Source organism: Sphingomonas sp. 179-I 2A4 NHS (assembly GCF_045369135.1).
Lineage (GTDB): Bacteria > Pseudomonadota > Alphaproteobacteria > Sphingomonadales > Sphingomonadaceae > Sphingomonas.
In genome coordinates this window covers 1-53,821 of sequence record NZ_JBIQFL010000009.1, presented here as the reverse complement: position 1 = coordinate 53,821, position 53,821 = coordinate 1, and the positions used below count along the sequence as shown (strand labels likewise).

Here is a 53,821-nt window from a genome sequence, read left to right as displayed (position 1 = left end):
AGCATCTGGCGGCGATGACGAACCGGGCGGTGCTGGTGCGCCTGCTGATGAACCAGGCAACGCGCGCGGAGGGGGCAGGCAATCTGGAGCGCGCCCTGACGGTCTATCGGCGCATCACCACAATCGCCCCGTCCTACGGCCATGGCTGGTGGGAGCGGGCGCGGCTGGAGTTGCTGCGCGGGAACGTCGCCGATGCGCGCTCCAGCCTCAGCGCAATGCTGGAGATGACGCGCGAGCCGAGCCTGCGCGCTCACATCTTCGCCGCACTGGACGCGCTATCTCACCGTATGTGAGGCAGCGCGCTAACGATCCTGACCACCGTCGACCGGAATCACCGCGCCGGTGACGAAGCTTGCCATCGGACTTAGGAGGAAGGAAGCGACGCGGCCGATCTCCTCCGGTCGTCCGAAGCGGTTCATCGGCACCTCGCGCTTGATCCAGCGGAGCCAGGTTTCCGACCGTGGGCCGTTGGCACGTTCCTCCCATTCGCCGCCCGGGAAAATGATGTTGCCGGGCGCGATTGCGTTGACGCGCACGCCAGACGGCCCGGCGATGACCGCCAATTCCTTCGACAGATGGTTCATCGCTGCCTTCGCGGTGCCGTAGGTGAGCGGTGTGCCCTTCGCGGCCAGCCCGGCGATCGAGCTGATCATCAGTACTGCGCCTTCCTGCCGCTGGGTCATGCCGCGTAGTGCCGCGCGGGCAAGGAAGAAGGCGGAATCGAGGTTCTGGGCGAAGCCGCCGCGCCACGTGGCGTCATCGACGTCGAAGCCCGGTGGGCAGGGGTGGAGTCCGACATTGGCGACCGCACCCCAGAGAGGCCCAAAAGCCGCTTCAGCGTCCGCCAGGGCTTCGTCGATCGTGGCGGAAAGCGTCATGTCGCCGGCGAAGCTGCGGATGCTGTCGGCACCATAGCGGTTCGCCAGATCGGCGTGGGTGGCCGCCAGTGCCTCCGCGCCCCGAGCGGTGATCGCAACGCGGGCGCCTTCGGTCATGCACGCCTCCACGATCCCGAGCCCGATGCCGCGGCTGCCCCCGGCGACGAAAATTGCCTTTCCGGCGAGCTGCAGGTCCATCCTCTTTCCCCTTCGTCTCGTTCGTTCACACAGCGATCGCCTGCGATGTCGGCGCTGTCCAGCCTTACCCGCGCGGTCGTCGTGTCCTCCGCTAGCACCGAGCGCCAAATTGCTTGTGTTCGGAGGCGGTTGTCGAACCTGCCCGGCGGGCGCACAACAAGGCAGTTCATGCCAGCTTCCCCCGCCCGTATCAGCCAAGACCGACATCGGTCGACGGGCTTTCTGCTACTCTATGCGCTGGCCTACACCGGCGGTGTCGTCGCTTATCTTCCGCTGCTCACGCTCCTCCTGCCACTCAAGATCGAGGCGCTCGCCGGAGAGGCACGGATCGGGGTGTTCAGCGCGACGATCATTGCCGGCGCGTTGGCCGCGAGCGGTGCGAACGTGCTGTTCGGCTGGCTGAGCGACCGCAGCGTGGCGCGGGGACAAGGCCGGCGAAGGTGGCTGTGCTTCGGGCTGATCGCGACCGTCCTGTCCTATGCCGCTGTCGCCGCTGCGGCGTCTTCGGCAGCGATCATCCTCGCGGTAACGCTGTTCCAGGTGGCGGTGAACGCCATGCTCGCCCCGCTTCTTGCGATCATGGCCGACGAAGTGCCTGACGCGCAAAAGGGCGTGGCAGGAGGACTGCTCGCCGCCGCGGTGCCGGTTGCGTCCGGCGTTTCGGCGGCACTTGTCGGTATGCGTCTGCTGCCGGAGGCGGAACGGCTGACGATTGTGGCGGCGGCCGTATTCGTCTGTGTGACCCCGCTGCTGGCGACACGAGCGCGCAAGGCCATCGTTTCCGCGCCGCAGCCGACCGAGATGGAGCAGCGTCGGCGGGATTTGGTCGTCACCTGGGCGGCGCGGCTCTTGGCGCAAGTGGCGGGCAACGCGCTGTCGCTTTACCTGCTCTATTATTTCGAGAGCATCGTGCCGGACGCTGAGCCGGAAGATCTTGCGCCGCGCGTCGGGCATCTCCTGACGATCGTCTACGTCCTGTCGCTGCCGGCCGCTGTGGCTGCCGGCCGGATGTCGGATCATTTCGGCCGGCGCAAGCCGACGCTGGTGGCTGGCGCGTCGCTGGCGTCGGTCGGCCTGGTGATGATGGCATTCGCGGCAGACTGGCGGTGGGCGGCGCTGGGCTTTGCCGCTTATGCGATCGGGTCGGCAGTGTTCCTGACGCTTCACGCTGCGTTCGCGATGCAATTGCTGCCGGATCCCGCGCACCGCGGGCGAGATCTTGGCCTGCTCAACCTCACCAACACTTTGCCCGCGTTGCTCGGCCCGCTGCTGACCTGGTCACTCGCGACGCCGCAGGACTTCGGGGCCGTGCTGCTGACGCTGGCGCTGCTGACCTTTGCCGGTGGCGCCGCCATGACGAGCGTCCGCAGCCGGCGCTGAAGATCAGTCGTTATTTGCGCTGCCAGTAGCGAACGTAGTCCACGGTCATCCGCTGCGGGAAGGCGGCGGCGTCTACGCCTTGCTTTCCGCCCCAGTCACCGCCCACGGCTAAGTTGAGGATCAGATCGTAAGGCTTGGTGAACGGCCATGCGGCCTTGCCACCGGGCTGATCATTGACGACGCGCATGACCGCGCGGTCGTCGATGCCGATGGTGATCGTGTCCGGTTGCCAATCCAGCTGGTACCGGTGGAACGCCGTGCACGCGTCCGGCACGGTGCGTTGCGCGCCGCGTTGCGTCCCCTTCGCATGGTTGAAGGCATCGGTGTGAAGCGTCGCGTGGATCACGTTGGGGTCCCAGCCGACCATCTCCATCACATCTATCTCGCCGCCGCCCGGCCATTTGTCGCCGATCGGAAGCAGCCAGATCGCCGGCCAGCTGCCGCGCCCGCATGGCAGCTTCGCGCGTACTTCGTAGAAGCCGTAGCCGTGCCGCTGCTGCGTCACGAGCTTCGCTGAGGTGTACCGCTGGCCACCGGTATCGGGAAACTGCGCCTTGTCCGCTACTTCGGCATGCGCCTCGATTACCAGATGGCCGTCCTCGATCCGGGCATTCTTCGGACGATCGGCCGAGTAATATTGAAGTTCGTTGTTGAACCAGCCCTTGGCGTTGAACGCGGTGTCGTAGCGCCATTTGCTCTTGTCGATGGCCGGGCCTTCGAACTCATCGGCGAAGCTGGGCGTTGCTACGGGCGCCTTCATCGGTGCGTCGGCGGCGTAGTTGGTGGCACCAAGCGTCGCCGCCTGCAGCGCGAGCGTGAGGAAGATCCCCATGTCAGCCGTCGAGGATCGAATCGATTGCGCCGGCGAGATCGATATCGCGTTCGGACAAGCCGCCCGCGTCGTGCGTCGTCAGTGTGATTTCGACCCGGTTCCAGACATTGGTCCACTCCGGGTGGTGGTCGGCCTTTTCGGCGATCAGCGCGACCTGCGTCATGAAGCCGAATGCCTCGGCGAAATCGGTGAAGACGATGGTCCGCGTGATCGCGTCTCGCCCTTCGTCATAGTCCCAGTCCGGCAGGCTATCGAGCGCATCGGCGCGTTCCGCCTCGCTCAGCTGATCTACCATCGCGCGCTCCCCTTCAGACAAGCTTGTCCTGTGTGAAGCTCAACGCCTATGGCCAAAGGCGATGAGCGGACAAGACCTTCCGGGCGAACCGCCCTCGCTCGATGCGATCGAGCGCCATGCGCGGCATGTCATCGAGCGGCTTCCGGCGGAATTTCGCGCGCATCTCGGCGACGTCGTTCTGATCGTCGAGGAAGAAGCAGATGCGGAGACGCTCGCGAACCTTGGGATTGAGCATCCGCTTGACCTGAGCGGTGTATATCATGGCCGCCCGATCGGTGACAAATCCGCCTTTGAGTCCGGCGCGCTTCCCGATCGCATACACCTCTATCGCCAGGCGATCCTCGCCGAATGGTGCGAGACCGGCGTGCGGCTCGATGATTTGGTGGCGCACGTGACGATCCACGAGATCGGCCACCACTTCGGCCTCAGCGATGACGACATGCACGCGCTCGAGGACGCGGTGGGCGATTGAGCGGGGGGCTCGACGTACGCGATCTTGCCTGTCGGCGCAGCGGGCGCCTGCTGTTCGATCACGTCAGCTTCTCGCTGGCCGCCGGAGATGCGCTGATCATCAGCGGGCCGAATGGCTGCGGCAAATCGAGCCTCTTGCGTGTGATCGCCGGCCTGTTGCTGCCGTTCGCTGGCGATGTAACGGCGAGCGGCAGCATCGCTTTGATGGGCGAGGCGAGCGCTCTCGACAATGATCGGCTGCTCGCCGCGGCGCTACATTTCTGGGCGACGTTCGACGCGGCTGATGACCCCCGCAAACGGGTGGCGAAGGCACTTGCCGATGTGGGGCTGTCCGCGCTTGCCGATGTGCCCGTCAGGCTGTTGTCGACCGGGCAGCGGCGGCGGGCGGCACTGGCGCGGGTGATCGCTGGCGGCGCTGCGATCTGGTTGCTGGATGAACCCGCCACAGGGCTTGATGCGGGATCGATCCAGCTGCTGGAGGCGGCGATCGCAGCGCATCGCGCGAGGGGCGGAATTGCCATCGTCGCGACGCATCAGCCGATCGCCTCACCCGGCGCGCAGGCGGTCGATCTCAGCCACTTTGCGTCGGTGGACGCATGATCGCGCTCGTACGGCGCGAGGTTCGGCGGGGCTACGCGGGCGGCGGCGCGACGTTGATCGTCAGCTTTTTCCTTCTCGTCTCGGTGCTGTTCCCGTTCGCGATCGGGCCGGATGCCCGCGTGCTGGCGCGGGTCGGTGGCGGCGTGATTTGGGCAGCGGCCCTGCTAGCCGCGCTTCTGCCGGTGGAGCGTCTGATCGGGCCGGATCTGGACGCAGGCGTGTTCGACCAGCTGGTCGTGCGTCGCCACTCGCTCGTTGCGGCTGCAGCGGCGAAGATGATGGGCCATTGGCTGGTCTTTGCGCCGCCGGTGATGATGGCCGCATTGGTGTCCGCGGCGCTGCTGGGGATCGATAGCGCCACGTTGCTTGCGGTCGAGGCGGGCCTTCTGATCGGGACACCCGGGCTGGCCGCGTTGGCCGTAGCGACCGCAGCACTGACGGCGGGGTTGCGCGGTGCCGGCGCCGTAGCGGGGCTGGTGATGCTGCCGCTCGCCATTCCCTTGCTGATCTTCGGCGCTGGGGCGATCGATGGTGGCGGAGGCAGCCTGAAGTTGCTGGGTGCGGTGAGCCTGCTGCTGGTGGTCGGCGCGCCGATCGTCGCCGCTGCCGCGATCCGCATCGGGATGGAATAGGGCTAAGCCCTAGCGTAGCGGCTTGCCGGCATCCTTCCAGCGATCAAGCACTTGCGATTCCGGCAGCTTGTTCTGCGACGGTGTAACGAGTGCCGTGCCGCTATCCTCATGCTCGGGGCGCACCTGCGGCGCAGGGGCCGCGGCTGGAACCACCCGGACGGGATGAGAGATAGCGATGATTGGGGAAATGGAGGCCGGCGCGGCCGGCCCTGCCAAAGGTTCGCGTCCCACATAACGTTGGGGGAAGGCGAGCGGCGTGCCCCAGAATCCCTTCCAGCGATGGAAGAAGTGGGCGCCAATCGCGTCGGTCATCACCAGCGTGCGGTTCCACGCCGGTGTGACCGCGTAGGTATGGTAATGGGTGGCGAGCCCGACAGGCGAAAAGACATACCCGCTTAGCGCAGTGGCCGCGATCCGCGCGGCCCGCGCCCAGCCGGCGCGCGAGGGAATACGCGCCGATGCGCCATCGCAAGCAAAGCTGAACTGGCAGCCGGTGCCCCGGTGCGCGCCCTGATAGACGACGCCGCACACGGTGGACGGAAAGGCGGGGTGCCGAACGCGGTTGAGCACGACCTGCGCCACCGCCCGCTGGCCATCGTCGGGTTCGGAAGCGGCCTCATAATAAATAGCCGCGGTCAGGCACTCGGTGGCACGCGCGCGATCGAGCGGGTTGATACCCCGTATCGAGAACGGCAGCGCTGGTGTGACACCCGCGCTGGTAGTGAAAGCTAGTGCGCTGCCGTCGACCGGTTCGGGCGGTAATTCAGCGGTCCCGGTGACGCCTCGTCCCGGGGACGCGATCTGCGCCGCCCAGTTCGCATCCTTCGAGTTCGAGACCACGCCAGCTGACGTCTGGCCCCCACGCTGCGCCGATAGAAGCGAAGGCAAGGTGGCAATGACCGGCAGGCCGATGATCATGACGATCGGCGTCGCGACGGCCGCTGCTCGCGCCCAGGCGCGTCGCTGCCATCGCCGCCGCGCGAGGCGCAGGGCGGCGCGCTCGCTGGGATGCAGCGCGACGGTGCTCATCGACGATCCATGACCATGCCGAAGCGGGCCTGTAATGGATCAGCGTAGCTTTTTCGTTGCCAAAGTTGCTGCCGTCTCGCGGCGGCACAGATCGAGGTTAACGAGGCCGGAGCCGGGCCAGGCCGTTACTTCGGCTCGTTCGGCGGCGGAGAAGCCGAATCGTCGAGCATGTTGTCGGCGGAATTCATGCTGTCTTCGGCCGGTGGCGACGCGGGCGTGTCGCCCGGCCCGCCGACGTGGGCGATGATCATGTTGTTGCTCGTCTGCATCCCGGGGTTGCCGACCTGGGCAATCGCGGCGGTCGACAAAGCGAGGATCGCGATACTGCCGGCGGTGGCAATGCGCATGATGGCACTCCTTTGTCTTAGCGTGGTGGGAGAGGCTGGGCCGATGGCGCTGGCGGCGAGGCCACGCCGGATCCGATACGTTGCACGCCGGCAGGACCATCATTCAGCGTCGAGGCTGGCGGAAGCGATGCGCGTGCAGCGTCGCGTCCCTGCTGCTCCGCCCGTTCACGTTCCGCCTGCGAGAGGCTGTCGCGCGTCGCAGAGCTGCTAGGCGGCGGCGGGACCGCGGGGTCCAGGGCGTTCGGTTCAAGGCGCCGTGACAGGCTGTCGGCGAGTTGCGCCGAGGCTGGCGCCCCAATGAAGGCGGTACTGAAGAGAATAGCGGCGAAACGCATTGGATCGCTCCTCGGCTCTCTTCGAAGACGCACCCGTCGGTGGCGGGTTCCCCGGACTATATGCGGAAAGGCCCGACAGCTGAACTGCCGGGCCTTCCTGACCTATCGGTCTAGTCCGATTACCCCTGCGGCGGGGTCGTCGGCGTCGTCGTGGACGGATCGGTCGGGCTGGTCGTTGCCGACGGATCAGTCGTCGTCGTGCCGCTGTTCGGGCTCATCGTGTCGCTCGTGGAAGGCGAGGTGCGATCCGTGCGGCTGCTCGACGAGTCCGTCGTGGTCGATGACGGATCAGTGCTCGACTGCGGATCTGCCGACTGGGTCGTCGAAGGGGTGGTGGACTGGCCACCGGCGCTCTGGGCGATCGCAGCACCCGGAAGGACCAGGGCAGCAGCAGCCATCAGCATAAAGGGCTTCATGGGATATCTCCTATGTGTTTTCCCGTGACCCCATAATAACCGATCAAAACCGCAAAGGTTCATCGGCCGAACCTGCAAATGGCTCGCTTTACCATACGGTTTATCCCCAATCGGGAGATTCCCTATGCTTTTCTGATCTGGGTTAACCCTGTTCGTCGCCTGTGCGACGACTCAGCCACATTGCGCGCGGTGCAGCAGATATTGATCGGCGAGCACGAGAGCTACCATCGCCTCGACAACAGGCACGCCGCGGATGCCGACGCACGGGTCGTGGCGCCCCTTCGTCGCTATTTCGGTGGGCATTCCCGTGCGCGAAATGGTGGGAACTGGCGTCAGAATGGAACTGGTTGGTTTGAAAGCGACACGAATGCGCAGCGGTTGGCCGGTAGAAATACCGCCAGTGACACCGCCGGCATGATTTGCGAGGAATTCCGGCCCGTTTTCGCCCGGCCGCATCGGATCGGCATTCTCTTCGCCCGACAGCGCTGCGGCGGCGAAGCCGTCGCCGATCTCAACACCCTTCACCGCATTGATCGACATGGCCGCGGCAGCAAGCTCGCTGTCGAGCTTGGCATAAAGCGGTGCGCCCCAGCCGGCAGGAACGCCGGTGGCCTCGCAGGCGACGACCGCGCCAAGCGATGAACCGGCCTTGCGGGCAGCATCGACCTTCGCTTCCCAGCGCAGCGCGGCGGCAGGATCGGGGCAGAAGAACGGGTTGGTGTCGATCACGGCATCGTCGAACGCAGCGTAATCGATCGTGTCGCCGCCGATCGCCTCGACCCAGGCGCGGATGCGCACCGCGGGGATCACCGCCCGCGCGATCGCGCCAGCCGCCACCCGCGCCGCCGTCTCGCGCGCGGACGAGCGCCCGCCGCCGCGATAATCGCGGAAGCCGTACTTCGTGTCATAGGCGTAATCGGCATGGCCGGGTCGATAAGCCACAGCAACGTCGGAATAGTCCTTCGAGCGCTGGTCCACATTCTCGATCATCAGGCTGATCGGCGTGCCGGTGGTGCGACCCTCGAAAACGCCGGAGAGGATGCGGACCTGATCCGGCTCGCGGCGCTGGGTGGTGAAGCGCGAGGTGCCGGGGCGCCGCTTGTCGAGCCACGGCTGGATGTCGGCCTCGCTGAGCGTGATGCCCGGGGGGCAGCCGTCGACCACCGCGCCGAGCGCCGGCCCGTGCGATTCGCCCCAGGTGGTGAAGCGGAAGACGCGCCCGAAAGTATTCCAGCTCATGACGTTCCCAGTCGCGCGAAGGCGGGTGCGTGATGGGCAGCCTCGCGTACCCCGCATGGGACCAGGCCGCCCTGCAGCGGCAGCGCCATGAATGCGTCGCCCGCATAAGGAGAGGTGAAGTTGCGCGCGACCGCGGCATCATAGCCGAAGCGGCCGTAGAATTGAGGATCGCCGAGGACGAAGCTCAGCACCACGCCGGCAGCCTCCAGCCGTTCATGCGCGCTGGCGACCAGCGCCTCGGCCACATCCTGGCGGCGATAGCGCGCGGCGACGGCGAGCGGCGCCAGCGCGACGGCAGGCACCGACCGGCCATTCACCGTCACGTCCATGCGGCTGAACACGATCGTGCCGGCAAGATCCCCGCCGTCCTCGTCATCCGCCACCAGCGTCAGCACCATGTCGCCCGCAAGGCACAGTTCGCGCACGAGATCCGCTTCCTCCGGCGCGGGGAAGCTCGCGCGCAGCAGGGCGTCGATACGGGGCACGTCGGCCGCCGCTGCCGGACGAATCGCAATGGCCACGAGGATCAGACCAGCGCGATATCCGGCGCGTCTTCCGCCTTCATGCCGATGACATTGTAGCCCGCGTCGACGTGATGGATCTCCCCCGTCACGCCGCTGGCGAGATCGCTGAGGAGATACAGGCCGGCGCCGCCGACCTCGTCGATCGTGACGTTGCGCTTGAGCGGCGAATTCAGTTCGTTCCACTTCAGGATGAGGCGGAAATCGCCGATGCCGCTGGCGGCGAGCGTCTTGATCGGGCCGGCGGAGATCGCGTTGACCCGGATATTGTCGCGCCCGAGATCGACCGACATGTACTGCACGCTCGTCTCAAGTGCCGCCTTGGCGAGACCCATCACGTTGTAATGCGGGATGACCTTTTCCGCGCCGTAGTAGCTCAACGTCAGCAGGCTGCCGCCGTTCGGCATCATCTTCGCGGCGCGCTGCGCCACGGCGACGAACGAATAGACGCTGATGTTCATCGTCATCAGGAAGTTGCCGAGGCTGGTATCGACGAAGCGGCCGCGCAACTCGTTCTTGTCGGAGAAGCCGATGGCGTGGACCACGAAGTCGATCGTCGGCCAGGTCTCTGCGAGTTTGGCGAACGTATCGTCGAGCGCGCCCATGTCGCTGACGTCGCAATCGAACAGGTGCGAGCTTCCCAGCTGCTCGGCGAGCGGGCGAACGCGCTTCTCCATCGCCTCGCCCTGATAGCTGAACGCGAGCTCGGCGCCTGCTTCGGAAAGCTTCTTGGCGATGCCCCAGGCGAGGGACTTGTCGTTCGCGAGGCCCATGATGAGACCGCGCTTGCCTGCCATCAATGAATTCACGGTGCTGCCTTCGCTCCGGTTCCGGTGGGCGCCTGCTCTAGCGCGGTCTCTGGGGGTTCCGCCAGTGCTGCGTTGAGATGAGCGCCGAAGACCAGCCCCAAACCGATCAGATAGAAGAACAACAGCATCACCACGACGCCGGCGAGGCTGCCGTAGGTGAGATCGTAACCGCCGAGGCTGGAGAGAACCACCGGCAGCCCCGCCGTCATCCCGATCCACCAGATGGTGGTGAACAAGGCGCCCGGCCATTTGCGGCTATCGCTGTAACGATAGCGCGTCGGCGTGACGAAGTAGAAGAGCATGTACAGCGCGCCGAACATGACCAGCCCCGGCACCGCGCGGCTGATCCCGATCCATCCCGCGACATCCTCCGCCCACGGCAGCAGCCGGTAGATGAATTGTTCCGCGGCGGTGAGCAGGCCCTGCACCAGGAACGAAACCAGCGCGAGAATGACTGAGAGGACGATGCCGAGGCTGAGCCCGAGCCGCGCGCGCCACAGCGACTGCGAACTGGTGGTGCCATAAGCGCGGCGGAAAATGTCCCGGATAGTCTCGACGAAGCTGCCGACCGTCCACAGGCCGACGAACCCGCCCAGCCACAAAAGCGAGCCGGTGCGGGCCTTCAACACGTCGTTGATCGGCTTGCGCAAAATGTCGGCCACGTCGGGCGGCAGGACGTGGAGAAAGGATTCGACCGCCTGGCGCGTTTCGTGATTCTGGCCGAAGATCGACAGCACCGCCGCTGCGACGATGAAGAACGGGAACACCGTCATCAGCGCGAGATAGGCAAGGTTGCCGGCGTGGATGAAGCCATCGTTGTACACGCCGGTTGCCGCCCGGCGCAGCACCTCGAAGGCGTAGCTGCCGGGCTTCACCTTGGCGATCTGGTGGTTCAGCCGTTCCCGCGCATGGGTGCGCGCATGATGCGCCCGATCCTCCGGCGTCAGCGTGGTGGGCCTGTCGCTCACCGATCCCCTTTCCCCTGTTGTGGGTTAAGGGTCAGACGCCCATGCCGGCACGCGGGTTCCCACCGCCGGTCCAGCTCTCCAGGAACGTCTCCAGCGCGGCATCGCCGGACGGCACGTCCACCATCAGCGTGACGAGCTGATCGCCGCGGGTGCCATCCTTGCGATGGAAGCCCTTGCCCTTGAGGCGCAGGGTACGGCCCGAGGTGGAGTGCTTGGGCACGGTGAGCATCACCGCCTTTTCCACGGTAGGCACCTTCACTGGCCCGCCCTTCACGGCCTCGTTCAGCGTAATCGGCAGATCGAGCCGGACGTCGTCCCCATCGCGGGTGAAATAGCGGTGCGGCTGGACGTCGATGGTGACGATCGCGTCGCCAGCACCGCCAGGGCCCTGCTCGCCCTTGCCGGGGAGGCGCATCTGCGTGCCCGTCTCGACACCCGGCGGCAGCTTGAGATCGATCGTCTTGCCGTCCGCGAGCGTGATTCGCTGCGGTGCGAGCGCGGCGGCATCGACGAAGGGGACCCGAAGGCGATAGGCGGTATTGGCGCCGCGGGGGGGCGGCTGGCGGCGACCGAAGCCGCTGGAGAAGCCGCCGCCGCGGCCGCCAAACAGGCCTTCGAAGATGTCGGACATGTCGACGCCCTCGGCGCCGCCGAAATCCTGCTCGCGAAAGCCGCCAGCACCGGGCCGCGCGCCGCCGAAGCCGGCACCGAACGGCGAGGTGGGGTTGCCATCCGCATCGATCTCGCCGCGGTCGAACCGGGCGCGTTTGTCCTTGTCGCTGAGCAGATCATAGGCAGCCGTTACCTGGCTGAACCGCTCCGATGCCTTGGGATTGTCCTTGTTGCGATCGGGATGAAGCTCCTTCGCGAGCTTCCGATAAGCTTTCTTGATGTCCGCCTCGGAGGCGCCACGCGCCACGCCGAGGGTAGAATATGGATCCGCCATTGTAGCCCCGGTTGGTGTGTTACCCGGCTATGTGGGGGACGGGCGCTGTGAGTGCAATCGGATTGCCGCGAGCGCGTGCATGCCCCGCGTCGGTGCCGCGTCGGCGGTTCGCAACAGGGCGCCACCGCGCGTTAACTGCGGCCGGGATTTTGCAAGTCGGAAGGACCCGTAGACGGCCCGATCACGGCCACTTTGTCCCGGATCGAGATTCGCTAGGATTCTCCGCGATTCGCGTTGTAGCGGATTGAATGCATGGCAGTTTACGCTAGCAAAAACAGTAACTTGTAAGAATTTCGACGGATTTGCGCGGCCCGATGCGAGTCAAGCCGCTATATTTCGGAAATGTGGCAGGTGGCGGTCTTGATCGACTCACCGGGCTGTTCCTAAACCATGGCTGTCGCGACGGCGCTCTGCCTTTCGCGCCCAAACGAATCCGCGTCGTGACCGACCGTGGCGGGGGCCACATCGGGGGACTTTTTTGTGTTGTCGATCTGTGGCTGCGCGCTTGCGTCGCGGCCCGAGGAGAGCTGCGTGCCGTTGTCATCGTATCGAATGGCGGATGAAGGAAGCGAGATTGCACGGGCTTGGGCGCGTGTGCGCGCCAACCTGCGCGAATCCGCCGGCAGCCGGCTGTTCGATCAGTGGCTGAAGCCGATCGTCCTCGACGATAATGGCGACATGGAGCATGTCCGCCTGACGCTGCCGTCGGCGTTCATGACGAACTGGGTGCGCAATCACTACGCCGAGCGGCTGGTGCACGAGTTTCGTGCCGTGCTGCCGCAGGTGCGCGGCGTCTCGATCGAGACGGCGAGCGCGGTCGCCGCGCCGGCGGTGATCGCCGCGCCGGCCCCTGCCGTCCTGGCGGCGCCGACGAGCGTGCCTGCCGCGGACGTGCCGGAGAATGAGGCGCCGGTGCTCGACCCGCGCCTGACGTTCGATCGCTTCGTCGTCGACGCGTCGAACAAGGTGGCCTTCAATGCCGCGCGCGCGCTGGCCGAGCCTGGCCCGGTGCGGTTCAGCCCGCTGTTCCTTCATTCCGGCACCGGCCTCGGCAAGACGCACCTGATGCACGCCATCGGCCACGCCTATCTCGCGGCCGTGCCGGGGGCGCGGGTGATCGCCATGTCGGCCGAACGCTTCATGTTCGACTTCGTCTCGGCGCTGCGGGCGCGGGACACCTATGCCTTCAAGGCGCGGCTGCGCTCGGCGGACCTGCTGCTGATCGACGACCTTCAGTTCATCGCCGGCAAGGACGCGACCCAGGAAGAATTCTTCCACACCGTCAACGAGATCATGGCCGCAGGCAAGCGGCTGGTGATTTCCGCCGATCGCTGCCCGCAGGCGCTCGACGGAATCGAGCAGCGGATCGTCGGTCGCATGGCGATCGGCCTCGTCGCCGACATCAAGGCGCCGTCGCTGGAGCTTCGCCGCACGATCCTGCAACGCAAGCTCGCCGACCTGCCGGGCGCCCGAGTCCCGGCCAATGTGCTCGACCTGCTGGCCGGGCGGATCACGGGCAGCATCCGCGAGCTGGAAGGCGCGCTTAACCGGGTCGTCGCTTATGCGCAGCTGACCGGCGAGACGATCGACCTTGACTTTGCGGTGGCGACGCTGGGTGACGTGCTGCGCGGGGCGCAGCGGCGGGTGACGATCGACGAAATCCAGAAGCTGGTTTCGGCGCATTTCGACCTGAAGCCGGTCGACCTCGTCTCGGCGCGGCGCGCGCGGGCGGTGGCACGGCCGCGGCAGATCGCGATGTACCTCGCCAAGCGGCTGACCACGCGGTCGCTGCCGGAGATCGGCCGCAAGTTCGGGGGGCGCGACCATTCGACCGTGATCCATGCCGTGCGCCGAATCGAGGAACTGCGCGACAGCGATCGCGACGTCGATGGCGCGGTGCGTACGCTGATGCGCGAGCTGGAGGGCTGAGGAAGCCTCGGCGCGTCGTAGCGCCGAATGCTGGTCGGATTAGAAAAAACCGCCGGGAGCATCGAGGCTACCGGCGGCTTTTTGTCTGATCAGACGTTGAAGCGGAAGAGCATCACGTCGCCGTCCTGGACGACATATTCCTTGCCCTCTTGTCGCAGCTTGCCCGCCTCACGCGCGCCGGCCTCGCCGCCACAGGCGACATAATCGTCAAAGGCGATCGTTTCGGCGCGGATGAAGCCGCGTTCGAAATCGCTGTGGATCGCGCCCGCAGCCTGCGGCGCCTTCGATCCCGCCGGGATCGTCCAGGCGCGCGCTTCCTTCGGGCCGACGGTGAAGAAGGTGAGGAGGTGGAGCAGCTTGTACCCGGCGCGAATCACGCGGGCGAGGCCGGTTTCCTCCAGCCCCAGCTCGGACAGGAACTCGCCGCGGTCCTCGACCGGCATGGTGGCGATCTCCGCCTCGATCGCGGCGGAGACGACGACCGCCTCGGCGCCCTCGGCCGCGGCCTTGGCAAAGACGCGCGCGGACAGCTCGTTGCCGTCGGCGGCATGCGCCTCATCGACGTTGCAGACGTAGAGCACCGGCTTGGCGGTGATCAGCTGCGCCTGTGCGAAGACGCGCTCCTCCTCGGCATCCTTGGGCTTGGTGAGGCGCGCGGGCTTGCCGTCGCGCAGCAGCTCGAGCGCCTGGCCCAGCACGCTGGCGCCGATCTTGGCCTCCTTGTCGCCCTGCTGGCCCTTCTTGATGAGGTTGGGCACGCGCTTTTCGAGGCTTTCGAGGTCGGACAGCATCAGCTCGGTCTCGACCGTCTCGGCATCGGCGATCGGATCGACCTTGCCCTCGACGTGGGTGACGTCGCCATCCTCGAAGCAGCGCAGGACATGGACGATCGCGTCCACCTCGCGGATGTTGCCGAGGAACTGGTTGCCCAGGCCCTCGCCCTTGGAGGCGCCGCGCACCAGACCGGCGATGTCGACGAAGGCGAGCTGAGTCTCGATGATCTTGGCGGACTTGGCGACGGCGGCGAGCTTCTGCAGCCGGGGATCGGGGACGCCGACGTTGCCGACGTTCGGCTCGATCGTGCAGAACGGATAATTCGCCGCCTGCGCCGCGGCCGTTTCGGTCAGCGCGTTGAAGAGAGTGGACTTGCCCACATTGGGCAGGCCCACGATGCCGCAGCGGAAACCCATGTCAGATCCTTGAGATTAGGTGTGGCGGCGGCCTTAATGCGGCGGCGCGCCGGAAGCCACCCTGACCGCCAAGACTACCAGCGATAGTTGAAGCTGACGCTGATCCGATCTTCCTTCGCGCTGCTCGGCATCACTTCGTGGCGCAGCCAGCTTTCCCACAGGAAGATCGTGCCGGGGCGAGGTTCCGCATGGACGAAGGTGGCGTCGCGTGGCGGAGCGGCCATCATCAGGCCGAGCCGGGGATCCTCGAGCCGGAGCACGCCGGCGCCCGGTGGCACGCTGACGTAGAAGGTGCCGGAGACGACGCTGTGCGGGTGGATGTGCCCCGAATGCGCGCCGCCCGGCTTCAGGAGGTTCACCCACAGGCTGTCGAGCTTCAGCTTGCGCCCGCCCAGCTGGAAGCCGCACTCGGCGGCGAAGCGCGCAACGTGCCGATCGAGGTGGCGCTTCAGATCCGCAAAAGCGGGATCACGCTGCGGCAGATCGTCGAGAGAAGCATAGGAGGTGTAGCCGCGATAGCCGTGCTCCTTCGACCAGCGCTTGCCGGCGGTATCCTCGATGGCGAAGGCGCGAACCGACGCTTCCAGCTCCTCGAGCAGCGCGGCATCGTTGAGCGATTCCTCGTAGAAGAGGGTCGGGAACAGGGAGCGGACGGCCATGGCGGCGACCTAGGCCGGCCGCCGTGGCTTGCCAAGCCGGGCGCTCAGCCGCCGAGCAGCCGATGGATCAGCGCAAGGCCGGCGACCAGCAGCGCGAGCACTGCAGCGATCATCAGCAGGAGCACGTAGAGCACGCCCCAGGTGCCGACGCCATCGTCCCGCCGTGCGACCCACCAGATCGAGAGGAGGATCGCGCCGAGAAGCGCGAGTCGCGGCGCTACGAAGGCGAGCGCCGCCAGGCACGCTGCCGCTGCCGCCGGTGCAAGCCACCGGCGGGCGCGGGCGCTGCGGTTCAGACCGGAGACCACTCCACCGGTTCCTCGCCCTCGTCATCTTCCGAGACGCGGGCGTGATCGGGGCCGATCGCCTCCAGCAGCTTGTCGAGTACCCAGTCGACCCCGGTGCCGCTGGCGCCGGAGATCGGGATCACTTCGGCGCCGCTGGCTTCCTGAAGCTCGGCTGAGAGGGCCTCGATCAGCTCGTCGTCGAGCGTGTCGATCTTGTTCAGCGCGACGACGACCGGCTTGTCTTCCAGCCCGCCACCGTAGGCCATGAGCTCGTCGCGGACGATGCGGTAGCTCTCCGCCACGTCGGCGTCATTGGCGTCGACGAGGTGCAGCAGGACGCGGCAGCGCTCGATATGGCCAAGGAAGCGATCGCCGATACCGGCACCTTCGGCGGCGCCCTCGATCAGACCGGGGATGTCCGCGACGACGAACTCCTGGCCCTTGTGCCGCACCACGCCGAGCTGCGGGCGAGTGGTGGTGAAGGCATAGGCGCCGACCTTCGCCTGCGCGTTGGTCACCGCGTTGATGAAGGTCGACTTGCCGGCGTTCGGCAGGCCGACGAGCCCGGCGTCGGCGAGCAACTTCAGGCGCAGCCACACCCAGGCTTCCTCGTGCGGCCAGCCCGTGCCGTGCTGGCGCGGCGCACGATTGGTGGAGGTCTTGTAGCTCGCGTTGCCGCGGCCGCCGTCGCCGCCGCGCAGGAACACCTCGCGTTGGCCGACCTCGACCAGATCAAGCAGCAGGGTGCGCTCCTCGTCATCGGCGAGCACCTGGGTGCCGACCGGCACCTTGATCACCAGATCCTCGCCGCCGGCGCCGGTGCGGTTCGAGCCTGCCCCGCCGTGGCCGCGCTCGGCCCGGAAATGCTGGGTGTAGCGAAAGTCGATCAGCGTGTTCAGGCCGGCCACTGCTTCGAAGATGACGTCGCCGCCCTTGCCGCCGTTACCGCCGTCCGGGCCGCCATATTCGATGAACTTTTCACGTCGGAAACTGACCGCCCCGGGGCCACCGGCGCCGGAGCGAACGAAGATCTTTGCTTGATCGAGGAAATGCATGCCAGCCGCTTAGCGTGTCGGCGCCAGTAAAGCGACCAAGGAGCGTTGCCCGAAACACGAAGGGCCGCTCCTTTGCGGGAGCGGCCCTTCCATTGTCAGCCAGTGACGGCCGTCGTCAGGCGAGGACCCCCGCGGTGGAAGTCGCACCCATCAGCGTTGCCGTCAGCGGCGTGAGACAATGAGACATTCGACCACCTCCTTTCCGTTGTTGAACAGTGAAGCGGATGTGGGGAGTGCGGGCGCAAATTCAATGACTTGCGACGAAGTGCCGCGGACAGTGGGCTCAGGAGACAAGTCCGCAACGCGAGCGGAACAATCTTCTTAACCTGAGTCACGAGCCAGCTGAAACGGCGGAACCCTGAGGCCGTGATCAGATTTCGATCAGATCGGACATGGCTTCGAGGGCATGCGCATTGACCACCGACATCCTGCCACCTGACCTGAATGCAGAGACCCCTTCGCTCCTCGCGTTCCGTGAAGCCGCGTCGCACGGATTGGGCAAGCGCATCGGGACACTTCGCCTGGGGGAGCTATCCGTCGAAGCACGCGCCGCGGACGATTCGGTGTGGGTGATCGTGCGCCGGGCGGGGCATGGCGGCTTGGCCGTACGGGCGGCGTATCTCGGCGGCGCCTTTGAGTATGCCAAGACGCAGCCGAGCGATGCGCAGGCGGTGGAGTTCGAGATCACCAGCCTGCTTGGCACCCACCGCGTGACGGTGAAGGCGTGCGGCGCAGCGCTGGACAACCTGCGGGTGACCACCCTTTTCACCCCGGCGGCACCGATCATCCTGCCTTATACGCCACGCGACCTTTACCCGCTGGATGCGGAGGATGATCCCCTCGGCGCCGTCGGCAAGGTGGAGGCGCAGCAGCGCGGACCGAACAGCGGGCTCCTGTATTTCCATATCCACGAGCCGGCGTTCGGCCGGGTGCTGTACTTCCAGAACTTCACGGCGCTGAACGGCTATTTCACTGCCACGGGCACCGACCCCGTCGAAACGGTGGGCGGGAGCTGGCCGGAGCTTGGCTATCTCATGCCGCCGGCGACGGACGCGGAGCATCCTTTGCCGGCCGGCGTGGAGGTCACGCTATCGGATGCGATCCTGGTGTTCCGTTCCGATCCGCCGGAAGACGAACGCGGCTCCGCGCGGCAGTTCCTGCAGATGCTGGGCGCGGTCTATCGGACGCTCGAATTGCCCGGCACTACCTATCGCGACTGGGTTGCGCGATCCGAGCGAACGTTGCGCGACCTCGATGAAGCGCCGGAAGCGACCATCCGGCATTATGGCCATCGCTACCTGCACCCCTATACCGCGAGCGAATACCCGGACAGCATGGTGCAGCTGTCGGTGGCCGCCGCCATCCACGACTGGGGCGCGTGGCGCGGGGAGCCGCACCCGCTGGAGCGCGAGCTGACCGCGGGGCTCGCGAAATTCTACGACGCGAAGCTGAAGACGATCCGGCGTTACCTGCCCAATGTCGGCAAGGACAAGGACGCGAACGAGGTCGACAGCTGGTACCTCTATCACCCGCTGCTCAACCTTTCGAACCTGGCGCTGGCGGGCGACGAACAGGCGCGCAAGCTGTTCTTCGATTCGATCGACTTCGGGATCAAGGCCGCCCATCACTTCAACTACACGTGGCCGATCCAGTATGACGTCACCGACTTTTCGGTGATCACCAAGACGGCGCCCGTCGACCACCGCGGGCAGACGGATGTTGCCGGCATCTATGCCTGGGTGATGCTGCAGGCGTTCGAGCTGAGCGAGGAGGAGTGGTTCCTCAGCGAAGCGCGCAAGGCGCTGGATGCCGCCATGGGGCTGCGCTTCAACCTCAACTACCAGGCGAACCTGACGGCCTGGGGCGCGGCCGCCTGCATGCGGCTGTGGCGGGTGACCAACGAGGAAGTCTATCGCGACCAGGCCTATGTGTTCCTGGCGAGCTTCTTCCACAACGCGCAATTGTGGGAGAGCGAGATCGGCCACGCCCGGCATTATTCGAACTTCATGGCGGTGACGTGCCTGCAGGACGCGCCGTACATGGCGATGTACGAATGTTTCGAGACGTTCCTGGCGTTCGAGCGCTTCCTGAAGAGCAGCGGCCCTGAACTGGATCCGTCGGTGCGGATGCTGGTGTCCGAATATTGCCGCTACGTACTGTACCGCGCCTGGTATTATTATCCCGACGCCCTGCCGCGCGACACGCTTGCCGACGAGCAGCGGGACAGCAACGGGCATATCGACGTCAAATTGTCCTTCCCGGTGGAGGATCTGTACCCCTGATGGCCAGGAAGCGGGGCAGGTCGGGCAGGAAGTGTATGGCGCTGGCGCGGCCTTCGTCTTCGCGACGCGCGCGTTCCACCTGATCGAGGGCGCGCCGTTCCAGCTTTATTGCGATCACTTCCTGGGGGCCACCGAGCGGACCGCCGACAAGAGCTTGGCACTGACGCTGGACGGGGGAGACGCCTGCGTTGCCCTGCTCAGCATCGTCCGGCTGAAACGGCGCAAGCTGCCCCCGGTGAAGGTGATGACCGCGCTGGGCGATGTGATCCGTCCATTCGGCACCGAAAAAGACCGCTTCGATTTCCACGTGCCGGCGAACGGCCGGGTGATCCTGATCTGGGAGTAGCGTAATGACCGTGAGACGAACCTCGCTGCAGGGAAAGCGGATACTCCTTACCGGTGGGACGACCGGGATCGGCCGCGAGACGCTGGCGCTGCTGGTCGGCGCGGGCGCGCGCGTGCTCACCTTCGGCCGGCACGAGAAGAGCCTCGCGGATGCGCTGGCCTATGCCCGGGAGGGCAGCAGCACGGGCGAGGCGATCGGCCTGACGGCGGATGCCGCGACGCGCGAGGGGATCGAGAAGGTGTTCGCCGCGGTCGACCAGAAGCTGGGCGGGATCGACATGCTGGTCGCCAGCGCAGCGCTCGGCGCGGACCCGATCCACGAGATGGAGGAGGACGACTGGCGCTACGTGATCGAGGCCAATCTGATCGGCTACCTTTCCGCCGCGCGCGCGGCGATCAAGCGGATGGAGCCGCACGGCGGCGGGCACCTGCTGTTCGTCGGATCGATCAGTACCGAGATCAAGGCCGAGGGCGAAAGCGTCTATTCGGCCACCAAGGCGGGCGTGCAGGCCTTTGCCGAGACGCTGCGCAAGGAAGTGGCCGGCATGAACATCAAGGTCAGCGTCGTGCAGCCCGGGTCAGTCGAAACCGACATGCAGGAGTGCAGCGAGGAAGAGAAACGCGCGGCGGTGGCGAACGACCAGATGCTCCATGCGGAGGAAGTGGCCGATGCGATCGTCTGGGTACTCACCCGCTCACCGCGCACCGATGTGGTGGACCTGCGCATCGAGCCGCGGGTGCAGAAGACCAGCTGAACGCGCAGGAGCAATGCTGCAATGAAAGCCGCGCTGAAAACGGCCGAGGGGACTTTCGACGTCACCGAGACGGAGCGCCCGATCATCCCTGCCTCGAACTTCGTGCTGGCGCGCGTTCGCGTCGCCGGCATCTGCGGCACGGATCTGCGCCACTGGAAGAAGCACGAGCCGGAGCTCGAATGCCACATCATGGGCCACGAACTGGCCGGCGAGGTGGTGGAGGTGGGCGAGGACGTGACGAACGTCCGTCCCGGCGACCGTGTGGTGATCGAGACGGTGATGGGCGACGGCGTGTGCGACTATTGCCGCATCCAGCGCTACAATGTCTGCGAGCATCTGTACGACGTGCGCACGCAATATGTATCGCGCGCCTATGCGGAATATGTCGTCGGGCCGGCCGAGAAATTCTATCGCCTGCCCGATCACGTCAGCTTCGAGGAAGCGTCGCTGATCGACACTTTCTCGGTCTGCTTGCACGCCCAGCATCTGTCGGGGCTTGGCATCAATGACAAGGTGGCGGTGATCGGTGCCGGGCCGATCGGCCTTGGGCAGATGATGCTGGCCAAGGCGAGCGGCGCCGACGTGATCATCTGCGATGTGGTCGACAGTGCGCTGGCGCTGGCGAAGGCGCTTGGCGCCGATGCGGTGGTCAACAGCGCGAATGAGGATCCGGTCGAGCGCGTGAAGGCATTCACCGGCGGGCGCGGCGCGGACATCGTGTTCGAGTGCGTCGGCGGCGAGATGATGCCGCGCACGCTGCCGCAAGCGACCAGGATGGTGCGGCGGGCCGGCAAGGTGGTGATCGTGGGCGGGTTCGACGATGGCGAGACGTCGATCCCGCTCGAATGGCAGCGGCTGCAGATGAGCGAGGTGCAACTGATCCTGAGCGCAAGCTTCGCGATGCACGACATCTATCGCGAGCAGGGCATGGTGCTGGACCTGATCGCGAAGGGGCGGATCGACGTGAAGAAGATGATCACGCACCGTTTCCCGCTCGATCGGATCAACGAGGCGTTCGATACCGCGCAGCGCAAGGAAGAGACCGGCGCGGTCTTCGTGGCCATCACGATGGACTAAGCCGGCGGCGGACGCGCTGGTCCTATACCTCGGCCAGGAAGACGGCGCCCGGAATTTAAATCACTTGCGGATGTGGCGTAAGTCGCCCGTCCGCCTCGATCGCGAAGGCGGCGACGGTGCCGCCCTCCTCGTTGGCGACGAGCAGGCGCGCGGCCGCTTCCAGCAGCAGGATGTGGCGCGGCGAGGCGCCAGCGCTTGGCACGTGCTGGAGGAGGCGAAGCTCGGCGCCGTCGAGGGAGAAGACCGCAATGCTGTCATGGCCGCGATTGGTGACGTAGACGCAGGTGCCGGCGCGGTTGATCGCGATGGCGCCGCCGAGGCTGTCGGGATCGTCGGCGGGCAGGGTGGAGACGGTGTGCAGGGGCGCGAAAGTGCCGTCTTCGGCAAGGCGCAGCTCGGTGAGCGTCGAGGCGAGTTCGCTGATCAGGAGCGCGAAGGGCGTACCAGGGCGGTAGGCGAGATGGCGCGGACCGGTGCCGGATGGCGCACGATAGGCGACGAATGGTTCGGAAAGGTCGTCGTTGGTCAGCGAAAAGCCAATGATGCGATCGCCGCCGAGATCAACGCAGTGAAGCCGCTGACCTGTGCCGTCGAACCCGACCCAATGCGCGTGCGAATGTTCCTGCCGCTCGCGGTTCGGCCCTGATCCAATCAACTGGCACAGGGCCGGCGGCGTGATCGGCGTGCCGTCCTCGGCGAGCCGGAAGAGCCCGACGCTGCCGCTTTCGTAATTAGCGACGGCGAGGCGATCCTGGGCGGGGTTGAGCGCAAGGTGGCAGGGCGCTGCGCCCTCTGTTGGAACGCGGGCGGTGCGATGCCAGCCGAGCGGCGGCCCGGCGTGACTCGAGACGCGCCCCACGTCCGCTTCCTCGACGAAATAGTGAAGCTTGTGGCGGGCCGAATGGACGCCGAAGGAGGCGTTGGTGATCGGGGCAGGCTCTCCGAGTGTCCAGCGGTCAGCGGCGGGATCGTAGGTGAGCGGGATCAGGCCGCGCCCGCCAAGGCGCCTATAGGTGCCGACGACCAGGTCGATCCGGGTGCTTGGCATCGCTCTCGCTCCATCGCCCGCGTCTCCTTTACCGGGAATGTCGCTGGCGGATGGCAGTTCCCTATCCGCGGTAGCGCAATGCCTCGAGCACGAGGGCGAATGCCGGCGTCGGCTGGCGTCGGCTGGGATAATAGAGATGGTAGCCGGGGAAGGCCGGCGAGTAGCGGGACAGCACGATTTCGAGCGCGCCGCTGTCGAGGTGACGCTGCACCAGGGCCTGCGGCAGATAGCCGATGCCGAAACCTTGCACGGCCGCCATCATGATCGAGAAGACCGACGAGAAGGTCAGCTGGCCTTCGACCCGCACCTTGCGTTCGCGGCCGTCCTCCTCGAATTCCCAAGCGTAGAGCCCGCCATAGGTGGGAAGACGAAGGTTGATGCACTGGTGGGCGGTGAGCGCCTCCAGCGTCTCAGGGCGGCCGTGCACGTCGAGATAGGCGGGGGAGGCGATGGCCACCATCCGCTCGTCCGGGCCGATCGGCACGGCGATCATGTCCCCGGCGATGATCTCCCCAAAGCGAACGCCGGCATCGAAGCGCTCGGCCACGATGTCGGTGAGGCGATAGTCGGTCGCGATCTCGACATGGATGTCGGGATAGTCGCGCAGCAGCGGGGCCAGGCGCGGCCAGAGGACGGTGGTGAAGGAGTTTTCGTCCGCGCTGATCCGCACCGTGCCGGCGGGCTTGTCGCGCCAGGCGCTGAGCGCGGCGACTTCCGCCTCGATCTCCGCGAAGCGCGGCGCGAGCGACAGGAGCAGGCGCTCGCCCGCCTCGGTCGGGGTGACGCTGCGGGTGGTGCGGTTGAGCAGGCGGACGCCGAGCCGCTCCTCCAGCGCGCGCATGCTGTGGCTGAGCGCCGAGGGCGTGACGCCGAGCTGCGCCGCCGCACGGGTAAAGCTGCGTTCGCGGCCAACCGCGAGGAAGGCGGAAAGCTCTGCCAGATGCTGCCGGTTCATTGCTGAGCTGTGTTCACAACCACGTGCAGATCATAGCGGCTAATCGACGGGGTCCGCCATCGCTATCTGGGCGTCGCGAGGAAGGCGGGCCGCTGAGAAGCGGCAGCCGACCAAGACCTCGGGACATGGCCGATCCGGCCGCCCGATCCATTTCAGAAGGAGGAACCTGCCCATGACCGTCATGGCCTATGGCGCCTATGCCGCCGACAAGCCCGTCGAGCCGATCACGATCGAGCGCCGCACCCCCGGCCCGAACGACGTGCAGATCGATATCGCATATTGCGGCGTCTGCCATTCGGACCTGCACCAGATCCGGTCGGAATGGAGCGGCACGATCTACCCTTGCGTGCCGGGCCACGAGATCGTCGGGCGTGTCAGCGCCGTCGGCAGCGACGTGACGAAATTCGTGGTGGGCGACGTGGTGGGCGTCGGCTGCATGGTCGACAGCTGCCAGCATTGCCATTCGTGCGCCGAGGGCGTGGAGCAATATTGCGAGAACGGCTTCACCGGCACCTATAATTCGCCGACGCCGGATGCACCGGGCCACACGCTGGGCGGCTATTCGCAATCGATCGTCGTCAGCGACAAGTTCGTGCTGAAGGTGCGCCATTCGGAGGATCAACTGGCCGCCGTCGCGCCGCTGCTGTGCGCCGGCATCACCACCTGGTCGCCGCTGCGCCACTGGAATGTCGGCCCGGGCAAGAAGGTGGGCATCGTCGGGATCGGCGGGCTTGGCCATATGGGCGTGAAGCTGGCGCATGCGCTGGGCGCGCATGTGGTTGCCTTCACCACGTCCGAGAGCAAGCGCGCGGATGCGCTGGCGCTGGGTGCGGACGAGGTGGTCGTGTCGCGCAACCCCGACGAGATGGCAGCGCACGAGAACAGCTTCGACTTCATCCTGGATACGGTGGCGGCAAGCCACAACCTCGACGCGTTCACCGCGCTGCTGAAGCGCGAGGGGACGCTGACGCTGGTCGGCGTGCCGGAGCATGCGCATCCGTCGCCGGACGTATCGGCGCTGATCTTCAAGCGCCGGCATATCGCCGGCTCGCTGATCGGCGGCATCGCCGAGACGCAGGAGATGCTCGATTTCTGTGCCGAGCACGGGATCGTCTCCGAGATCGAGATGATCGCCGCGCAGGAGATCGACGCGGCATATGAGCGGATGCTGCGCAGCGACGTGAAGTACCGCTTCGTCATCGACATCGCGACCATGCGGGGCTGACAGGCCCGGCGGCGCGGCCCGCTCGGGGCGCGCCGCTCCGCTTGGAAGGTACTGGCGCGGCCTGCCCGGGCCGCGCCGCTCCCCTTCAAAGGTATTGGCGCGGCCTGCCCGCCGCGCCGGCGCCCCTTGCAATCGCTGGCGCGGCTGGCAGGCTTGCCAGTAGCGCGAGGGTAGGATCGCAAGGCTAAAGGCCTGCGACAAAAGCGAGGGAGAGGGCAGATGACGGATCTTCCGCCGACATTCGGCGAGGCGCTGGCGCGGCATGCGGCAGAGCGGCCGTCGCAGGTGGCGCTGCGGTTTGAGGATCGCGTCACTGATTATGCCACCTTCGACCGGCATGCGAGCCAGATCGCCAACGGCCTGATCGCGATGGGCCTGCAGAAGGGCGACCGCATCGCTTATGTCGGCAAGAACAGTGACTGGGCGGTGGAACTGGCACTGGGCGTGGCGCGCGCCGGCATGGCGCTGGTGCCGGTGATCTGGCGGCTGGCGCCGGCCGAGATCGACGGGATCCTGCGTGATGCGGCTGCCGCGGTGCTGTTCGTCGAGCCCGCTTTTTCGCGCGATTATGGCATCGCCGAGACGATCGTGCTGGACGAGGGCTTTGCCCGCTGGCGCGACGCGCAAAGCGATGCGCCGCCACCCGTCACGGTCACCGAGGACGATGTCGTCCTGCAGCTTTACACGTCCGGCACCACGGGCGCGCCGAAGGGCGTGATGCTGAGCCACGCGAACGGCATCCGCCAGCGCCGGGCGCAGATCGAGGCGGGGATCGACTGGCTGCTGGCCGAGCCGGGCGACGCGACGATCATCGCCATGCCGTATGGCCATATCGGCGGTGTCGGCGTGGCGCTGGGCGCGGTGAACAGTGGACAGGAACTGATCATCCATGCCGAATATGATGCCGGCGACGTGATGGACGCGATCGCCGCGCACCGCGTGCGGCGGCTGTTCCTGGTTCCCGCTGCGATCGGCCTGATGTTGCAGCATCCCAAGGCGGCGACGGCCGATTTCTCGTCGATCGAGACGCTGTCCTACGGAGCGAGCCCGATTCCCCTGCCGCTGCTTCAGCAGGCGGTGGCACGGATCGGCTGCGGCTTCGTGCAGGTCTATGGCATGACCGAGACGTGGGGATCGATCGTCGCGCTGCCGCCCGAGGATCACCTGCCCGGGCGCGAGCACAAAATGACGGCGGCGGGCAAGCCGCTGCCGGGCGTCGAGATCAGGATCCTGGACGAGAACGGAAATGATCTGCCGCCGGGCGAGATCGGCGAAGTCGCGATCCGCAGCCCGAACAATACGCGCGGCTATTGGAACAAGCCCGAGGAAAGCGCGAAGGCGCTGATCGGCGACGGCTGGCTGCGCACCGGCGACGCGGGGATCCTCGACGAGGAGGGTTATCTCCACATCCAGGACCGCATCAAGGACATGATCATCACCGGCGCGGAGAACGTCTATCCCGCGGAGGTGGAGAGCGCGATCTACGGCCACCCGGCGGTGGCGGACGTCGCGGTGATCGGCGTGCCGGACCCGAAATGGGGCGAGGCGGTGAAGGCGATGGTGGTGCTGAAGCCCGGCGCAGAAGCGGACGAGGCAGCAATCATCGGCCACGCCCGCGAGCGGATCGCCGGCTTCAAATGCCCCAAGAGCGTCGACTTCATCGAGGCGCTGCCGCGTAACCCGTCCGGCAAGATCCTGCGCCGGACGCTGCGCGAACCATTCTGGGCCGGACTCGATCGGAGGGTGAATTGATGAGCTTTGCACGCAGCGATGAACAGCGGATGCTAGCCGAGAGCCTGGACGCCTCGCTGGCCGATGGCGGGGCCGACTGGAACCGCACCGTGGTCGCGGCCGGGCTCGACGGGCTTGGCGTGGCGGACGACGAAGGCGGGCTTGGCACCGAGCTGCGCGATGCGGCCGTGGTCGCGGCGGCCTTCGGGCGTGCCAATGTCATCCTGCCCTGGGCGGAGCATTGGGCAGCGACGCGGCTTGGCGCGCGCGGCGGCAATGGCCCGCGCGCCGATACGCCCGGAGCGGCGCTGGCGCTGGCCAATGACGCGGATCGCCGCGGCTGGGCGGAGGATGCGCTGACGGTGCTGCATTGCGCCGAGATTGTCGGCCTGTGCCGCACGATGCTGCGCGACGCGGCGACCTTCTCCAAGGAGCGCCGCCAGTTCGGCGTCGCGATCGCGAGCTTCCAGGCGCTGCGCCACCGCATGGCGGACATGGCGATGATCCTGGAGCAGGCCGATGCCATCACTGGCGTGGCGATCGACGCGATGGAGGGCGAGGACCGCACGCGCGCCGTTTCCGCAGCGCGCGTGGTGTGCGACGATGCGGCACGCATCGTGGGCGAGGGCGCGGTGCAGATCCATGGCGCGATGGGGCTGACGGCCGAGCTTCGGCTGGGTGGATTCTTCCGCCGCGCGCGGGTGCTGGCGCAGGGCGATGGGACGGCGCGGGCGCACATCCGGCGCTATGCCGCGTGAGCGATCCGGCCGGAAACGCACGATAATGGCGTTTCATCGGTAGCCGATGGTCGGCTATGGCGCGGCTTTGACGGGTAACGACGGAGCCGCGCGTGGCGGAAGTGCTGATCCTCACCACCGGTGGGACGATCGACAAACTCTATTTCGACGCGCTGAGCACGTACCAGATCGGCGACAGCGTGGTTGACCGGCTGCTGCAGACCGCGCGGGTGACGCTGCCCTATCGGCGCGTCGAGCTGATGCGCAAGGACAGCCTGGAGCTGACCGACGACGATCGCGCCGCGATCGCCGCCGCGGTGCGCGAGGCGCCGGAGCGGCACATCGTGATCACCCATGGCACCGATACGATGACCGGGACCGCGCAGGCGCTGGCCGGCATCGCGGACAAGACGATCGTGCTGGTCGGCGCACTGGCGCCGGCGCGCTTTGCGGAAAGCGACGCGACCTTCAACCTGGGCATGGCCTTCGCCGCGGCGCAGGTGGCACCGGCGGGCGTGTGGATCGCGATGAACGGCACGATCTTCGCAGGCGACAAAGTGCGCAAGGACAGGACAGTCAACGCGTTCGTTGCGGATTGACGGCGCGCCGGCCGTATTGTTGATGTCATACACCATCGGCTAGACCAGTCGGCGGCAAGGCAGGAATTCTGGATGAAACTGGTTCGCGGCGCGTGGAAACTGCTGGTCGGCATCAAGGACGCGCTGGTGCTGGTGGCGATGCTGCTGTTCTTCGGCCTGCTGTTCGCGGCGCTGAACAGCCGCCAGTCGCCTGCCGCCATCAAGGACGGCGCGCTGGTGCTGGATTTTGCCGGCCCGATCGTCGAGCAGCCGGAGGAAACCCCGCCGCTCGCCTTTGCGACCGGCCAGGAGATCGGCCAGCAATATCGCCTCCGCGACGTGGTCCGCGCGATCAACAAGGCGAAGGACGACAACCGGGTGAAGGCGATCGTGCTGGATCTCGATCGCTTCGGCGGCGCCTATCCGGCGACGCTGGGCGAGGTGGCCGATGCGCTGGCGCAGGTGCGGCAGGCGGGCAAGCCGGTGCTGGCCTATGCCACCGGCTATACCGACGGCGGATACCGGCTGGCGGCTGCGGCGAGCGAGATCTGGATGGATCCGCTGGGCGGCACCTATTTCCGTGGCCCGGGCGGCACGCAGCTTTACTACAAGGGGCTGATCGACAAGCTGGGCGTCACCACCCACGTCTATCGCGTGGGCAAGTTCAAATCGGCGGTCGAGCCCTATACCCGCACCGACGAGAGCCCCGAATCGCGCGAGGCGTCGCTGGCGCTGTACGGCAACCTGTTCGAACAGTGGAAGGAAGCGATCGCCAAGCATCGGCCGAAGGCGAAGTACGCCGACTGGCTCACAGTGCCGGACAAGCTGGTGCGCCAGGCGAACGGCGACATCGGCCAGGCGAACCTGGCGACCGGCCTGGTCGACAAGCTGGGCGATCGGCTGGCGTTCAACCAGCGCGTGGCGAAGATCGCGGGCACGGAAACGGGCAAGCCGGTTAACTGGTACAAGCAGATCAAACTCGACGCCTATATCAACGCCGATCCGCTGCCGGCGAAGGGCGAGGTGGGCGTCGTCACGGTCGCCGGCGAGATCGTCGATGGCAAGGCGGGCCCTGGCACCGCGGGCGGCGATACGATCGCCAAGTACATCTATGACGGGCTGGCGCAGAAGAACCTGAAGGCGCTGGTGGTTCGGGTCGATTCGCCGGGCGGTTCGGTGACCGCGTCGGAGAAGATCCGCGTCGCACTGATGGAGGCGAAGCGGCAGGGGCTGCCGATCGTCGTCTCGATGGGCGGGCTGGCGGCGTCCGGCGGCTATTGGGTGTCGACGCCCGCTGACGTGATCTTTGCCGAGCCGGGGACGATCACCGGATCGATCGGCATTTTCGGCATCATCCCGACGTTCGAGAACACGCTGGCCAAGATCGGCGTGACCACCGACGGCGTGAAGCTGACGCCGCTCGCCGGCCAGCCCGACGTGCTGGGCGGGATCGACGCCGAAGCGAATGCGATGATCCAGTCAACCGTCGAGCACGGCTATTCGCGGTTCCTGGCCTATGTGTCGCAATCGCGGAAGATGCCGGTCGCGCGGGCGAACGAGATCGCGCAGGGCCGGGTGTGGACTGGCGGCACCGCGCGGCAGATCGGCCTCGTCGACCGGTTCGGCACGGTGAACGATGCGATTGCCGAGGCCGCGCGCCGGGCGAAGCTGGATCCGGCCAAGGCGAAGCCGGTGTATCTGGAGAAGAAGCCGAGCTGGGCCGCGCAGCTGGCGCGGCAGATCGGCAGCGAGGAGGACGATGCGGCGGCGCCGACCGACGTGCTGGCGCGGATCGCTTGGGAGCAGCGGCAGGTGCTGGCGAAGGCCGTGGGCGACGTTCGCCGGCTGGCGATGGGCGGCGGCATCCAGGCGCGGTGCCTGGAATGCGGCGGGCTGGGGCCGGTTTCGGCACGCACCGGCGATGTGACGCTATTCGAGGCGGTGCTGGCCCGCGTGGGGCTGTGAGCGGGCGATGAGCCTGCTCGCGTTGCTGCTGGCGCAGGCGGCGCCGGGCGTGGGCACCGCGCCGCCCGCGCCAGTGGCCGGGGTGCAGCCCGCCTCGCCGCGGACGCTGAGCGGGCGCTTCACCTGTCCGGCCGAGATCTATGAGATCCAGGTGACGGCGGCGCCGCTGGCGGGCACCGGCGCGGTGCTGGACCGGCTGACCATCGGCGGCCAGCCGGTGGATGCCGGCTCGCTTGCCGAAGCGCGGCGAATGACGGCGCGGCTGGCGGATATCCAGTCGCTCGACGTGCGCTGTCTGCCCGACGGCGGGGGCGAGCTGAGCGTCTATGGCACGCAGGCAACGCCGGGTGCGCCGCCGCGGCGGGCGCGGATGCGCGGCACGCTGAAGAGCGGGCGGGTATCAAACCTGGTGGTGGGCGTGGCGCAGCGATGACGATCGCGATCCGCGCGGCAAGGCCCGAGGATGCCGCCGCGATCGCGACGATCTACGCCCCGTTCGTGACGGACGGCGTCGTCTCGTTCGAGGCGACCGCGCCCGGGCCGGCGCAGATGCGCGAGCGGATGGCCTCGTCGGACGGGTTCTATCCCTGGCTGGTCGCGAGCGACGCCGGTAACGAGGGAGAGCCGGTGCTGGGCTATGCCTATGCCGGTCGCTTCCGGGAGCGGGATGCCTATCGCTATGTCACCGAGACCTCGATCTATCTCGCCGGCGCCGCGGAGGGGCGGGGCGTGGGCCGCGCGTTATATGGTGCATTGCTGGCGACTCTGCGGGTGCAGGGATTCACCGAGGCGATGGGGGTGATCGCGCTGCCCAACGATAGATCGGTGCGGCTGCACGAGGCGCTGGGATTTCGCCGCGCGGGTGTGCTGGAGGCGGTGGGGCGCAAGCACGGCCAGTGGGTGGACATCGGACTGTGGCAGTGCGCGCTGGCGGCGCGCGGTGCGGCGCCGGCCGAGTTGCGGCGGTTCGTCGATGTGGGGGCGCGGCAGAGCGCTTAGGGCCGACTTTCCGGGAAGGAGCGGGACCCCGGCTTAGGGCCGGGGTGACGGTTCCTTGGGTACGCGGGAGGACTCAGCGCTTGCCGCGATAGGCGGGCAAATGGATCTGCCAGCGGATTGCGGCGGCGCGCAGCGCGAAGCCAGCGACGGCGGCGATGATCGCGGCGGCGACCGGCGGCATGCCCAGCAGGGTCATCGCGACATAGAGCGCGGCGGCGAGCGCCGCAGCGGTGACATAGAGTTCCGGCCGCATCAGGATCGACGGCTCGCCGGCCAAGACGTCACGAATGATGCCGCCGACACAGGCCGTCACCACCCCCATGACGAACGCGGGCACGGGCGGCACGCCATAGCGCAGCGCCTTGGACGCACCGTAGACGGCGTAGGCTGCCAGCCCGACGGCGTCGAACCAGTCGAGCGCGGCGCCGCGCCACCAGCGTTCTGGCGTGATCCAGATGATCATCGCGACCGTGAGGCAGGCGGTGGGCACGCGGCTGTCGACGATCCAGAATACCGGCGCGCCGATCAGGAGATCGCGCACCGTACCGCCGCCGACGCCGGTGATCAGCGCGAAGAAGACGAGCGTCACCATCGTCTGCCCGCGCCGCGCCGCTGCAAGCGCGCCCGAGGCGGCGAACACCGCCATCCCGGCAAGATCGAACCATGGCGCGAAGGCGGGAACGAGAGTGTCGGGCGGCATGCCGGGACCGCTATCAGATCAGGCGCGCCGCCGGGAGGCGTGCTCAGCTGAAATTATGCTTGAGCGTGAGGTACGGCAGGATGTGCTGATTGCGGACGCGATCCTCGACCCGATAGGGCAGGGGCGTGCGGCGATCGGGCTGGAAGAACAGCCGTTCGCGCCGCGAGGAAAGATTGCCGAGATTGTCGACGCCGAGCGTGACCGTTGTGCTTCTGCTGGGGCGATATTCGACGAACGCGGTGACATAGGGATTGCCGGGATAGAGCGTGTCCAGCTCGTCCTGGCGATAGGTGGTGTAGGGATCGTCGCCCTGGAAGCCGACGCCCCAGGCGAAGCTGCCGAGATCCTGCCGCCAGTTCACTTCATAGACGAAGGGCGAATTGCCGGAGTATTTGCGGTGGCGGCCGGTATAGGGATCGCGTACCGAGGTGCCGACATAGGACAGCCGGCCCGAGATGCGGCCGCCCTTGATGCCGAACCGGCCGACCGGGATGTCGAAGGTGGCGCGCGCGATCTTGCTGGTGCCGTCGCCAAGGTTGCCCGGCGCATCGAAGCCCTCGGGCGTGGGCACACGATCCTGCACCAGCGCGGTACGGGTATAGCCGAGCTCGATCTTCACCTGGCCGTCGCCCAGTACCTGCTTCTCGATCGTCGCCAGCGCTTCCCATGACCGTTGCGGCAGAAGATCGGGATTGCCGCCGTTGACGCGCTCGTTGGAAAGCTCCGCGGCGCTGATGAAATCCTCGAACTGGAGCTGCGCGACGGTGCGGGCAACCGAGGCCTGGGCGCGCCAGCCATCGCCGATCCGCCAATCGACGTTGATCTTGGGCTTCAGGAAGCGGAGCGAGCGCTCCGCCTCGGCATCGCCATCCACCGTCAGGCGGGAGAATTCGTAATTAAGCGCCAGATCCATGCGCAGCTTGGGCGTGAGCGAGCGGCTGGCGTTGGCGAACGCCTCGACGCGATATTCCGTGACGGTGGCATCGTCGACCGGCAGATCGATGCGGGTGCGCACGCCGTCCGCGCCGAAGCCGAACAGATCGACTTTGCTGCGCAGGCGATTGAGCGCGCCCTCGACACCGGTCTCTACCGACCAGTCACCCAGATCAGGCCGCGTCCACAGGCCGCGCAATACCGCCTCGTCGCGCTGGCTGCGAACGTTCTGCTGATAGCCGTCGGTCACATTGCCGCGCACGCGCAGCAGCGACACTTCGCGATCCGTCCGGTCGCGCCGGGTGGCGAGGCCGATCAGCTTGAGGCCGCCGCCCATGAAGGGGCGCTGGACGTCGCCGCCGACTTCCCACTCATCGAAGTAGAAGCGCTGGTTGAGGCGATCGTCGCGGACGGGGCCGAAGGCGGGGAAGACGTCGTTCGTCTGATCGAGGCGGAAGCGATCGAAGGCGTAGCGGGCGTTGAAGCGCGCGGTTTCGAACTGCGATGCCTTATAATCCCACGATCCCGAGATGTAGGCGTTGGGATCCTCGATCGCATTGAACTTGCGGCGATATTCCACCTCGTCGCCGGACGGGAGGGCGCGGACGCGGTCGTAGCCCTCCTCGCTCGTCTGGTTGTTGTTGACGCCGATCGCGGCGTTGAAGGTGGAATTGCCGCTCCGCTTCAGTGCGGAGACGCTGCCCTCGGGAAGGAGCTTGCCGTCGAACTGGCGGCGCACGCTGCCGGTGACGGTGCCGGCAACCCCGCCGCCACCGGCGAGGATCAAATTCACCACCTGCGCCTTGCCGCTATATTCCGCGCCGAACAGCGTGCCGGGGCCGACCTCCACCCGCGCCACCTGGCTCGCCGGGATGCGCGCGAGGACGACGTCGATCGTGTCGCTCTTTGACGACGGACGCTGGCCGTTGATGACGACGTTGCCCGCGGCCTGGCCGAAGCCGCGCACTTCCTCGCTGCTGAGTTCCAGCGTGAAGCCGGGGACGCGGCGGACGATCTCGAGCGCGTTGGCCGGCTGGAAGCGCTGGAAGAAGGCAGCGTCATAGGTGGTGCGGCCAGCGGCATCGACCGTTTGCGCGGCGGCCGGGGAAGGCGCGAGGGCAAGCACCAGCGCAAGCGTGCTGGCCAGTTCGATACGCATTACTCACATTCCCCGTTCGCGACCCCTCGCAGCGCCGACATACGCAAGGGACGGGCCAAGCGCCATCAGCGTTACGGCGGTAGGGAATTGGTGTGCGGCGGAGGGGAACCGTGTCCGGAAGCGGACGAGAACTGTTCGATTGCGGACGGTTCAGGCGTCGCGCCAGTCCTCCAGCGCCGCGTCATAATCGTCGCGCGCCTTGATCCGCTTACGATCCAGCGCGGCGCGTTCGGCGACCTGTGCCTTGTCGAGGGCGCGACGCTTGGCGGCGAGCGCTTCCTCCTCGCGCTTCAGGGCTTGGCGTTCGGCTTTGTGCCGGGCTTCGGCGGCGTCGAGCGCTGCCTCCGCTTCGTCCAGCTTCGCGCGCGACGGCTTGGGCCTGGCCTTGGGTTTCGGCTCTGTCTTGGGCGCGGGGCGGGCAGGGGCGGTCGATTTTTTGGCGGATGGCTTGCGCGGTTTCGGCGCTTCCGGCTCGTCCGGCGCCGTGCGGGGGACGCGGATCACCTCGCCGGGGCGGGCGAGCGGTTCAGCGGTCAGCGCCGGATCGGACACGACTTCCGCGATGCCGCGCGCGAAGAGATCCGCGTCGCTGCCCCATGCCTTCAGCGCCGCCTTCTGGCTGGTCGCCGCGACATAGGCATCGTGGAACCCCGCAGGGGTGCGATAGACCTTCAGCTTCGCCATGCGCCCGCTTGTCGCCCGGCCGCGGCAAACCGGCAAGCGCCGTCTCGACACCGCCATATCAGCCGCCTATCGGTCTCGCGACATAAGGATTTTGGGGGAAAGAATGCCGACAGCCAGCAAGGTGCTCGATCGCGTCCTAGTGCTCGAAATGGTTCGCGTGACGGAGGCTGCGGCGATCGGCGCCTCCACGCTCATCGGTCGCGGCGACGAGAAGGCCGCGGATGCGGCGGCGGTCGAGGCGATGCGCGAGGCGCTGAACACGCTCGACATCGACGGCACGGTGGTGATCGGCGAGGGCGAGCGCGACGAGGCCCCGATGCTGTACATCGGCGAGAAGGTGGGTGCGGCGCAGGGCACCGGCCCGAAGATCGACATCGCGCTCGACCCGCTGGAAGGCACCACGATTTGCGCCAAGGCCGGGCCGAACAGCCTCGCCGTGCTGGCGATCGGCGAAGAGGGCTGCCTGCTCAACGCGCCCGACGTGTACATGGACAAGCTGGCGGTTGGACCGGGCCTGCCGGAGGGGATCATCGACCTCGACAAGACGCCGACGCAGAATGTCGAGGCGATCGCGGCCGCGAAGGGCGTGAAGCCCAACGAGATCATCGCCTGCGTGCTCGATCGCCCGCGCCACGAGAAGCTGATCGCGGAGCTTCGCTCGATCGGCTGCGGCGTGGTGCTGATCGGTGACGGCGACGTTGCCGGCGTGATCGCGACCACCAACCCCGACACGACGATCGACGTGTACATGGGTTCGGGCGGCGCGCCGGAAGGCGTGCTGGCCTGCGCGGCGCTGCGCTGCGTCGGCGGGCAGTTCAAGGGCCGCCTCCTCTTCCGCAACGAGGACGAGCGCGCGCGTGCTCGCAAGTGGGGCATCACCGACCTCGACAAGCAGTACGACCTGAAGGAGCTGGCGAAGGGCGACTGCATCTTCGCCGCGACCGGCGTCACTGACGGATCGCTGCTGGAGGGCGTCAAGCGCCGCGGCAAGACGATGACCACCGAGAGCGTGGTGATGCGCGCCTCGTCCGGCACGGTGCGCTGGGTGAAGGGCGAGCACCGCCTGGATCGCTGATGCTTCCCGCGCTGCTGCTGGCGCTGGCGATTGCAATGATCGTCGGCGGGTGGTGGCGCAGGAAGAGCCTGGCGTCGATCATTGCCGAGCGATTGCGGGGCCCGGTGCCTTCGCGGCCGCGCTCCTCGCTCGCCTGGGCGGCGGGGATCCTCGTCATGTACGGCGCGACGTCACTGGTGGCGCTGGCGCTGGTGGGGCGGCTCGACGCGCTGGTGGTGTTGCCCCCGGAACTGGTGCCGGCGGTCGCGACGCTAGGCATCGCGCCGATCGACCTGGCGGAACTGGGACGGCTTGGCGTGGCGATCGGCGGCGGCTTCGTGCTGGGCGCGGCGCTTGTCGTGCTGGCGCTGAAGCGCGGATGGCGCTGGCTTGACCCGCCCTATCGATCCTCCGCCGTCGCGATGCGCGGGGACGAAGTTGGCGCGGCGCTCGCGCTGTCCGCCGCGGCGGGGATCGGCGAGGAATTGTTCTTTCGGCTGACCGTGCCGCTGTTGGCCGCGAGCGTCTTGGGCAATGCGGTGGCGGGTTGCGTTCTCGGCTGGGCATTGTTCACGCTCGCGCACCGCTATCAGGGGCGCGGCGGGATGGTCGCGGTCGGCGTGGTGGGTGCCGTACTCGGGTGGCTGTATCTCGCGACCGGACAGCTGTGGGTGGTGATCGTGCTGCACGCGCTGGTTGATGCGAATGCGTTGGTGGTGCGACCGTGGCTGGAGCGGCGGCTGCGGCGCGGATAGATGCGCCGGAAAGTAGGGAGGAGCGGGACCCCGGATTCAGTCCGGGATCAAGGCTCATCTGCCGAGGCTGCCGTCCTTGCCCTCGGCAAGAACGGCGCCTGAAGTTTACTTGCTGCGCTCGACCTGTTCGAAGTCGAGCTCGACCGGCGTGGCGCGGCCGAAGATCGACACCGACACCTTGACCTTCGACTTGTCGAAATCGAGTTCCTCGACGGTGCCGTTGAAGCTCGCGAACGGGCCGTCCAGCACCTTGACCGAATCGCCGATCTCGAAATCGACCTTGACCTTGGTCTTCGGCGCGGCGGCGGCTTCTTCCTTGCTGTTCAGCATGCGCGCGGCTTCCGCCTCGCTCACTGCTTGCGGCTTGCCCGACGAGCCGAGGAAGCCGGTGACCTTCGGGGTGTTCTTGACGAGGTGATAGACCTGATCGGTCATCTCGAGCTTGGCGAGCACATAGCCCGGCATAAACTTGCGCTCGACCTGGATCTTCTTGCCGCGGCGCGCTTCCTGCACCGTCTCGGTCGGCACCTCGATCTGCTCGACGAGGTGCTCCAGCCCCATGCGCGCGGCCTCGGCCAGGATCGAATCGCGCACCTTTCCTTCGAAACCGGAATAGGCGTGGATGATGTACCAGCGTGGCATGTTGCTGACGCGTCCTTTTCTTACTTGGCCAGGCTAAGCAGCGCGTTGACGATCGCGTTGAAGATCGTGTCCACGCCCAGGAAGAACAGCGCGAGGATCGTCGTCATGATCATCACCATGACACCAGTCATGATCGTCTCGCGCCGGGTGGGCCAGACGATCTTCTTGGTCTCGGTGCGGACCTGGTTGATGAACTCGATCGGAGTCGTCTTTGCCACGTGCCTTGCCTTCAATCATTCGAGCCGAAAACGAGGCATAAGCTCTCTACCGCTTTCCCGTCTAAGGGAACGGTGAGTGGCTGTCCGCGCTGTCGGATGCGTCGCGCGAGATAGCGTTGCAGGGGCGCGAGGGCAAGAGCAGCGGGTTGCGGAACGTGGCCGCAGCGGCATTACTGCCGAATCCGTTCGACCAAGTCGCTGACCAACTTCGCGGAAGGGCTGGCAGGGGAGCTCGGATTCGAACCGAGGGCCTTCGGTTTTGGAGACCGACGCTCTAACCAGCTGAGCTACACCCCTGCAGCGACACCGCCCTTAGCGGGCAGTGCGGCGCTGTTCAAGCGGCGCGGGATGCGGATCGACTGCGCACCGCCACGGCGCGTGCCTCGTCCACCGGCAACGGCCGCCCGTAGAAATAGCCCTGCACGCGCGAACAGCCGAGTTCGCGCACCATTGCCAGTTCCTCCGCCGTCTCGACGCCTTCCGCGATCGTCGCCAGATCAAGGCTGTTGGCCAGCGCGACGACCGCGCGGATGATCGCCACCGCCTCTCGCGTGCCCTGGGATGCCGCCTGCACGAAGCTGCGGTCGATCTTGATCGAGGAGAAGCGTGTGCGGGAGAGATAGCCGAGCGAGGAATAGCCAGTGCCGAAATCGTCGAGGCTGAGCCGCACGCCGAGATCGAGCACGCGCTGCAGCACGGTGGCGGCCTGCGCGCCTTCCTTGATGAAGACGCTTTCGGTGACTTCGAGCTCCAGCCGGTGCGGCGCCAGGGCGGAGGTAGCGAGCGCCTGGGCGACGACGGTGACGAATTCGGGATTGTGCAGCTGTTCGGGCGATACGTTCACCGCGACGCGGGTGTCGCCGGGCCAGCGGGCGGCCTCCTCGCAGGCGGTGCGCACCACCCATTCGCCGATCGGGCCGATCAGCCGGGTCTCTTCGGCAAGCGGGATGAATTTGGTCGGCGGAACGAGGCCGAACTCCGCGCTGCGCCAGCGAAGGAGTGCCTCGAAGCCAGTCAGGCGCTCGCCGGCAGCATCCACCACCGGTTGGTATTCCAGGTGAAGCTCGCCCTTCTCAAGAGCCTGGCGCAGTGCGATCTCGAGGACGCGGCGCTCCTCCGCCTCGACGTGTAGCTGGGGCTCATAGGCGTGGAAGACGCCGCCGCCGGCGTCCTTTGAGCGGTAAAGCGCGAGATCGGCCGAGCGGATCAGCGTTTCCGCGGTGCGGCCGTCGCGGGGCGAGCACGCGACGCCGATCGAGGCGCCGATGTACAAGGTGTGCTGATCGACCTCATAGGGCCGGGAGAGCGTGTCGATGATGGTCTGCGCCAGCCGCGTGATCCGGCTGGCCTCCGTGGCGTCGTTGATCACCACTGCGAATTCATCTCCGCCCAGCCGACCGATCAGTTCATTGTCGGTGATAAGCTGGTTGAGCCGTTCCGAGACGCGGCCGAGCAGGCGATCGCCGATCGGATGGCCGAGCGTGTCGTTCACTGCCTTGAAGCGATCGAGGTCGATCATCATGAAGGCGGCGCGAGTGCCCCATTTCTCCGCCTCGGCCAGCGCCTTGGCGAGCGCCTCGTTGACGAGCAGGCGGTTGGGGAGGCCGGTCAGGGCATCGAACCGCGCCATGCGATTGATCTTGTCGACCGAGGCGCGTTGCTCCGTGACGTCGGAGCCGACGCCGCGGAAGCCGGCAAAAATGCCGCGATCATCGATTCGGGGGCTGGCGGAGATCTCCCACCAGCGCTCCTCGCCCGCGATGACGACCGGCAGCGACAGGTGGCGGATGCTGTCGCGATGCTTCAGCTTTTCGGCGAGAAGGCGCAGGCCGGCGGAGAAATCGCCACTCTCCCATGCGGGGCCGGCGAGCGCCTGGAACAACGGCATGCCTTCCAGCTCCGCGGTGCTGCGGCCGAGCGCGGCCGCGAAGCGCGGCGTGACGTTGACGAGGCGGCGCTGCGTATCCGTCTGCCACAGCCAGTCCGAGCCGCCTTCCTGATATTCGCCGAGGAGCAGGCTGACGGTTTCATCGCGATCGCTGAGCGAGAGTTCGGAGCCACGCAGCAGCACCAGCGTGCGCGCGCGGGAGATGCAGGCGGCGGTGAGCAGCCCGGCGAAGAGCAGGGTCGCGGCGGCGGCAAGGTAGCTCTGCTGCAACACGAGAGGGACGGCCATGGCGAGCGCGAGGCCGAGCACGAAGCTGAGCGCGCCCAGCACCAGCGAAGCCATGGCGACTGCCGCCGCCGTCATCAGCACGCACAGCACCGTCCACAACGGGAGGAGCGTATCGGGCGCCGCCTGTGCCCCGAACCAGAGGGGAGCGATGCTCCACACGGTGGCGAGGACGATCCCCTCCACTCCGGTGCCGCGAAGCTGCGCGAGCGAGGCGTGGCCCTCCTCGAAATGGGCGGTGCGCAGCCGCCGCAGCGTGACGACTGCGGCCGCGAGCGCTACCGTCATCCCCCAGCCGATCAGCCACGGGAGCGGCAGCTGGCCCGCGAAAAGCTGCATGACCAAAGCCGCGGCAATAAGGTTCGCTGCGAGCAGGACCAGCGCCAGTTGGCGACCGCAGAACAGCTGAGTCGCGCGGACCCGGCCCCACAATATGGGATCGTCGCCTTCGCCCAGGCCGAGCAGGAGGCGGAGCGGAACGGGCGACGTGCGCACTGCTTCTGGCGAGGAGGTCACAGATGTAACCGGTAGCGCGCTACGGTTTACGGATCCTTTCAGTCGTCCGAAAAAGTGCAGCAATACTGGCTTTTAGCGCCGCTCCGGAGCGATCACGTCGCGGGCGCCAGGGCGAAGCCAATGCGGGGAACGTGGATCACGACCTCGCCCGTGCGCGAATCGCGGTGGCGCACGGCAAGGTGGTGCGGCGACGAGCCAACAAGCGTACCGCTGATCGGCTCGCGCCCGTAATCGGTGGCGGAGACGGTGACTTCCCTTCCCGCGAGCGCGGCATCCCGGGCAGCGACCTCGGCTGCTTCCGGCTTCGAATCGCGGGCGATGGCGATCGCCTCTTCGCGAGTCGCGCTGCTGCGCTGGCCGTGGCCGATGGCGCGCACGCGATCATACCAGTCGCCGAGGCCGGGCAGATCCTCGAACGCGTCGGCTGCGGCAGCGTGGAAGGAGCGGACGAACCAGAGGTTGTAGTAAGCGTTGGCGTCGAGGAGGCCGGGGCGATCGCCCGACAGGAAAGCGCGGCCGTCCGCGAGCTGTTCGCTGACCAAGGCGGCGTGGCTGCGTAGTTGATCCGCCATGTGCGGCACGGCGGCGCGCATCGCGGCGGGATTGAATGGCTGGCCGCTGAGCTTTTCGCGGTCCCGCTTGAAGGCTTCGTCCACCGAATCGCCCAGGCCGCCGAATATCACCGTCACGGCGGCCTGGAAGAAGGCGCGATCGGTCCACTGTGCGGTTGCCTGATCGATGCCAAGGCTGCCCGACGGGAACAGGGTGGGCGTGGGGAAGCGGCGTTCCAACTCGCGGACGATCAGGACGCTGTCACAATAGATGTCCGCGCCGATCTGCATCACCGGAATGCGGCGGTAGCCGCCGGTCAGGGCAAGCAGATCGGGCTTGGGCATGATGACCGGCTGGTCGACCGCGGCCCAGGCGAGGTTCTTGATGCCCAGGCACACCCGCACCTTCTCCGAGAAGGGCGAGCTATCATATTGATGCAGCAGGATCGTCGTCATCAGCCCTCCACGCGCGCTGCTCAGCGGCAGCGTTGGTGGAAGGGGTAACGTGTGCGAGGATTAAGTCGATCGTTTTCTTTTGGCCGACCGAACCCAGCGATCAGGCAGCAACGGCGTAGGGCTTGATCTCACCCGAGAGGTACAGGTTGCGGGCCTTGGCGCGGCTGAGCTTGCCCGAACTGGTGCGCGGCAAGGTGCGCGGCGGGATCAGTTCGATGACGCAGTTCATGCCGGTGACGGCACGGACGCGGTCGCGAATCTCGTTGCGCAGGCGGCTACGCTCGGCATCGTCGGACGTGCGGCACTGGACGAGCACCGCGGGCGTTTCCTCGCCGCCCGGCGTGGTGATCGCGAAGGCGGCAATGTCGCCCTGCTTGAAGCCGGGGAGCTGCTCCACGGCCCATTCGATGTCCTGCGGCCAGTGGTTGCGGCCGTTGACGATGATCATGTCCTTGGCGCGGCCGACAATATAGACGTAGCCGTCCGACAGATATCCCATGTCGCCGGTATCCAACCAGCCGTCTGCCATGCAGGCCTCGGTCGCTGCGTCGTCACGGAAATAGCCCACCATCAGCGACGGCCCGCTGCACCAGACCTTGCCGATCGCGCGCTCGGGAAGCGGCGTGCCGTCTTCCTCGCGGATTTCGACCGCCATGTCCTTCACCGGCTTGCCGCAATTGACGATCGCACGGTAGCGCTGCGGGCGATCCTGGCCGGCGGGAACGCCGGAGAGCTGCGTCTCCTCGACCAGCTCGACGCGGATCCCCTCACCCGGCGGCATGATCGAGACGGCGAGCGTTGCTTCCGCGAGGCCGTAGGAGGGAAGGAAGGCGCTGGCCTGGAAGCCGGCATCGGCAAAGGCATCGACGAAGCCCTGCATCACGTCCGGCCGGATCATGTCCGCGCCATTGCCGGCGAGGCGCCAGCGGGAGAGATCGAACCGGTCGGCAGCCTTGGTCTGGCTCGACATGCGCCGGGCGCAGATGTCGTAGCCGAAGGTCGGCGAATAGCTGATCGACGTGCCGGGATTGCGGCTGATGAGATCGAGCCACGCCAGCGGACGGCGGGCGAAATCCTCGGTCTTCAGATAATCGACCGACACCTGATTGGCGATCGGCGACAGGAAGCAGCCGACAAGCCCCATGTCGTGATACCAGGGCAGCCAGGAGATGCAGCGATCGGTCTCGATCAGCTCCATGCCATGGGCGTGCGCCGCGAGGTTGTTGAGCAGCGCGTGGTGAGTGATCGCGACGCCGTGCGGGAAGCGCGTCGAGCCGCTGGAATATTGCAGATAGGCGATGTCATCGCCCGATGCCTTCGGCAGGTCCACGGCATTCGCGTCACGCGAGAGCAGGTCAGCCCAGTCGATCCCCTGCGTCCCGACCGCGGCGGCGGCGGCGCCTGCCATCTCAGACAGTTCGGGCGGGTAGATCAGCATCTTCGGATCGCAGCTCGTCAGCTGGACGCGCAGTTGATCGATGTAGGATTCCTTGCCGCCGAACGAGGTCGGCAGCGGCAGCGGCACTGGCCACGCGCCGGCATAAACGGTGCCGAAGAAGAGTGCGGCGAATTCGGCGCTTGTTTCCGCGACCAACGCAACCCGGTCCCCCGGCGCGATGCCGGCCGCGATCAGCCGATAGGCCGCGGCCTTCGCATCGGCCTGAAGTTCGCGGAAGGGGTAGGGCCGAACCAGCGTGCCGCGCGCATCATGGAAATTGAGCCCGCGTTCGCCCCCGGCGGCATAATCCAGCGCCTGCCCAAGCGTTTCGAACTCGGAAAAGATGCGCGGCTGCGCATCGCTGCTCGGGGTAGGCAAAAGGGTCGCGGTCGTCATGTGTCTGCTCAAGTCTCATGGGCGGTGCACGGATGCACCGACATTTGGCCCCAGCCGTGAACGGTCGCCGCGTTCAAAATCCGATGGCAGTGTGGCAACAACAAGGCGCATGTCTACGCCGCGCCGCCCGCCGCCCCCGCTCGATACTGCTGCGCTGGAGGCGCTGGCGCTCCGGTACGTCGAGCGATTTGCCACGACAAGAGGAAAGCTGGCGGCATATCTGTCGCGCAAGGTGCGCGAGCGGGGGTGGACCGGTGCGAGCGCCGACCCGCAACAGATCGCAGATCGGATGGCGCAGCTTGGCTATGTCGACGATCACGCCTTCGCTGAGGCCAAGGCGCGGTCGCTGGCACGGCGTGGCTATGGCACGCGCCGTGTATCGATGGCGCTACGCGCGGCTCATGTCGGTGAGGAGGATGCCGCCGACGCGCTCGAGGAAAGCGCCGACCAGGCATTTACCAGCGCGCTGGCGCTCGCCCGGCGGCGGCGTTTCGGCCCCTTTGCCGCGGCGGTGACGGACGAGCGCACGCGCGAGCGGCAAATCGCCGCTCTGGTCCGCGCCGGGCATAATTACGCGCTGGCGCGGCGGATCGTAACGGCAGAACCCGGCGATATACTTGAGCCCGATCAATAAGGCGCCGGATCAACTTCTCCGTTTTGCAACGAGACGTTTGTGCGATGCGTCAACCGTGCTAGCGTCGGCACGGGGAAGCAGAGAGAGATGCGCAGCCAGCCGTTTGATGCCGCGGACGACCGCGAAGGGCCAGCCGACGTCGACGCGCAAGCGGCGGACGAGGGGGTGGCCGTATCCGGCACGCTCAAGTGGTTCGACGTGACGCGGGGCTTTGGCTTTCTTGTGCCCGACCAGTCGGAGTTCGGCGACGTTCTGATCCACTTTTCGGTGTTGCAGCCGCTTGGGCGGCGCAGCATCCCGGAAGGATCGCGGATCGAAGCGATCGCGGTGCGCCGCGAGCGCGGCTACCAGGCGCGCGAAATCGTGTCGCTCGACCTCAGCACCGCCGTCGAGCCCGCCCCGCGCACGACGAACCGCGTCGATCCCGTTAGCCTGATCGGCGAGGCGGGAGACTGGGAGCCGGTGACGGTGAAATGGTTCAACCGCCTGAAAGGCTATGGTTTCCTGGTGCGAGACGATACGCCGGGTGATATCTTCGTTCACATGGAAACGCTGCGCCGCGGGGACATCGTGACGGTCGAGCCCGACCAGCGGCTGCGCGCACGCGTCGTCGAAGGGCGCAAGGGGCCGATGGCGGTCAGCGTCGCGCAGGAGGATTGAAATGAAGTTCCATGGTCTGGCAGCGATCGCGCTGCTGATCGGCGTATCCGCCTGCACCGGCCAGGACGCGGCGGCATCGGCGGGCAACGAGGCGGCGAAGGCGCCGCTGACCACCGTTACGGTGACGAGCCAGACCGGCCGCCACGTCTTCAAGGTGGAGATGGCGCGGACCCCGGCGGAGCAGGAACGCGGGCTGATGTTCCGCACCGACATCCCGAAAGATGGCGGGATGCTGTTCGCGCCTTATCCCGCAGACGGCGGCGGGCCGCGCGAGGCAAGCTTCTGGATGAAGAACACGCCGTCGCCGCTGGATATCATCTTCATTCGCGCGGATGGCACGATCGCCCGCATCGCCGAGAATACGGTGCCCTTCTCAGAAGCGCAGGTGCCGTCGGGCGAGCCGGTGGCGGCGGTGCTGGAGATCAATGGCGGCCGATCGGCTGAACTGGGCATCAGCGAAGGCGACAAGGTGAGCTGGAAGTAGCATCCGCCAGCGCCGCTGGCGGCGACGAGTAGCGGATACGCAAAAAAAAGGGCGCCCAAGCAAACTTGGGCGCCCTTGCTGTTTGACGGCCGGCGGACCGGGCCGGTCCGCCAATGGGTGATTTAGATCCCGTTCGCCAGGTTGGTGTCCGGATCGTTGGTGCGCAGGTCGTCCGCCTGATTCTCGCCCGTTGCGCGAACCGCATCCGCCTGGTTCTCAAGCGCGTCGCTGGCCACGTCCGACGAGACGTTATCGGCCATATCCTCAAGATTGTCGGCGCGGGCCTCGGCATTGGCTTCGATATTGTCGGCAGCCTGTTCGCGCGGGCTGGAATTGCACGCCGCGAGCGACATCACACCTGCAGCAAGACCGCCAATAACTAGCTTCTTCATCTGTTTACCCCTGTTCGTTTCGGTTCATCAACAGCAGCAATGGCCAAATCCCCGGCTTTGTTCCCTGGCATGCGGCGCATCGACCCGAGAAAGCACTGCCGCACGGCATTGAAGGGGCGAGCGCCAACCGCTAAGCGCGGGGCCGTCATGGGCATCAATCTCAACCCCTTCACCTGGTGGAACGGCGCCACCATCGGTACCTGGTTCGGCCTGCGCGGCAAGACGCGCGTCGGCGAGGACGCGCTTGGCAACGTCTATTGGGAAGGCGGGCGGGATACCGCCGGCAACCCGCGGCGCTGGGTGATCTACAACGGTCCAAACGATGCGAGCCGCGTCCCGCCGGAATGGTTCAGCTGGCTGCACCACCATGTGGACGGCGCGCCCGACGAGGCGCTGCCGAGCCCGCGGCCGTGGCAAAAGCCGGCCAAGCCGAACATGACCGGGACGCCAGAGGCCTATCGCCCGTCGGGCGCGCTGGAAAAGGGCGGCCATCGCCAGGCGGCCACAGGTGATTACGAGGCGTGGAGCCCCGACGCGTGAAGCCGGCGGTCGCGGCCGGCGGTCTTGCCGCCGCGGCGTTGATCGGCGTCGGCGTGTGGCAGGGTGCGCGCTGGCTGGGCGATGACACGCGCCAGACGCCAGTCGCCAGTCAGCAAGTGCCGGATGCCGCGGAGGCCGAAGTGCCTTCCGATGTGGTGACGGTCGAGGGAGATACGGGGCCAGTAGACGCCGGCAGCACGCCGATGGCGGAGCGCGTGGCGGTCGTCGGCCTGCTCAACAAGCGCAATGGCGTCAGCCGCGATCTGACGATGAAGCCGGGTCAAGCGCTGCGCGTCGGCGATACGATCGTCCGGCTGCGTGCGTGCGAGCGCACCGCGCCGTGGGAGCAGGAGCAGCTGACCGGCGCGTTCGTGCAGCTGGACGTGCGCGGTGCGGATGAGAAGTGGCGGCGGGCGTTTTCGGGATGGCTCTACAAGGAGCGTCCTGCGCTGAACGTCGTCCAGCACCCGATCTACGACGTCTGGGCCAAGAGCTGCACGATGTCCTTCCCGGACAAGGGGCCGGCGACAGAAGTGCTGGGAACGCCATCCACCGCCCGGAAATCGCCCGCACCCACGGCCCAGGAATCTCCCGCGGCTGCGGCACCGAGCACTTCCGAGAGCGCATCGCCCAGCAACGCAACGTAATCCGCGCGTTCGATCTCCACCGCGCCCATCGAGGCGAGGTGATCGGTCATGAACTGGCAATCGAGCAGGGTGAAGCCGCCAACCCGCAGCCGCGCAACGAGTGCCGCGAGCGCGGCCTTGGACGCGTCCGTCGTTCGGCTGACCATCGATTCGCCGAAGAAGGCGCGCCCCAGTGCCAGGCCATAAAGCCCCCCGACCAGCGAGTCGCCTTCCCAGCATTCGATCGAATGGGCGAAGCCGGCGATATGAAGCTGCCGGAAGACGCGTTCGATCGAGTGGTTGATCCAGGTTTCGGGCCGATCGGTGGCGGCTTCGGCGCACATCGCGATGATCTCGTCGAACGCGGTATCGGCGGTCAGCCGGAAGCGTTCCGACTTCAGCGTGCGGCGCAGCGAACGGGAAAGATGGAAGCCGTCGAGCGGCAGGATCGCGCGCTGCCGCGGTTCGACCCAATAGACGCCGGGCGCGTCGCGCGCATCCGCCATCGGGAAGACGCCGACAGCATAAGCGCTGAGGACGGTGGCGGGATCCAGCGACTGGCGTGGGCGGTGGCGGGCCATCAGGCCGGCACCATATCACATAACGGCGCCGCCGCATCCCGGGAGGAGCGGCGGCGTATTCGTTGCTCTTACGAGCGGCAGGTCTGCGAGCCCTTGCCCGGCTGCTCCAGCGTGATGTTCTCGGGCGTGCCGGTCAGCTTCCAGCCGCCGTCGGCAACCAGCGGATCGCCGGCGTTCGCAGCGGTCAGCGTGACGGGCGTGCCGTCCTTCTCGGTGCGGACGATCGCCTGCTTGTCACCCTGGAAGAAGGTGACATAGGCAAGGCTGTTGTCCTTGCAGCGCATCGTCTTCTCGGCCTTGATCGCCGGGGGAAGCTCAACCGCACCCGCATTGGCAAGCTCGGTCGCCATCGGATCCGGGTTGGTGTCGAGCACTTCGGGAGCGTCCGACTTGGAGTTGCAGGCAGCGAGCGCGAGGAGCGCCGCGGCGGCGAAATAAAGGGGGCTCTTCATAGCGGCAGCCCGCTTCGCGCATGCAGCAATCTACGTCAAGATCACTGCCGGACATATTGTATCAAAGTGCAGAATATTAAGCTTCTGTTCCCTTGTTGTTCCGACCCTGATACGAAAGTATAAGTCGCCCACGGCGCGTGTCGCACTGCAGGAATGAAGATGGCCAAGCTCCAGAAACGCTATGTCTGCCAATCGTGCGGTTCGGTCGCCTCGAGGTGGCAGGGACAGTGCGTCGACTGCTCGGAGTGGAACACGCTGGTCGAGGAAGCGCCGGCGGTGGTGACGCCGTTTCAGGCGAAGCACAATCTGCAGGGGGGCGGGCGCGCACTGACGATGGTGGCGCTGGACGCCGAGGTGCCGCTGCCGGCGCGCATGGCAAGCGGCATTGCGGAGCTCGACCGGGCGCTGGGCGGCGGCTTCGTCGAGGGAAGCGCGACGCTGATCGGCGGCGATCCCGGGATCGGCAAATCGACGCTGCTGCTGCAGGCAGCGGCGCGGCTGGCGCTGGGCGGGGCGGACGTCGCCTATGTCTCCGGCGAGGAAGCGGCCGACCAGGTACGGCTGCGCGCACGGCGGCTGGGGCTGGGGGAGGCGCCGGTGCGACTCGCTTCCGCCACGTCGGTGCGCGATATCCTGACCACTTTGGGAGCGGGGCGACCGCCGGCCCTACTGGTGATCGATTCGATCCAGACGATGCATTCAGATCTGATCGAGGGCGCGCCTGGCACCGTCAGCCAGGTGCGGGCCAGCGCGCAGGAACTGATCCGCTTTGCCAAGGAGCGCGGCACGGCGCTCGTGCTCGTCGGCCATGTCACCAAGGATGGCACGATCGCCGGCCCGCGCGTGCTGGAACATATGGTGGATACGGTGCTGAGCTTCGAGGGCGAGCGCAGCCACCAGTATCGCATCCTGCGCGCGATCAAGAACCGCTTCGGCGGCACCGACGAGATCGGCGTCTTCGCGATGCAGAGCGAAGGGCTGACCGAAGTGTCGAACCCGTCGTCGCTGTTCCTGACGCAGCGCGACGAGAGCGTGACGGGGGCGGTGGTGTTCCCGGCGCTGGAAGGGACGCGGCCGGTGCTGGTGGAGATCCAGGCGCTGGTCGTCCGGCTGGCGAGCGGGGCGACGCCGCGGCGGGCGGTGGTCGGCTGGGACAGCGGGCGGCTGGCGATGATCCTGGCCGTGCTCGAAGCGCGCTGCGGGCTCAGCTTCTCCTCGGCGGAAGTTTATCTGAACGTCGCGGGTGGATATCGCGTGCAGGATCCGGCGGCGGATATGGCGGTGGCAGCGGCGCTGGTGTCCGCGCTGTCGGAGCGGCCGGTGCCGGCGGATGCGGTGGCGTTCGGCGAAGTCGCTCTGTCCGGCGAGGTCCGAAGCGTCGCGCACGGCGCGCTCCGGCTGAAGGAAGCGGCGAAGCTTGGCTTCGGCCAGGCGCTGGTGCCGGCATCGACGACGGGTGAGAAAGCCGCGCTACGACTGGCGGGATTCCCGACGCTGGGCCGGCTGGTCGATCATTTGCTGGGCCGTGGATGACGGCAGCGCATTTCATGGGATGACGCCGGCTGGAGGCAACCCTAAGCTGTTGAGGAAACGGGGGAGAGGTCGCATGCGTCGGTTGGGCATGGCGATGACGCTGATCGCGTCGTCGGCGGCAACGCAGGTTTGGGCACAGGCTCCTACGCCGGGAGGTGGGCCGGCGCGAAGCGCGCAGGGCGACGTGGCCGTCACCATCTACAACAACAACCTGGCGCTTGTGCAGGACACGCGGCAGCTCAATCTTCCAAGGGGGGTGAGCCGGCAGGACTTCCCCGACGTGTCGAATGGGATCCGGCCGGAAACGGTGCGGCTGTCGACCGATGGCGTGACGATCATCGAACAGAATTTCGATTACGACCTGCTCTCCCCGCAGGCGCTGATGGAAAAGGCAGTCGGCCAGACGATCACGATCCTGCGCACGAACCCCGCGACTGGCGCGGAGACGCGCGAGCGGGCGACGGTGCTGGCCAATAATGGCGGCGTGGTGCTGCGGATCGGCGACCGGATCGAGGTGCTGCGCGACGACGGCCTGCCCGTGCGGGTGGTGTTCGATTCCCTGCCGCCCAACTTGCGCGCGCGGCCGACGCTGTCGGTGACGGTCGATTCCGCCCGCGCCGGGACACGGCCGGCAACGCTCAGTTACCTGTCGAACGGGTTCGGCTGGAATGCAGACTATGTCGCACTGTTCGATGAGGCGAGGAGCACGATTGACGTGCAGGGCTGGGTGACGCTGCGCAACAGCAATGACACGCCGATGGTGAACGCCGATGCGGTGCTGGTGGCGGGGGCGCCAACGGCCAATACATCGCGGCGGGCTCCAGCCGTCGGCAATTACGCGCCTGGCACCGCTGCTGGTACCGAGACGGCACCGCGCGGGCGGCTCGGGGACTTCTATCTGTACCCGCTGGGACACCGCACGACGATCGCCGCCAAGCAGCAGAAGCAAGTGAGCTTCCTCAACGTGTCCGCCGTTCCCGCACGCAAGGCGTACGAGTATCGCGTCCCTGCCCTCCACACGCAGAGCGAGCCCGGAAGCGCCTCAACCATCTTCGCCTTTTCCTCGTCCCGTACCGGTGGGCTGGGCGATGCGCTGCCCGCCGGGACGGTGCGGCTCTATATTCGCGATGCGGCCGGCCAGCCGCAGTTCATTGGCGAGCGTGCGATCGGCCATACGCCGATGGGATCCTCGCTGGCACTCGTCACCGGCGAGGCATTCGACGTGAAGGTTCGCCCCGAGGTGGTGAAGCGGGAAGAGATCGACGGCGACGAAGGGCGCCGCGTTGCTCGCTATCGCGTCACCGAGGATGGCGAGACGCGGACGATGGAGGTGGACCGCGCCACCCAATTCTATCGTACGACGATGAAGTACGAGGTGACCAATGCGCGCCCGGAGCCGGTGACGGTGGATGTCGTGCAGGCGGGGCTCGACAATCACTGGCGTGACACGCGTGTTTCCTCGGAGAGCCTGAAGGGCGAGCAACGTTCGCTGGACGAGCGGGTGTGGCACGTACCGGTGCCGGCCAACGGCAGCGCGACGCTGACCGCCGTCATCGAAACGCGTTACTGAGCGCGCGATGCGCCGCCGCGCTCCGCATCGTGCCCCGGGGATCGCGCGCCTGTGCAGCGGCGTGCTACTGGCTGTCGCCATACACGCGGGGGCGATCGCCCAGACAGTGGTGACGTCGACAGAGCCGGACCAGCTTTCCGTCACCCTGTACCGCGCGCCCGATCGTGCGCCGAGCACGCCGCTCAGCCGCACATCGGCGCAAGGTTTCGCACTCGTCACCGAGACGAGGACGGTAACCCTGCCCGCGGGGCCTTCCGTGATCCGCTTCGAGGGTGTGGCCGGGAACATCATGCCGGAAACGGCGATCGTCGCCGGCTTCCCGCAGGATGTGGTGGAGAAGAACCTCGATGCCGCGCTGCTCAGCCCGCGCAGCCTTTATGATCGCGCACTTGGCCGCCGGGTGCTGATCCGGCGAACCAATCCGGCGACCGGGCAGGTGATCGAGCAGCAGGCGACGATCCGCTCCGGCGCGGATGGCGCGGGAGTGATCGAGGTTGCAGGCGGCTTTGAGGCGCTGAGTTGCTCCGGCCTTCCCGAGAAGATCGTGCAGACCGATGTGCCGGAAGGGCTGAGCGCGCGGCCCACGTTATCGATCGCGACGACGGCGGCGCGGCCGGTCTCCGCCACGATCACCTTGTCCTATCTTGCCGGCGGGTTCGACTGGCAGGCGGATTATGTCGTGACGCTTGGTTCCGATGCCGAAGCGGAAGGCCGGGCGAGCCTTGCTGCTTGGGTGACGCTCGCATCGACCGACGTGACCAGCTTTCCCGATGCGCGCACGCAGTTGGTGGCGGGCAAGCCGAACCGCGAAAGGGCGCCATCGTTCGGCAACTACGACATGGGCTGGCTGGAGCTGAGCTGCTGGCCAACCCAGGTCGCCTATTCACGCGACGAGCGCTACGACATGGCTGGGGTGCTGCCTCCTCCTCCGCCACCGCCGCCTCCTCCGCCGGCCCCGGTGATGGTCACCGCGATGCGATCATCGGCGCCTGCCGCGGAAGTGATCCAGGGCGAGCTTGGCGACTTCAAGCTCTACACCGTGCCGGCTCCCACCACGGTCGCTGCGAAGGGGCAGAAGCAAGTGGCGCTGACGACGCGCAACGGGGTTCGGGTGCAGACACTTTATGTCAGTGACGGCTATTCGTCGGGGGTGCCGAACGCGCGCCGCGTTTTGCGCCTGCGCAACCGGAAGGCGGACGGGCTCGGTCTGCCGCTGCCGGCGGGTCGCGTCGTCGTGCTTCAGGAGGGTGGTGATCGCCCGATCCTGCTGGGAGAAACGTGGCTGGACGACAAGGCGGTCGACGAGGAGATCGAGCTCGGCCTGCCTGGCTCGCCCAGCGTCTCTGCCAGGATCGAGGAGTTGCCACGGCAAGGTAAGGCGCGCTCCTTCGTTCTCACCGTGAGCAACGCCAATCCCTGGCCGATCGCTTACGAGGCGCGGTTCGCGACCGGCACCGGGCAGATGAGGGCGGCGCGGCGGCTGGTGACGCGCAAGGGAAAGCAAGTTTGGGCGACCACCGTGCCGGCGAACGGGACGGCGACATTGCGCTATTTCTTCCGCAAACCCGGCTGATCGGCATCATCGGCCTGATCGGAGTCAAACGTATCCACCGCCTCGTCATGCCCGGTGCCCGACGACAGGAAGGTCAGCCCCATCAGCGCGCCGGCCATCAGCACCGACCCCGTCACGCCGCCGATCGTCGCCAGCGTCGCGATCCAGCCCAGTTCGCCGTAGGAGCGGCCGACCAGCCACACCGCGATCAGCGACGCCACAAGGCCGATGACGGCCGTCCAGGCCAGCAACCGGCGAAAACGGCGCCAGGCGAATTTTGCGTATTCGGGATCGTCCAGCTGGCTCATACTTTCCATCTGCTACGGAGAAGCGCATTCTTCCAGCAGAGAAGCGATTGATAAAAGGAGCGGAGCGATGACGATCGCGGCAATCCTGCACGGCAAGGGCGGAGAGGTGATCTCCACCACGCCCGATCAGACGGTGCGTGCGGCAGTCGCGCTGCTGGCGCAGCGGCGAATCGGGGCGCTGCTGGTGATGGAGGGCGACGAGGTCGCCGGCGTCTTCTCCGAACGCGACGTGATCTATTGCCTGAAGGACGGTGATACGGGCGTGCTCGATCGCGCGGTGCGGGACGTGATGACCGCGCCAGCCGTCACCGTGACGCCTGAGGATCCGGTGCTCGGCGCGCTATCGCTGATGACGCAGCGGCGGATCCGGCACTTGCCGGTGGTCGACGGCGGACGCGTGATCGGCGTCGTCTCAATCGGCGACCTCGTCAAATATCGCATCGACCGGGTGGAGGCGGAGGCCGAGGCGATGCGCGCCTATATCCAGCAGGCGTAAGCGATTAGCGCGGGCGGAGCAGCGCCAGCATCTCGCGCAGGAGCGCGCGACCGAAGACGAGCAGGCAGGCGGCATAGGTCGCCCCCCCGACCGCGACCAGCAGCGCGAGCCGCGGTAGTGGCGGCAGGTTAGTCGCGCGATCGGCGAGTACCACGGCCGCACCCATGATCGTGGCGGCGAGGAGCGGCGTCGCCACTGCGCGCGCAACGTCACCCAGCCGGGCGCCGATCACGGGGAGCGCGCGCCAGCAGCTGATCGCGAGATAGAGCGGGTAAGCAACGATCCAGGCGAGCGCGAGCCCGGTCACGCCCCAGCGCACACCGACGAGAAAGGCGAGCGCAAGGATCACCGATCCGGCGGCACCATTCTGCACCCCGATGCCGGGCCGGCCCAGCGCGTCGCACGCCGGGGAGAACAGCACCTGCAAGGTCATGAATGGCATGGCGAGCGCGAGCAGGCGGACGATCGGCGCGGCCGCGGCCCATTTTTCCCCCAGCATCGTCAGCACCAGCGGCTCGGCGGTTGCTGCGAGGCCGATGTAGAAGGGGAGGGCAGCGAACATCACGATCCGCACCCCCTTCACGAAGGCAGCGGCAGTGGCGACGCGATCGTGCTGGATCCGGGCATAGGCGGAAAAGGCGACCTCGTTCAGCGGCGGCACGAACTTCGAGACGAAGATCTGCGCCAGGAACAGGCTGGTCGTGTAGATCCCGAGTGCATGCACATCGAGCGTGCGGCCGGCGATGAACACGTCGACCTGGCTCTGCAGGAACCAGAACAGCTGGCTGGCGGCCATGACTCCGCCGAAGCGGGCAAGCGCCCCGGCGCCGCGGAAATCGAACAGCGGCCACATGAGCGACTTTGCGGCCATGGTCATGCCGATCGCGCGGGTGGCGAAGAGCGCCATGGGGGCAAACACCAGGGTCCACACGCCCCAGCCGGACAGCGCGCCGATCAGAGCCATGCCGGCACCGGCCAGGGAGGAGATAATGTTGACCCGCGCCTGGAGCCGGAAATCCATCGCACGGCTGAGCAGCGCCTGGGGCAGCGCCATAAAGGGGGTGCCGAGATAGATCAGCGCCTGGACGCGGAGCAGCTGCGCAACCTCGGGCTGGCGGTAATACGCCGCGGCCAGGGGGGCGAGCGCGACCTGGATCAGGGCGAGCGCCACGTTCACCACGATGAGCATGCCGAACAGCTGCCGGATCTCGCGTTCGGTCACCTCGGGTCGCTGGACGAGGCCGCTGGCGAGGCCATAGCCGTTCAGCATGTTGAGGAACGCCATGACGACGCCGGTCATCGCGAATAGGCCGTAATCGCTGGGTGACAGAATGCGGATGACGAGGAAGGTCGCGGCCCATTGCACCATCTGCGCCGCGATCTGGCTGCCCGAGCGCCATATCACCGCGTTACGCACCTGCCGGGCGAGCGATTCCGTCTGATTCGATGCGGCGGTGGGGGCGACCATGTCGGATTCGCTACGGGGTGGCGGCTTCACAAGCCATTAAAACCGGCGGGAAAGCGTGGTTTTTGGGGGTGTGTGTAAGAAAGTTGCAAAAAGGGTTTGACGGGTTGGGGTGGTTTACCTAGATGGGTGTCACCGCA

General features: G+C 67.0%; 57 protein-coding genes, 1 tRNA gene and 1 pseudogene (1 of these 59 cut by a window edge). 29 read left to right on the top strand and 30 right to left on the bottom strand.

The window, feature by feature from the left end; translation table 11 throughout:
• Nucleotides 1–293 carry the final stretch of a SirB1 family protein gene (locus tag ACH0CP_RS14640; RefSeq protein ID WP_294442791.1) on the top strand. 517 nt of this gene lie to the left of the window's left edge, so 293 of the gene's 810 nt are visible here — the last part of the coding sequence; the start codon falls outside the window, past its left edge; the stop codon is at nt 291–293.
• A 9-nt stretch (nt 294–302) separates the two neighbouring features.
• On the opposite strand, the gene ACH0CP_RS14635 is transcribed toward ACH0CP_RS14640, so the two are convergent.
• On the bottom strand, nt 303–1,076 hold the full coding sequence (locus ACH0CP_RS14635) for an SDR family NAD(P)-dependent oxidoreductase (protein WP_294442792.1): 774 nt from the start codon (nt 1,074–1,076) through the stop codon (nt 303–305).
• Nucleotides 1,077–1,244: 168 nt separating this feature from the next.
• On the opposite strand from ACH0CP_RS14635, the gene ACH0CP_RS14630 reads away from it, so the two are divergent.
• Nucleotides 1,245–2,456 carry an MFS transporter gene (locus ACH0CP_RS14630; protein ID WP_294442793.1) on the top strand — a complete coding sequence of 404 codons (1,212 nt, stop codon included), beginning with the start codon at nt 1,245–1,247 and terminating at the stop codon, nt 2,454–2,456.
• Between the two features lie 10 nt (nt 2,457–2,466).
• Here ACH0CP_RS14630 and ACH0CP_RS14625 read toward each other — a convergent pair whose 3' ends face one another.
• Both ACH0CP_RS14625 and ACH0CP_RS14620 read right to left on the bottom strand, forming a co-directional pair.
• A complete protein-coding gene (locus ACH0CP_RS14625; protein ID WP_294442794.1) occupies nt 2,467–3,288 on the bottom strand; it encodes a glycoside hydrolase family 16 protein in 822 nt (273 codons plus the stop codon).
• Between the two features lies 1 nt (nt 3,289).
• A complete protein-coding gene (locus ACH0CP_RS14620) occupies nt 3,290–3,583 on the bottom strand; it encodes a 4a-hydroxytetrahydrobiopterin dehydratase (protein WP_294442795.1) in 294 nt (97 codons plus the stop codon).
• A gap of 61 nt (nt 3,584–3,644) precedes the next feature.
• On the opposite strand from ACH0CP_RS14620, the gene ACH0CP_RS14615 reads away from it, so the two are divergent.
• From ACH0CP_RS14615 to ACH0CP_RS14605, 3 genes are read left to right on the top strand one after another with little or no spacing between them, the layout of a single operon-like run.
• A complete protein-coding gene (locus tag ACH0CP_RS14615) occupies nt 3,645–4,055 on the top strand; it encodes a metallopeptidase family protein (RefSeq protein ID WP_294442796.1) in 411 nt (136 codons plus the stop codon).
• On the top strand, nt 4,052–4,654 hold the full coding sequence (gene ccmA, locus ACH0CP_RS14610) for a heme ABC exporter ATP-binding protein CcmA (protein WP_294442797.1): 603 nt from the start codon (nt 4,052–4,054) through the stop codon (nt 4,652–4,654). Before ACH0CP_RS14615 ends, ccmA begins: the two co-directional genes overlap by 4 nt.
• Complete coding sequence (locus ACH0CP_RS14605; protein ID WP_294442798.1) at nt 4,651–5,286, top strand: heme exporter protein CcmB; 636 nt, start codon at nt 4,651–4,653, stop codon at nt 5,284–5,286. Before ccmA ends, ACH0CP_RS14605 begins: the two co-directional genes overlap by 4 nt.
• Nucleotides 5,287–5,295: 9 nt before the next feature.
• On the opposite strand, the gene ACH0CP_RS14600 is transcribed toward ACH0CP_RS14605, so the two are convergent.
• Both ACH0CP_RS14600 and ACH0CP_RS14595 read right to left on the bottom strand, forming a co-directional pair.
• Nucleotides 5,296–6,315: a cell wall hydrolase gene (locus tag ACH0CP_RS14600; RefSeq protein ID WP_406888394.1), complete on the bottom strand. Its 1,020-nt coding sequence runs from the start codon at nt 6,313–6,315 to the stop codon at nt 5,296–5,298.
• A 125-nt stretch (nt 6,316–6,440) separates the two neighbouring features.
• A complete protein-coding gene (locus ACH0CP_RS14595; RefSeq protein WP_294442800.1) occupies nt 6,441–6,662 on the bottom strand; it encodes a hypothetical protein in 222 nt (73 codons plus the stop codon).
• A gap of 485 nt (nt 6,663–7,147) precedes the next feature.
• Between ACH0CP_RS14595 and ACH0CP_RS14590 the strand changes: the two genes are divergently transcribed.
• Nucleotides 7,148–7,441 carry a hypothetical protein gene (locus ACH0CP_RS14590; protein ID WP_294442801.1) on the top strand — a complete coding sequence of 98 codons (294 nt, stop codon included), beginning with the start codon at nt 7,148–7,150 and terminating at the stop codon, nt 7,439–7,441.
• Between the two features lie 143 nt (nt 7,442–7,584).
• On the opposite strand, the gene aroC is transcribed toward ACH0CP_RS14590, so the two are convergent.
• The 5 genes from aroC to ACH0CP_RS14565 are packed head-to-tail and all read right to left on the bottom strand — an operon-like array spanning nt 7,585 to nt 11,896.
• A complete protein-coding gene (gene aroC / locus ACH0CP_RS14585) occupies nt 7,585–8,652 on the bottom strand; it encodes a chorismate synthase (RefSeq protein WP_294442802.1) in 1,068 nt (355 codons plus the stop codon).
• On the bottom strand, nt 8,649–9,173 hold the full coding sequence (locus ACH0CP_RS14580; protein ID WP_294442803.1) for a GNAT family N-acetyltransferase: 525 nt from the start codon (nt 9,171–9,173) through the stop codon (nt 8,649–8,651). Before ACH0CP_RS14580 ends, aroC begins: the two co-directional genes overlap by 4 nt.
• A 5-nt stretch (nt 9,174–9,178) precedes the next feature.
• The gene (gene fabI / locus ACH0CP_RS14575; protein WP_406875763.1) at nt 9,179–9,970 is read right to left on the bottom strand and encodes an enoyl-ACP reductase FabI; all 792 of its coding nucleotides are present in this window, start codon (nt 9,968–9,970) and stop codon (nt 9,179–9,181) included.
• An 8-nt stretch (nt 9,971–9,978) separates the two neighbouring features.
• The gene (locus ACH0CP_RS14570) at nt 9,979–10,950 is read right to left on the bottom strand and encodes a YihY/virulence factor BrkB family protein (RefSeq protein WP_294442805.1); all 972 of its coding nucleotides are present in this window, start codon (nt 10,948–10,950) and stop codon (nt 9,979–9,981) included.
• Nucleotides 10,951–10,981: 31 nt separating this feature from the next.
• Nucleotides 10,982–11,896: a J domain-containing protein gene (locus tag ACH0CP_RS14565; protein ID WP_294442806.1), complete on the bottom strand. Its 915-nt coding sequence runs from the start codon at nt 11,894–11,896 to the stop codon at nt 10,982–10,984.
• Between the two features lie 552 nt (nt 11,897–12,448).
• Between ACH0CP_RS14565 and dnaA the strand changes: the two genes are divergently transcribed.
• Nucleotides 12,449–13,825, top strand: a complete 1,377-nt coding sequence (gene dnaA, locus ACH0CP_RS14560; RefSeq protein WP_294442854.1) for a chromosomal replication initiator protein DnaA — start codon at nt 12,449–12,451, stop codon at nt 13,823–13,825.
• Nucleotides 13,826–13,914: 89 nt separating this feature from the next.
• Here dnaA and ychF read toward each other — a convergent pair whose 3' ends face one another.
• The 4 genes from ychF to obgE form a co-directional block, all read right to left on the bottom strand.
• Complete coding sequence (gene ychF, locus ACH0CP_RS14555) at nt 13,915–15,015, bottom strand: redox-regulated ATPase YchF (RefSeq protein ID WP_294442807.1); 1,101 nt, start codon at nt 15,013–15,015, stop codon at nt 13,915–13,917.
• Between the two features lie 74 nt (nt 15,016–15,089).
• A complete protein-coding gene (locus ACH0CP_RS14550) occupies nt 15,090–15,674 on the bottom strand; it encodes a TIGR02466 family protein (protein WP_294442808.1) in 585 nt (194 codons plus the stop codon).
• Between the two features lie 44 nt (nt 15,675–15,718).
• Nucleotides 15,719–15,982, bottom strand: a complete 264-nt coding sequence (locus ACH0CP_RS14545) for a hypothetical protein (RefSeq protein ID WP_294442809.1) — start codon at nt 15,980–15,982, stop codon at nt 15,719–15,721.
• A complete protein-coding gene (gene obgE / locus ACH0CP_RS14540; RefSeq protein ID WP_294442811.1) occupies nt 15,967–17,016 on the bottom strand; it encodes a GTPase ObgE in 1,050 nt (349 codons plus the stop codon). Before obgE ends, ACH0CP_RS14545 begins: the two co-directional genes overlap by 16 nt.
• A gap of 413 nt (nt 17,017–17,429) precedes the next feature.
• On the opposite strand from obgE, the gene ACH0CP_RS14535 reads away from it, so the two are divergent.
• From ACH0CP_RS14535 to ACH0CP_RS14520, 4 genes are read left to right on the top strand one after another with little or no spacing between them, the layout of a single operon-like run.
• On the top strand, nt 17,430–19,298 hold the full coding sequence (locus ACH0CP_RS14535) for a hypothetical protein (RefSeq protein WP_406875762.1): 1,869 nt from the start codon (nt 17,430–17,432) through the stop codon (nt 19,296–19,298).
• 31 nt (nt 19,299–19,329) lie between these two features.
• Nucleotides 19,330–19,644 (top strand): hypothetical protein, encoded by a 315-nt coding sequence (locus ACH0CP_RS14530; protein ID WP_294442813.1) that lies wholly within the window; start codon nt 19,330–19,332, stop codon nt 19,642–19,644.
• 4 nt (nt 19,645–19,648) lie between these two features.
• Nucleotides 19,649–20,398 carry an SDR family oxidoreductase gene (locus ACH0CP_RS14525; RefSeq protein ID WP_294442814.1) on the top strand — a complete coding sequence of 250 codons (750 nt, stop codon included), beginning with the start codon at nt 19,649–19,651 and terminating at the stop codon, nt 20,396–20,398.
• Nucleotides 20,399–20,419: 21 nt separating this feature from the next.
• Complete coding sequence (locus ACH0CP_RS14520; RefSeq protein ID WP_294442815.1) at nt 20,420–21,475, top strand: zinc-binding dehydrogenase; 1,056 nt, start codon at nt 20,420–20,422, stop codon at nt 21,473–21,475.
• 55 nt (nt 21,476–21,530) lie between these two features.
• Here ACH0CP_RS14520 and ACH0CP_RS14515 read toward each other — a convergent pair whose 3' ends face one another.
• Nucleotides 21,531–22,523, bottom strand: a complete 993-nt coding sequence (locus ACH0CP_RS14515; RefSeq protein WP_294442816.1) for a beta-propeller fold lactonase family protein — start codon at nt 22,521–22,523, stop codon at nt 21,531–21,533.
• Between the two features lie 61 nt (nt 22,524–22,584).
• Entirely contained in the window at nt 22,585–23,478 is an 894-nt protein-coding gene (locus ACH0CP_RS14510) for a LysR family transcriptional regulator (RefSeq protein WP_294442817.1), read from the bottom strand.
• A 172-nt stretch (nt 23,479–23,650) separates the two neighbouring features.
• Here ACH0CP_RS14510 and ACH0CP_RS14505 point away from each other — a divergent pair, with 172 nt between their 5' ends.
• From ACH0CP_RS14505 to ACH0CP_RS14475, 7 genes are all read left to right on the top strand, one after another.
• Nucleotides 23,651–24,703, top strand: a complete 1,053-nt coding sequence (locus ACH0CP_RS14505) for an NAD(P)-dependent alcohol dehydrogenase (protein WP_294442818.1) — start codon at nt 23,651–23,653, stop codon at nt 24,701–24,703.
• A gap of 219 nt (nt 24,704–24,922) precedes the next feature.
• Nucleotides 24,923–26,455 (top strand): fatty acid--CoA ligase, encoded by a 1,533-nt coding sequence (locus ACH0CP_RS14500; protein WP_406875761.1) that lies wholly within the window; start codon nt 24,923–24,925, stop codon nt 26,453–26,455.
• Nucleotides 26,455–27,192, top strand: coding sequence for an acyl-CoA dehydrogenase family protein (locus ACH0CP_RS14495; RefSeq protein ID WP_294442820.1), 738 nt, complete (start codon nt 26,455–26,457; stop codon nt 27,190–27,192). Before ACH0CP_RS14500 ends, ACH0CP_RS14495 begins: the two co-directional genes overlap by 1 nt.
• Nucleotides 27,193–27,284: 92 nt before the next feature.
• The gene (locus ACH0CP_RS14490; protein WP_294442821.1) at nt 27,285–27,770 is read left to right on the top strand and encodes an asparaginase domain-containing protein; all 486 of its coding nucleotides are present in this window, start codon (nt 27,285–27,287) and stop codon (nt 27,768–27,770) included.
• 72 nt (nt 27,771–27,842) lie between these two features.
• Nucleotides 27,843–29,714 carry a signal peptide peptidase SppA gene (gene sppA, locus ACH0CP_RS14485; protein WP_294442822.1) on the top strand — a complete coding sequence of 624 codons (1,872 nt, stop codon included), beginning with the start codon at nt 27,843–27,845 and terminating at the stop codon, nt 29,712–29,714.
• A gap of 7 nt (nt 29,715–29,721) precedes the next feature.
• On the top strand, nt 29,722–30,147 hold the full coding sequence (locus tag ACH0CP_RS14480; protein ID WP_294442823.1) for a hypothetical protein: 426 nt from the start codon (nt 29,722–29,724) through the stop codon (nt 30,145–30,147).
• Nucleotides 30,144–30,713: a GNAT family N-acetyltransferase gene (locus tag ACH0CP_RS14475; protein ID WP_294442825.1), complete on the top strand. Its 570-nt coding sequence runs from the start codon at nt 30,144–30,146 to the stop codon at nt 30,711–30,713. The genes ACH0CP_RS14480 and ACH0CP_RS14475 overlap by 4 nt, the downstream gene beginning before the upstream one ends.
• Nucleotides 30,714–30,786: 73 nt before the next feature.
• On the opposite strand, the gene ACH0CP_RS14470 is transcribed toward ACH0CP_RS14475, so the two are convergent.
• From ACH0CP_RS14470 to ACH0CP_RS14460, 3 genes are all read right to left on the bottom strand, one after another.
• Nucleotides 30,787–31,413 carry a trimeric intracellular cation channel family protein gene (locus ACH0CP_RS14470; protein WP_294442826.1) on the bottom strand — a complete coding sequence of 209 codons (627 nt, stop codon included), beginning with the start codon at nt 31,411–31,413 and terminating at the stop codon, nt 30,787–30,789.
• Between the two features lie 43 nt (nt 31,414–31,456).
• A complete protein-coding gene (locus ACH0CP_RS14465; RefSeq protein WP_294442827.1) occupies nt 31,457–33,505 on the bottom strand; it encodes a TonB-dependent receptor domain-containing protein in 2,049 nt (682 codons plus the stop codon).
• Nucleotides 33,506–33,655: 150 nt separating this feature from the next.
• Nucleotides 33,656–34,189, bottom strand: coding sequence for a hypothetical protein (locus ACH0CP_RS14460; RefSeq protein WP_294442828.1), 534 nt, complete (start codon nt 34,187–34,189; stop codon nt 33,656–33,658).
• A 103-nt stretch (nt 34,190–34,292) separates the two neighbouring features.
• On the opposite strand from ACH0CP_RS14460, the gene glpX reads away from it, so the two are divergent.
• On the top strand, nt 34,293–35,264 hold the full coding sequence (gene glpX, locus ACH0CP_RS14455) for a class II fructose-bisphosphatase (protein WP_294442829.1): 972 nt from the start codon (nt 34,293–34,295) through the stop codon (nt 35,262–35,264).
• A complete protein-coding gene (locus tag ACH0CP_RS14450) occupies nt 35,264–35,998 on the top strand; it encodes a CPBP family intramembrane glutamic endopeptidase (RefSeq protein WP_294442831.1) in 735 nt (244 codons plus the stop codon). The genes glpX and ACH0CP_RS14450 overlap by 1 nt, the downstream gene beginning before the upstream one ends.
• A gap of 105 nt (nt 35,999–36,103) precedes the next feature.
• Here ACH0CP_RS14450 and nusG read toward each other — a convergent pair whose 3' ends face one another.
• From nusG to ACH0CP_RS14420, 6 genes are all read right to left on the bottom strand, one after another.
• Entirely contained in the window at nt 36,104–36,640 is a 537-nt protein-coding gene (gene nusG, locus ACH0CP_RS14445) for a transcription termination/antitermination protein NusG (protein ID WP_294442832.1), read from the bottom strand.
• A 20-nt stretch (nt 36,641–36,660) separates the two neighbouring features.
• Entirely contained in the window at nt 36,661–36,858 is a 198-nt protein-coding gene (secE, locus tag ACH0CP_RS14440; protein ID WP_294442834.1) for a preprotein translocase subunit SecE, read from the bottom strand.
• A 220-nt stretch (nt 36,859–37,078) separates the two neighbouring features.
• Nucleotides 37,079–37,155, bottom strand: a tRNA-Trp gene (locus ACH0CP_RS14435).
• A 37-nt stretch (nt 37,156–37,192) separates the two neighbouring features.
• The gene (locus ACH0CP_RS14430) at nt 37,193–39,547 is read right to left on the bottom strand and encodes a bifunctional diguanylate cyclase/phosphodiesterase (RefSeq protein WP_294442835.1); all 2,355 of its coding nucleotides are present in this window, start codon (nt 39,545–39,547) and stop codon (nt 37,193–37,195) included.
• A gap of 92 nt (nt 39,548–39,639) precedes the next feature.
• Nucleotides 39,640–40,554, bottom strand: coding sequence for a glutathione S-transferase family protein (locus ACH0CP_RS14425; protein ID WP_294442837.1), 915 nt, complete (start codon nt 40,552–40,554; stop codon nt 39,640–39,642).
• 100 nt (nt 40,555–40,654) lie between these two features.
• Nucleotides 40,655–42,388, bottom strand: coding sequence for a fatty acyl-AMP ligase (locus ACH0CP_RS14420; RefSeq protein ID WP_294442838.1), 1,734 nt, complete (start codon nt 42,386–42,388; stop codon nt 40,655–40,657).
• Between the two features lie 109 nt (nt 42,389–42,497).
• On the opposite strand from ACH0CP_RS14420, the gene ACH0CP_RS14415 reads away from it, so the two are divergent.
• From ACH0CP_RS14415 to ACH0CP_RS14405, 3 genes are all read left to right on the top strand, one after another.
• Nucleotides 42,498–43,022 carry a regulatory protein RecX gene (locus ACH0CP_RS14415; protein WP_294442839.1) on the top strand — a complete coding sequence of 175 codons (525 nt, stop codon included), beginning with the start codon at nt 42,498–42,500 and terminating at the stop codon, nt 43,020–43,022.
• Nucleotides 43,023–43,109: 87 nt separating this feature from the next.
• On the top strand, nt 43,110–43,682 hold the full coding sequence (locus ACH0CP_RS14410; RefSeq protein WP_294442840.1) for a cold-shock protein: 573 nt from the start codon (nt 43,110–43,112) through the stop codon (nt 43,680–43,682).
• Between the two features lies 1 nt (nt 43,683).
• Complete coding sequence (locus ACH0CP_RS14405; protein ID WP_294442841.1) at nt 43,684–44,166, top strand: DUF192 domain-containing protein; 483 nt, start codon at nt 43,684–43,686, stop codon at nt 44,164–44,166.
• A gap of 122 nt (nt 44,167–44,288) precedes the next feature.
• Here ACH0CP_RS14405 and ACH0CP_RS14400 read toward each other — a convergent pair whose 3' ends face one another.
• Nucleotides 44,289–44,558, bottom strand: a complete 270-nt coding sequence (locus ACH0CP_RS14400; RefSeq protein WP_294442842.1) for a hypothetical protein — start codon at nt 44,556–44,558, stop codon at nt 44,289–44,291.
• A 147-nt stretch (nt 44,559–44,705) separates the two neighbouring features.
• Here ACH0CP_RS14400 and ACH0CP_RS14395 point away from each other — a divergent pair, with 147 nt between their 5' ends.
• Nucleotides 44,706–45,098 carry an NADH:ubiquinone oxidoreductase subunit NDUFA12 gene (locus ACH0CP_RS14395; RefSeq protein ID WP_294442843.1) on the top strand — a complete coding sequence of 131 codons (393 nt, stop codon included), beginning with the start codon at nt 44,706–44,708 and terminating at the stop codon, nt 45,096–45,098.
• A 203-nt stretch (nt 45,099–45,301) separates the two neighbouring features.
• Nucleotides 45,302–45,535 (top strand): annotated as a pseudogene (locus ACH0CP_RS14390) (DUF2155 domain-containing protein); the annotation flags it as partial.
• A gap of 35 nt (nt 45,536–45,570) precedes the next feature.
• Here ACH0CP_RS14390 and aat read toward each other — a convergent pair.
• Both aat and ACH0CP_RS14380 read right to left on the bottom strand, forming a co-directional pair.
• Entirely contained in the window at nt 45,571–46,305 is a 735-nt protein-coding gene (gene aat / locus ACH0CP_RS14385; RefSeq protein WP_294442844.1) for a leucyl/phenylalanyl-tRNA--protein transferase, read from the bottom strand.
• Between the two features lie 68 nt (nt 46,306–46,373).
• On the bottom strand, nt 46,374–46,757 hold the full coding sequence (locus ACH0CP_RS14380; RefSeq protein WP_294442845.1) for a hypothetical protein: 384 nt from the start codon (nt 46,755–46,757) through the stop codon (nt 46,374–46,376).
• 159 nt (nt 46,758–46,916) lie between these two features.
• Between ACH0CP_RS14380 and radA the strand changes: the two genes are divergently transcribed.
• The 3 genes from radA to ACH0CP_RS14365 all read left to right on the top strand — a co-directional run bounded on the left by radA (nt 46,917) and on the right by ACH0CP_RS14365 (nt 51,433).
• Entirely contained in the window at nt 46,917–48,290 is a 1,374-nt protein-coding gene (gene radA, locus ACH0CP_RS14375; RefSeq protein ID WP_294442846.1) for a DNA repair protein RadA, read from the top strand.
• Nucleotides 48,291–48,363: 73 nt separating this feature from the next.
• Nucleotides 48,364–49,860: a DUF4139 domain-containing protein gene (locus tag ACH0CP_RS14370; RefSeq protein WP_294442847.1), complete on the top strand. Its 1,497-nt coding sequence runs from the start codon at nt 48,364–48,366 to the stop codon at nt 49,858–49,860.
• 7 nt (nt 49,861–49,867) lie between these two features.
• Complete coding sequence (locus ACH0CP_RS14365; protein WP_294442848.1) at nt 49,868–51,433, top strand: DUF4139 domain-containing protein; 1,566 nt, start codon at nt 49,868–49,870, stop codon at nt 51,431–51,433.
• On the opposite strand, the gene ACH0CP_RS14360 is transcribed toward ACH0CP_RS14365, so the two are convergent.
• Nucleotides 51,409–51,720 (bottom strand): hypothetical protein, encoded by a 312-nt coding sequence (locus ACH0CP_RS14360; protein ID WP_365927895.1) that lies wholly within the window; start codon nt 51,718–51,720, stop codon nt 51,409–51,411. The genes ACH0CP_RS14365 and ACH0CP_RS14360 overlap by 25 nt on opposite strands.
• Nucleotides 51,721–51,787: 67 nt before the next feature.
• Here ACH0CP_RS14360 and ACH0CP_RS14355 point away from each other — a divergent pair, with 67 nt between their 5' ends.
• Nucleotides 51,788–52,216, top strand: coding sequence for a CBS domain-containing protein (locus ACH0CP_RS14355; RefSeq protein WP_294442850.1), 429 nt, complete (start codon nt 51,788–51,790; stop codon nt 52,214–52,216).
• A 4-nt stretch (nt 52,217–52,220) separates the two neighbouring features.
• Here ACH0CP_RS14355 and ACH0CP_RS14350 read toward each other — a convergent pair whose 3' ends face one another.
• A complete protein-coding gene (locus ACH0CP_RS14350; RefSeq protein ID WP_294442852.1) occupies nt 52,221–53,684 on the bottom strand; it encodes a lipopolysaccharide biosynthesis protein in 1,464 nt (487 codons plus the stop codon).
• Between the last annotated feature and the right edge of the window lie 137 nt (nt 53,685–53,821).

Excerpts from the sequence above, each read along its gene's own strand:
- ACH0CP_RS14380 (WP_294442845.1), bottom strand. The coding sequence starts at position 46,757 with ATGAAGAGCCCCCTTTATTTCGCCGCCGCGGCGCTCCTCGCGCTCGCT.
- ACH0CP_RS14465 (WP_294442827.1), bottom strand. The coding sequence starts at position 33,505 with ATGCGTATCGAACTGGCCAGCACGCTTGCGCTGGTGCTTGCCCTCGCG.
- ACH0CP_RS14395 (WP_294442843.1), top strand. The coding sequence starts at position 44,706 with ATGGGCATCAATCTCAACCCCTTCACCTGGTGGAACGGCGCCACCATC.
- ACH0CP_RS14505 (WP_294442818.1), top strand. The coding sequence starts at position 23,651 with ATGACCGTCATGGCCTATGGCGCCTATGCCGCCGACAAGCCCGTCGAG.
- ACH0CP_RS14360 (WP_365927895.1), bottom strand. The coding sequence starts at position 51,720 with ATGAGCCAGCTGGACGATCCCGAATACGCAAAATTCGCCTGGCGCCGT.
- glpX (WP_294442829.1), top strand. The coding sequence starts at position 34,293 with ATGCCGACAGCCAGCAAGGTGCTCGATCGCGTCCTAGTGCTCGAAATG.
- ACH0CP_RS14595 (WP_294442800.1), bottom strand. The coding sequence starts at position 6,662 with ATGCGCATTGCCACCGCCGGCAGTATCGCGATCCTCGCTTTGTCGACC.
- aroC (WP_294442802.1), bottom strand. The coding sequence starts at position 8,652 with ATGAGCTGGAATACTTTCGGGCGCGTCTTCCGCTTCACCACCTGGGGC.
- ACH0CP_RS14355 (WP_294442850.1), top strand. The coding sequence starts at position 51,788 with ATGACGATCGCGGCAATCCTGCACGGCAAGGGCGGAGAGGTGATCTCC.
- ACH0CP_RS14450 (WP_294442831.1), top strand. The coding sequence starts at position 35,264 with ATGCTTCCCGCGCTGCTGCTGGCGCTGGCGATTGCAATGATCGTCGGC.
- sppA (WP_294442822.1), top strand. The coding sequence starts at position 27,843 with ATGAAACTGGTTCGCGGCGCGTGGAAACTGCTGGTCGGCATCAAGGAC.
- ACH0CP_RS14600 (WP_406888394.1), bottom strand. The coding sequence starts at position 6,315 with ATGAGCACCGTCGCGCTGCATCCCAGCGAGCGCGCCGCCCTGCGCCTC.
- ACH0CP_RS14615 (WP_294442796.1), top strand. The coding sequence starts at position 3,645 with ATGAGCGGACAAGACCTTCCGGGCGAACCGCCCTCGCTCGATGCGATC.
- ACH0CP_RS14525 (WP_294442814.1), top strand. The coding sequence starts at position 19,649 with ATGACCGTGAGACGAACCTCGCTGCAGGGAAAGCGGATACTCCTTACC.
- ACH0CP_RS14350 (WP_294442852.1), bottom strand. The coding sequence starts at position 53,684 with ATGGTCGCCCCCACCGCCGCATCGAATCAGACGGAATCGCTCGCCCGG.
- ACH0CP_RS14480 (WP_294442823.1), top strand. The coding sequence starts at position 29,722 with ATGAGCCTGCTCGCGTTGCTGCTGGCGCAGGCGGCGCCGGGCGTGGGC.
- ACH0CP_RS14415 (WP_294442839.1), top strand. The coding sequence starts at position 42,498 with ATGTCTACGCCGCGCCGCCCGCCGCCCCCGCTCGATACTGCTGCGCTG.
- radA (WP_294442846.1), top strand. The coding sequence starts at position 46,917 with ATGGCCAAGCTCCAGAAACGCTATGTCTGCCAATCGTGCGGTTCGGTC.
- ACH0CP_RS14495 (WP_294442820.1), top strand. The coding sequence starts at position 26,455 with ATGAGCTTTGCACGCAGCGATGAACAGCGGATGCTAGCCGAGAGCCTG.
- ACH0CP_RS14635 (WP_294442792.1), bottom strand. The coding sequence starts at position 1,076 with ATGGACCTGCAGCTCGCCGGAAAGGCAATTTTCGTCGCCGGGGGCAGC.
- ACH0CP_RS14630 (WP_294442793.1), top strand. The coding sequence starts at position 1,245 with ATGCCAGCTTCCCCCGCCCGTATCAGCCAAGACCGACATCGGTCGACG.
- dnaA (WP_294442854.1), top strand. The coding sequence starts at position 12,449 with ATGGCGGATGAAGGAAGCGAGATTGCACGGGCTTGGGCGCGTGTGCGC.
- ACH0CP_RS14515 (WP_294442816.1), bottom strand. The coding sequence starts at position 22,523 with ATGCCAAGCACCCGGATCGACCTGGTCGTCGGCACCTATAGGCGCCTT.
- ACH0CP_RS14470 (WP_294442826.1), bottom strand. The coding sequence starts at position 31,413 with ATGCCGCCCGACACTCTCGTTCCCGCCTTCGCGCCATGGTTCGATCTT.
- ACH0CP_RS14400 (WP_294442842.1), bottom strand. The coding sequence starts at position 44,558 with ATGAAGAAGCTAGTTATTGGCGGTCTTGCTGCAGGTGTGATGTCGCTC.
- ACH0CP_RS14565 (WP_294442806.1), bottom strand. The coding sequence starts at position 11,896 with ATGGCGGATCCATATTCTACCCTCGGCGTGGCGCGTGGCGCCTCCGAG.
- ACH0CP_RS14420 (WP_294442838.1), bottom strand. The coding sequence starts at position 42,388 with ATGACGACCGCGACCCTTTTGCCTACCCCGAGCAGCGATGCGCAGCCG.
- ACH0CP_RS14605 (WP_294442798.1), top strand. The coding sequence starts at position 4,651 with ATGATCGCGCTCGTACGGCGCGAGGTTCGGCGGGGCTACGCGGGCGGC.
- ACH0CP_RS14410 (WP_294442840.1), top strand. The coding sequence starts at position 43,110 with ATGCGCAGCCAGCCGTTTGATGCCGCGGACGACCGCGAAGGGCCAGCC.
- ACH0CP_RS14365 (WP_294442848.1), top strand. The coding sequence starts at position 49,868 with ATGCGCCGCCGCGCTCCGCATCGTGCCCCGGGGATCGCGCGCCTGTGC.
- nusG (WP_294442832.1), bottom strand. The coding sequence starts at position 36,640 with ATGCCACGCTGGTACATCATCCACGCCTATTCCGGTTTCGAAGGAAAG.
- ACH0CP_RS14475 (WP_294442825.1), top strand. The coding sequence starts at position 30,144 with ATGACGATCGCGATCCGCGCGGCAAGGCCCGAGGATGCCGCCGCGATC.
- fabI (WP_406875763.1), bottom strand. The coding sequence starts at position 9,970 with ATGGCAGGCAAGCGCGGTCTCATCATGGGCCTCGCGAACGACAAGTCC.
- ACH0CP_RS14460 (WP_294442828.1), bottom strand. The coding sequence starts at position 34,189 with ATGGCGAAGCTGAAGGTCTATCGCACCCCTGCGGGGTTCCACGATGCC.
- ACH0CP_RS14550 (WP_294442808.1), bottom strand. The coding sequence starts at position 15,674 with ATGGCCGTCCGCTCCCTGTTCCCGACCCTCTTCTACGAGGAATCGCTC.
- obgE (WP_294442811.1), bottom strand. The coding sequence starts at position 17,016 with ATGCATTTCCTCGATCAAGCAAAGATCTTCGTTCGCTCCGGCGCCGGT.
- ychF (WP_294442807.1), bottom strand. The coding sequence starts at position 15,015 with ATGGGTTTCCGCTGCGGCATCGTGGGCCTGCCCAATGTGGGCAAGTCC.
- ACH0CP_RS14510 (WP_294442817.1), bottom strand. The coding sequence starts at position 23,478 with ATGAACCGGCAGCATCTGGCAGAGCTTTCCGCCTTCCTCGCGGTTGGC.
- aat (WP_294442844.1), bottom strand. The coding sequence starts at position 46,305 with ATGGCCCGCCACCGCCCACGCCAGTCGCTGGATCCCGCCACCGTCCTC.
- ACH0CP_RS14405 (WP_294442841.1), top strand. The coding sequence starts at position 43,684 with ATGAAGTTCCATGGTCTGGCAGCGATCGCGCTGCTGATCGGCGTATCC.
- ACH0CP_RS14500 (WP_406875761.1), top strand. The coding sequence starts at position 24,923 with ATGACGGATCTTCCGCCGACATTCGGCGAGGCGCTGGCGCGGCATGCG.
- ACH0CP_RS14520 (WP_294442815.1), top strand. The coding sequence starts at position 20,420 with ATGAAAGCCGCGCTGAAAACGGCCGAGGGGACTTTCGACGTCACCGAG.
- ACH0CP_RS14425 (WP_294442837.1), bottom strand. The coding sequence starts at position 40,554 with ATGACGACGATCCTGCTGCATCAATATGATAGCTCGCCCTTCTCGGAG.
- ACH0CP_RS14370 (WP_294442847.1), top strand. The coding sequence starts at position 48,364 with ATGCGTCGGTTGGGCATGGCGATGACGCTGATCGCGTCGTCGGCGGCA.
- ACH0CP_RS14620 (WP_294442795.1), bottom strand. The coding sequence starts at position 3,583 with ATGGTAGATCAGCTGAGCGAGGCGGAACGCGCCGATGCGCTCGATAGC.
- ACH0CP_RS14625 (WP_294442794.1), bottom strand. The coding sequence starts at position 3,288 with ATGGGGATCTTCCTCACGCTCGCGCTGCAGGCGGCGACGCTTGGTGCC.